The organism is uncultured Dokdonia sp. (assembly GCF_947492815.1).
Classification (GTDB): domain Bacteria; phylum Bacteroidota; class Bacteroidia; order Flavobacteriales; family Flavobacteriaceae; genus Dokdonia.
The window spans coordinates 57,672-100,044 of record NZ_CANLOB010000020.1 but is presented as its reverse complement, the minus strand read 5'-3'; the positions used below and the strand labels follow the sequence as shown (position 1 = coordinate 100,044).

The following is a 42,373-nucleotide window of genomic DNA, read 5'->3' as shown; positions in this document are numbered from 1 at the left end:
TCAAAAATGTAGAATTCTTCCTCTTTAGATTAACTAGAATATTTGCATAAACACAACAATTGGTCTTGATCCGTTTCAACTAATTGGTAGTCATGGGAGAGGTGACAAAAAAAGCCTCTCCTTATGACAGGAAAAGCTTCTCATCGGCTTCAACTACAAAGCCTACTACGTGTGACGTAGCCAACACAACTTCTTATAAAAAAAGCCCTCGGACTGAGGGCTTTTGTAGCGGTCTGGACGGGACTCGAACCCGCGACCCCCTGCGTGACAGGCAGATATTCTAACCAGCTGAACTACCAGACCGTTGCGCTGTTGCGGGTGCAAATATACACTCTCTTTTTACATCTGCAAACAAAAAAATAAAAAAATTACACAAATTTTTGTCGCTCTACTAAAAATGTCGTCAAAATAGGACTAAACCCTTTCTCAATCACTGCTGGAATGTACTTAATCCTGTATTGTGCACACCGTAATTGTAAGTTTTTAAAATACGTATCTACAGATGCTTTATACGTATCTCTAATGGCATCTGCATATAAATTGATATGTTCTCCAGTTTCTACATCTACAAAGCGCTTAGGAGCGTTAGAAAAGGAGAAGTTGTATTCCTTTTCTTCACTATACGTGTGAAAAAGGATAACTTCGTGTTTATTATATTTTAAATGTTGTAAAGCTTCAAATAATTGCTCTTGTTCAACATCACTCTGAAACATATCCGAAAATAGAAAAACCAACGAGCGCCTCTTGAGTTTTTCTGCAATAAGATGTAAGTGTGCGTAAGTGGCTGTCTTTTTTTCTGCTTTCGCGAAAGCGGGATTTAACATACCCCCTAATTGATCTAATAACATATGGTGATGACGATCACTTCCTTTTTCAGAAGTATAAAACTCATAATCTTCTCCATACACACTTAATCCGACAGCATCTCGCTGTTTTTTCATAAGATTCATAATTGCCGCACTTGCCAAAGCCGAGAAACTAATCTTATTTAAATGATCAATCCCATACTCAGGAACCGATGGATAATGCATCGAGCTACTATTATCTACAATAAGATGACATCGTAAATTGGTTTCTTCTTCATACCGCTTGGTGTACAAACGATCTGTCTTTGCATACAGCTTCCAATCGATGTGCTTTGTACTTTCTCCATTGTTATACACCTTATGCTCGGCAAACTCGGCAGAAAATCCATGAAACGGACTCTTATGCATTCCAGAAATAAAACCTTCTACCACTTGCTTTGCAAGAAGCTCTAAATTGCCAAAACCGGCGGTTTTATGTAATTCGGATTTGATGTCCACAGTAGGAAAGTTGAAATTAGAAAAACGAAATCGGTTGTGAATCCGAATTTATGATAAAAAACTATAGATACGAGGTGACTGAGTGATTTTCAGATCCTCTTAAAAGGAGGATCTGAAAATCGCATCGAAGTTAAGTTACCCTTCGTATATACCGTCTACGATACCGTAGTCTACAGACTCGTCTGCGCCCATCCAATGATCACGCTGAAAGTCTTTCATGATTTTTTCAAAAGTCTGCCCACAATTATCTGCTAAGATTTGTGCGCTTAACTCTTTTGTTTTTACAATTTCTTGTGCTGTAATTTGAATATCACTTGCTTGTCCTTGTGCACCACCAGAAGGTTGGTGTATCATCACACGTGCATGTGGCTGTATAAAACGACGTCCTTTTTCTCCTACAGAGAGTAACAATGACCCCATACTCGCAGCAAGTCCTGTACAAATAGTAGACACAGGGCTTTTAATTTGCTTAATGGTATCATACATCGCAAATCCAGAAGTTACATACCCTCCAGGACTATTGATAAATAATTGAATCTCGTCATTATTAATAGAATCCAGATATAATAAACGATCTATAACGTGTTTTGCGCTACTATCTTCTACCATTCCCCAAAGGAATATTTTACGTTGTTCTAGAAGAGAAGTATCTATTGCGTCTTGTACTTTGGTCTTTTTTTCCATGTTTACTGCCCGTGAAGACGGGTAACTTTTCATTCCTCGAACCTGCTTGCCTACAAACTAGCTCGGAAATTTCATAAATATTAAATCTATTTTGATAAAAGTAGAACGTTTACATGGCTCAGCTTTCGCGAAAGCGCACATAAAAACAACTTTTTTCTTAATTCTAAAAGACCTCGCTCTTCAGCAAGGTTCATTCTATAATGAAAACAGTGCCATCAAAGATGATTTGTTTTCTATTTCACTAAAATAAAAAAGGTTTGGCACTACACCAAACCTTTTATATAATCTTAAGAGAGTCTTAGTTTAAAAGACCATCAATTGCGTCTGTGTATACTTTTTTAGGAGCAACACCTACTTGACGTCCTACTACTTCTCCGTTTTTAAACATTAATACTGTAGGGATGTTACGTACGCCGTATTTTGCTGCAAATTCCTGATTTGCATCTACATCTACTTTTCCAACAACCGCTTTCCCATCATATTCTCCTGAGATTTCTTCGATTACTGGTCCTACCATACGACAAGGTCCACACCAAGCAGCCCAAAAGTCTACCAATACAGGTTTGTCACTGTTTAATACTGCTTCTTCAAATGTTGCATCTGTGATTTCTAATGCCATAACTATATAATTTTAAAGTTTTAATCCAATTTGATATGCAAACTTAGTCAAATATTTTGCCAAAGCTTACAGCCAAAGTATCAACTTTCGCTATGGCACCATCAAATCAGTTGATACCACTACGTTTGTCGATTTATCCTTTTTCGTTTTTTTTATTTTTTGGGCGTGCCCTTCGCCCTTCACTACATTCAGTGCTTCGGTCGGGCTATACGTTTATACGCCTTGTCATTTCAGTACCTTCATTCCTGCGGGGTATCACTGCTATCCCTCACGCATCTATATTTGAAGCATCTAATAAAACACAAGCTTTAACGTCTTCCACCAAATACTTGCAATGCAAAATAAAGTAGCGTTGCCAGTGATCCTAATGCAGCAACTACATACGTACGTGCTGCCCATTTTAAAGCATCTTCAGATCCTGCATACTCTTCACGAGTTACTATATTTTCTGCTTTTAACCATGCCAATGCACGATTACTAGCATCATACTCTACAGGTAAGGTAATAAAACTAAAGAGCGTTCCTACACCATATAAAGCAAGCCCTACAATAGCAACAGTCCCTCCTATTTTTGTAGTTGCCATCAATGCGACACCTCCCATAATCACCCACATGCTCATTTTAGAAGCAATGTTTACCATAGGCACGAGTTGCGATCGCATCGTAAGCCAACTATATGCTGTTGCATGTTGTACCGCGTGCCCTACTTCGTGCGCTGCAACTGCTGCTGCTGCTGCATTACGCTGACTGTATACGGCCTCACTTAAGTTTACTGTTTTATTTCTTGGGTTGTAGTGATCGGTAAGTTGTCCTCGTACAGACATCACCTTTACATCTGTAATACCGTTATCTGCAAGCATTTTTTCTGCAATTTCTGCTCCAGACATTCCGTTGCGTAAATGTAATTTAGAATAGTGCTTGAATTTACTTTTAAGCTTATTGCTTACTAGCATACTTACTAATCCGATGGCTCCTACAATAATATAGTAGCCCATATATCCTCCTAACATATTATGTTGATTTTAATAATTTTAAATTTACAAAAAGTATGGCAATAATAAGACCAATCTTTAAATGTGAAATTTTGGCAGATATAAAACGAACTTTTATCGATAAAAAGCAGTTTAGTAGGTGTCGTGGTAATATAATTTTCGATGATCTTGAATTGTACGCACAATAGTTTCTGGTTCTCCATCCAGGTGATCAAGCGATACAAATTTTAGCGATCCAGAAATTGTAAGTACCAATAAAGTATGCTTGTATTCAGTATGATTATTATTGCGTATTACCTCTGTAAGTAATACGTAATCTATCATTTCACTCCATGCCACAAACGTATGTTTTTCTTGAATACCTTTTTCAGTAATTCTGATTTTTACTTTGTAGTCTTTGTTTAGATATCTGTAACTGCAAACGGCAGATCCGATAATACTCCCTAGAGTTACGACTAAAGAAATAGGTTGGTCTAAATTAAATAGGAAATACAAGAAACTTACCAAAGCAATAGCCCCAAAAATAAAAATGCCATTTAGGTCAGATGTGTCAGATTCTCTAAAGGCTGTTTTTTTAGAAGGTCTGTATTCAGATAGCTCTTTTGTATTCATAAATGAATACGTATAATCAGTAATCATCTCTTCTATAGCATGCCTGTCGAGAGGATAATTTTCTTCTAAATATTTTTTATGGGTTTTTTTTGCTTTTTGAACCTCAGAAATATCTACTTCAAAAGAAGGACATTCTTCATCAAAATCGGCAATTTTATCTGTTAGCGTGCATACAACACCATGTTCAAGTGTGCGTTTTTTGTGTACACAAGCAAGGCAAAATCCTATATGATGGCTTCTTTGTTCTTTGATGCTCATAGTTGTTTGAAAGAATAGAGTTAGGTGTTTTTAAAATGCTCTTTAATTTCTATCAGTACACTTGGAAGTAAATCAAATACCATTTTATTTTCAAATCTTATGATTGTAAATCCTAGTTTTTCCAGCTCTTTTGTTCGCTTAATATCATACGCTTGGGCTTCTTCATTAAAATGAACTTCTCCGTCTAATTCGATAATATAATTAAGGATGCTATGTTGCCTTAAAAATCGTTTTCCATCTAATTGTTTATTTTTAAGATACTTCCATAGAAATCGTTCTGCAGGTGCTGAAGTGATTTTCTATAGGTCTCTAAATATTTTCTAGAATGGATAGCCATTGTTTAAATATACTGGTTTTTAGGCTAGCTTACAGCTTCGCCAATCCATCTGTCAAAAACAGCGTTTTTAACATCTCCCTTTTTCAAAAGGGAAAAGCTTTTGCTTATAGTTTATATAGAATGTGCGAGGCTTTAAATAAAAGCCTTTTTTGATTAAAAGCTTCACTTACTAGTATGTGAAAGTATGTATTATATTAGTTATAAATCATTTAAAATAGAAGATGTTAACTTTTAGGATTTTTTATAAACGAGAAGGTGATTAAAGATAACAAGAAGTTGTTTACATACGAAAACAAAAGTCTCTCCCTTCAAGAAGGAAGATGTCTACAAAGCAGACAGAGGGATGAGAGAGATTATTTCTTTCTGTACTTCAACTTAAAGTACACCAATAAGAATACAGAGACAATCGTAATACCATTGGCAATGACCAGAGAAGGACTGTCTTTATAGATGCCATAGATAAACCAAAGGGTAATTCCTGTAAGAAACATGGTGAGCATAGGCAAGGAGAGAGCAGATACATCTTTGGTTTTCCATGTTTGATATACCTGTGGTAAAAACGAAGCTGTGGTTAACACTGCCGCTACAAATCCTAAAATTTCTATTCCTTCCATATCTTACATAGTTAATGTCTCTATTTTCTTTTCAACCTCAGCTACTTTTTTACTCCAGTATACAAGTGCTTTTGTTGCATCATATTGAGGTTTATTTTTAGTCCCTTTTCTTAACTCCTTAGGAATACGACCAAGAAAACTCCAATTGTCATGTTGATCTTTTGCTATTTGACTTTGCGTTGCTGGATCTTCTTTTCGTCGTGCCCAAAAATACTGATGTTCTAAATAGGTTTTTTTGATGCTTTCAAAATGATCTTTTAACTGCTCTGTGTCATTAGGAATAAAACCAGGTCCAGAACATCCACAGGAATGAAATGTAATCCCTACAGTATACAATATTGCCATATGATTCCACGCTTTGATGTCTTTTTTCTTAGGAGATTCAAAATCTAATCCCATATCTGCCATGAGGCCACCACATTCTGGACATTTGGCCGGCGCCTCTTGAACATCTTTACTATAACCACCTAAGACATCACCTAACAATCTCCTTTTAAATGTCTTTCGACATTCAAAGCAAGCATAATGTGATTTATAGGATGTCATTGCATATCTGCACATTTTATCTTTGTTTTAAATATGCGTTAATGACTTTATAAATAGCATCAATAGATTGATTTCCGTCAATCTCAATAACTGTAATTCCAGATTCTTTTATAAACTGTACCGCAGGAATGGTTCCGTTTTGAAATTCGTCTATTCGAGTCAAGACAATAGTACTGTCTTTGTCATCTGCTCTATTTTCCGATTCTGCTCTTTTGATAGCTCTTTTAAGAAGTTCTTCTTTAGGAACCTTTAAGAAAATCACTTTATCGATCGTTTCTCCTCCTTCTGCAATTACTTGTAATAAGTGTTCAGCTTGTATGGTATTTCTTGGATATCCATCAAATAAGATTCCTTTTTCGTTTTTATGGTTGTGATAAAAGCGTTCTACAATTTGGGCTGTTAAATGATCAGGGACTAATAAGCCTTTACTGCTATACTCAGCAGCTTTGATTCCTAATTCAGTTTTTTGTGCTTTTTCTGCTCTTAGTACATCTCCAGTAGAAAGATGAGTCAATCCAAAATCTTGAATGATCTTCTTGCTTTGTGTTCCTTTTCCTGCAAGTGGAGGTCCAAAAATAATAACGTTCATACGATGTTAAATTAAAAACCCTCTCACATGGAGAGGGTTTGAGTGAGGTGTTATCCTACTATATTTACAATCTTTCCAGGTACGATAATCACCTTTTTCGGGGTGCGGTCTCCTAGATACTGTTTTGTTTTTTCGTGTGCCATCACGACTTCCTCTATTTGATCTTTTGTATAGTCTAGCGGAAGTTCTAATGTAAACTTCATTTTTCCATTAAAAGAGATCGGGTAGTTCTTCGAACTTTCCACCAAATGCTTCTCTTCAAAAATTGGAAATGGGGCTTCAGAAATACTTTCCGTATGCCCGAGCTTACTCCATAACTCCTCAGCAATATGTGGAGCATATGGCGCAATTAAAATAAGAAGCGGTTCTAAGATCGCTCTAGACGTACATTTTTGTGTAGCCAACTCATTCCCTGCAATCATAAACGTAGATACAGAAGTATTAAAACTAAAGTTCTCGATATCTTCCTCTACCTTCTTGATGGTTTTATGAAGGGTCTTTAAATTCTCTTTTGTAGGCGCTGTATCGGTTGCGTGAAATGCTTCTTCTGCACCCGAATGATACAATCTCCATAGTTTCTTTAAGAAATTATGTACTCCCGAAATACCAGCGGTATTCCAAGGTTTTGCTTGCTCCAACGGACCTAAAAACATTTCATACATACGTAAGGTGTCTGCTCCATATTGATTGCAGATATCATCTGGATTGACAACATTGTACCAACGTTTAGACATTTTCTCCACTTCACGTCCAACAACAAATTTACCCTCATCTAAAATAAATTCAGCATCTTTAAATTGTGGCTGCCAATTCTTTAAGGTTTCAACATCTATCTCATCAGATGCATTCACCATATTTACATCAATGTGAATTCCTTCTGTTTTATGTTGATCTTTCAAGCCAGCAGAAACATAAGTGTTTGTACCACTTATTCTGTAAGCAATAGCACTCGTTCCCAAAATCATTCCTTGATTGATCATTTTTTGGAAGGGCTCATCGATACCTAGATATCCACGATCGTGTAAGAACTTTGTCCAGAATCTACTATATAATAAATGACCTGTTCCGTGCTCAGAACCTCCAATATATAAATCTACATTACCCCAATAGTCTAGTGCTTCTTTAGGAACAGACCCATCATCTGTAGTGTTATCCATATACTTTATGAAGTACCAACTACTTCCTGCCCATCCAGGCATGGTATTTAATTCTAAAGGAAATACCGTTTTCCCATCTATCAAATCATTAGACACGACTTCATTTTTAGTCGTATCCCATGACCAAACATCGGCGCGACCTAATGGTGGCGCTCCATCTTCGGTAGGTAAGTATTTTTCAATCGCAGGAAGCTCAACAGGCAAATGCTCTAAGGCAATCATCTTTGGCATACCGTCTACATAATACACTGGGAAAGGCTCTCCCCAATAACGCTGACGGCTAAATACCGCATCACGTAAACGATAATTGGTTTTACCCGTTCCTGCGCCTATTTTTTCTAATTCGTAAATCGCTAGTTTTACGGCTTTCTTATATTTTAATCCGTTTAAGAAATCACTATTTGCAATTACTGTTGCTGCTTTATCTGCAAAGGCTTCTTCCGAAATATCAACCCCTTCAAACACATTAGGAATGGGGATGTCAAACTTTTTTGCAAAATCATAATCACGTTGATCTCCACATGGTACGGCCATCACAGCACCTGTTCCATAACCTGCTAATACATAATCTCCAATCCATACAGGAACGGGCTCTTTGGTAAACGGATGCTCAGCATACGCTCCAGTAAATACTCCAGAAATAGTTTTTACATCTGCCATACGTTCACGCTCGGAACGTTTTGAAGTCGCTTCGATGTATGCTTCAACGGCTTCTTTTTGTTCGGGAGTAGTGATCTCCTGTACAAGCTCTAACTCTGGAGCAAGTGTCATAAAACTTACCCCAAAAATAGTATCTGGTCTAGTTGTAAAAACCGGAATCGTGTGCGATTTCTCACTATCGTTCGAAATGACTTTAAATTCTACTTCGGCGCCCACCGATTTTCCAATCCAGTTGCGTTGTGTTTCTTTGATAGATTCGCTCCAATCAATGGTATCTAGTCCTTGGATTAAACGTTCTGCATAAGCAGAAATACGCATCGACCATTGGGTCATTTTTTTACGTACTACAGGATGTCCACCACGTTCTGAAACGCCGTTTACAATCTCATCATTTGCTAGTACAGTTCCTAACGCCGGACACCAATTTACTTCGGTTTCGGCTAGGTAGGTCAATCTGTATTTTAAAAGAATCGCCTGTTGTTCTTTGTCAGTATAGGCATTCCACTCATCGGCTGTAAAGATGGTTACATCATCATCGCATACGGCATTTATGCTTTCATTACCCGCTTTCGCGAAAGCGGACACCAACGTATCAATGCCTTCTGCTTTATTACTATCATTATTGTACCAAGCGTTATATAACTCGGTAAAAATCCATTGTGTCCATTTGTAATAAGCAGGATCAGAGGTGCGTACCTCACGACTCCAGTCAAAAGAAAATCCTATTTTATCCAATTGATTACGGTATCCAGCAATGACATTACCTTGATTATCTACACCTCCTTCTATGTTTACTTTGGTAGTGGTTGCAGGATGCTGTCCTGTTTGAATCGCATATTGCTCGGCAGGCAATCCAAAAGAATCATAGCCTTGTGGATGTAATACATTAAACCCTTTCAAACGCTTGTATCTCGCATAAACATCACTGGCAATATATCCTAACGGGTGACCCACATGCAGTCCTGCTCCCGATGGATATGGGAACATGTCGAGTACATAATATTTAGGCTTATCGCTGGTATTACTGGCGTGAAATGTGCCGTTGTCTGCCCAATATTTTTGCCATTTGGCTTCTATTTCGTTGAAATGGTATTTCATCTACTTAAAATTTTTAATTTCATTAGAAATGAAACAAATAAAAAATTTCTGCTTAGATCAACCGCTACGCTTTCGCATAAAAAATTTAATTGTTTTAGTTGATAAGCAAAAAATTAATTTTGTTTATGCTCATTTCATAATGTATTGTTTTTTCGCTCCTACCTCTCGGCAGGCAGGTTTGCGAAAATGACTCAGGACTAAAAAGAATCAAGAGTCAAGATTTTTATATAATCACAGCATGATGCTGTTTTAAGCCGGCAAATTTACGATTTTATATCAAGTTGTAAGGGTTGCTTCAGGCATTAAAATTGATATCAATTTTATAATCTAATGGTTTGTCATTTTTTATTTTTTCAAACCATTTGTTTTTTTGAAGGTCAAGTAGATTTTCATTCTTGCTTTGACCGAATGCCTTATCTTCTTCAGAAAACTTTTCGGGTTTGTAAAACATATAAAGTCTAAGTTCGACTACTTCATGTTCAAAATACCAATAGAAATGACGCTCAAACGCCAATCGGAGGTATATACTCATATTTTGACCTTCTATACTATGATATGCATTTCCAATATGCGTAAATACATCACCATCAGGATAATAAAATTCTGAATCTGTAGAAAAATGAGGGTATTCTGTTTTAAAAGAAAGTAATTCATCTAATAAAACCTCTTGATAATGCTTATAAAAAGCTTTTAACGCTTTTATAGCGCTAATGTTTTCTGTATTTCCATTTTCAAAAAGATGGTTGTTTATTGATTTAATCAACTCTTCTTCTACTTTATCATATCTATCATAATGATTTTTGTTTCCCATGATTTTGATGTGATGAATGTTTATAGGTAATTTTAAAATTCATTTTTTTAGTCACTAAATTTACAATGATTATAGTAATTAAAGGATTTCTTAAAAATAGAGTAACACTCTAAATTAGAGTAGTACTCTATTTTTTGAGTTGGTGGCTTCGATACAATTCTTCGTCCCTCAGAATCACTCAGCCACCTAACTTTCAGTAAAATACTAAATCAACGAGCCTTTTTCCCCTTATTACTGAAACAAGTTCAATACGGGCACTAGCCTTCTATCAGAGGGAGAAGGAATTATAATCTTATTCCCTCTTCGGGAGTTAGAGGGCTTCGTGCTATATTCTCCTGCGGTAATAATAATTGATAAATCATCTCATTTACAGGCGTGGATACGCCTACTCTTTTTCCTTCTTTTACGATATAACCATTAAAGTTTTCGAGTTCGCTAGGTTTGCCTTCCATGAGATCGCGTTGTGTAGAGGCTGTGGTATCTGGGGCTTGTCGTGCAATGGCAGCAAAAGCTTTGTCTATCGTATTTTCTGGTAATACAATGCCTTTGGTATGTGCTACCGCATAGACTTCTTGTGCGGTTTTGAGCATCAAATCTTTGATGTATGTATTGTCTCTCATAACACCTATGGATACTCTGGTTAATCCGCCTATGGCACTTACGGTGGTAATAAATAGAAATTTTTGCCAGATGGCGACTTGGATATTTTCTGGGATCTTAGCATTGAGTCCCGCTTCTTTAAATATCTGTAAAATGGTTTCTACTCTTGAAGTGCGGGTGTTGTCTTGTTCTCCAAAAAGAAAAGAAGGCGGAATATCAGGATTTGAGATCACACCAGGGCTTTTAATAAAACTAATCATGCGACAAAGTCCCGAGAGTACTTGTTCTTTTGGAAGTACTTTATTTAACTTTTCTGTGTTGTCTGCTCCATTTTGTAAGGGCAGAAATAAAGTGTTGTCATTTGTATATTGCAATATATCTTTTGATGCTTGTTCTAATTGCCATGATTTTATAGCAAAAATGACAAGATCTGGCGTGTCTATTTTAGAAAGATCGTCTGTAGCTAGGTGTGGGTGTGCTGTAAAATCACCAGCAATGCTTTGCACCTGTAATCCGCGTTCTTGTATGGCTTTCAGGTGAGCGCCACGTGCAATGAGTGTAACTTGGTGTTGGGTTTGTGCTAGTTTTCCGCCTATAAAACCACCCACTCCTCCGGTACCGTAGATTAGAATTTTCATATTTTAAAGATAGGGGTTTTTCGCTTCCGCGAAAAAGGCTCAAGACTGAAAAGACTCAGGAATCAAGAGTCAGGACTTAATTTAGAAAAGAGATAGTGCATAACGTCTTTTTTCTTTGCTCTCTTCTCTATGTTCTTTATATGCTTTCTCGAACTTGCCTGCCGGGAGACAGGAGTGTAAAAAAAACTAAAATACAGGATGTAATAATTTTCCAGAGTAGAGCGCCCAAAGCATCGAGGCAAGTGCCGATAGATTCATGGCAATACCAAAGAGTTTCATTTGTGCTACAGAATAGGGTTTTTCTTTAAAGAAAATAAAGACATCTAAAAGTAACCAAATCGAGAAAATACCGAGAAATCCTGCTAGTACATAGTCTTGAAACCACATCGCGAGAATGTATGTTTCTAATAGCAACAGCACGAGCATAAAATACTTGGTGTTTTTACGTCCTATGAGGGTTGCAGTCGTTTTTTTACCTGCTAATCTATCGGGTTCTATATCCATGATTTCACCCGCAATATGTGCTTGAAATGCAAATAGCGTTAAGTATAAAATAGTTTGCCACGGAATCATGGTGAGATCGTTCAATAAGACACTAAAAAAAGCAGTAAACACATAGCCTATTTGAATACAGATTTCAAAGGGAGGTCGTTCTTTAATTCGGAACGGCTTAAAATTGTAGATGATATTAATCGCAACCATAAATACCAATAACAGTAACATATAAATACCTGACCGAAAGGTGAAATAAATAAAAAATGGCAAGAGAACAATGGCTATTTTTTTTGGAACTGTAGCTAAATGTTGCTGAGAAGCTTTGGCTCCAAAAAGGAAGTTCCCTTTACGATCATTTACTTTATCTGAGGCAATGTCATTATAATCATTCAATCCGTAGACTAAGTAATTAAGTGGAAACATCACAAAGAAAAGTCCTATCCAAAAAATGGGTTCTTTCCAAAAAACAGTATCCAAACTAAAGGGAACGAGATAGATCCATACAGTGGGAAACCACAATCCAGGTCTGGAGATTTTTATGTCTTTTAAAAAGTTTATGTGCTCAAGGTTTTGAAGTGCAAAAGATACACATAAAAGTGACGAAGATAGCATCCCGTTTATAACAATTTGGAAACTTTAAACGTTGTTTATAGAAGTATGTAAAAATCATTGTTATTTTTACAGTATCATCCTAATTGAATTTATGGCATCTTCATTTGAACGGTATCAAAAACGCCGACTATTTTTTTCATATTTCTCTGTAATCATTAGTATTACATTGGTGTTATCTCTATTGGGCGCATTAGGTATTGTTGTTATAAACGCTAAAAAGGTAGCTGATCATGTAAAGGAAAAAGTGGTGATTTCGGTATATCTTAAAAACAGTGCGAAAGATGTTGAAATCAAACAACTTCAAAAATCACTAGCATTAGCCGAGTATACAAAGTCTTCTGTTTTTGTATCTAAAGAAACTGCAGCAGAAGAGCATAGTGAAGAGATTGGTGAAAATTTTATGGATTATTTAGGTTATAATCCACTCCAGAATAGCATAGATCTTTATTTAAAGGCAGATTATGTTTCTTTTGCGAAAACCAAAGAGATCTCTGATGAAATTGCCTCGAAAGACTTTGTAGACGAGGTCACATATAATAAACGACTCATTAGCTTACTTAATGATAATATCAAGCGTATCAGCTTTTGGGTGCTTATTGTGAGTATAGTATTTACGTTTATTGCGGTATTACTGATTAATAGTTCGATACGCTTATCTGTATATGCGAAACGTTTTACGATAAAAACCATGCAAATGGTAGGAGCCACCAAACGTTTTATACGTCGTCCCTTTGTATGGAGAAGCGTGCGATTAGGAATGCTAGGAGCACTATTAGCGCTTATTGGGATGGCTGCTATATTATACTACCTCAATGAGTCTTTTCCAGACCTTGCTTTACTAGATGATAAGTTGATGATAGGTGCGCTTTTCTTAGGTGTATTCCTATTAGGTGTATTTATCACATGGATCAGCACATATTTTGCAACCCAGCGTTTCTTGAATTTACGTACGGATGAATTGTATTATTAGTAAAACTCACTATTGATGTTTCTTTTATACGCTTTAACGCTGCGCTCTCCCTGTTTGGTTGTGAATTTCACGAGCTCGCTTTCGCGAAAGCGTATATCACAATTATAAATTACACAAATATGTAATCATAACCGTATAAATTTATCATTCCTTACGACAAAACCGATGTTATGAAAAATGGAATCTATTTCTTGTTTTTGTTGATGCTAGGTATAAGCTGTTCACAAAAACAGCAAAAATCGACCACAACATCAGCTATGAGAACTTCTGAATTTATCACCGTATCTACTAAAAAAACGGTAACCCAACTTGCAGATACTTTAATTCCGCAATTGAAAGAAAAAGGATTTAAAATCATTGCAAATATTGATCATTCAATTGCAGCCAAAAAAGCAGGACTTGAATTGCGTCCTATGCGTACGATCATTTTTGGAAATCCTAAAGGGGGTACTTTATTAATGCAACAGGATCAACGTATAGGATTAGACCTTCCATTAAAGTTGATGATTTGGGAAGATGAAGCGGGAGATACGCACGTGAGTTACTACAATGCAACTACCCTTACAAGTCGATATGGTATTTCAGAGCCTCAAGCGGTTATTGATAAGGTAAATGGAGCGCTAGCAGGATTTGCAGGTAATAATGAAATAGAAGGCGCTTCTGTAACACCTATTACTGCACAGTTGATTACAAAGAAAAGCCCATATACCGCTGATGTGACTTTTGAAAAACTACAGGAAGTAATCAACTCCAAAGGATTACATACTATGGCTATTGTTCCTCATGATAAAGCTGCTGCTAGTGTTGGTCTTGAATTACGTCCTACACGTGTGTTAATTTTTGGAAATCCCAAAGTGGGTACCTTACTCATGCAAAGTAATCAGAGTATAGGAATTGACCTTCCTTTAAAAGTATTGGTACACGAAGATGCAAATGGAACTGTGTATGTGTCTTATTTTGATGCTACTTTCTTAACTAATCGTCATGGAGTTACTGATAAAGGAGACGTGGTTCAAAAGGTAAATGCCGCATTAAATGGTATTACAGATGCAGTGATTGCGGAGTAACAATACTATTCTTACAAAATATTTTAATACACTATACGTTAATAGGTTAAAATCTCTTTACTATGCGTCGTATTATTATTCTTTCGTTTTTCGTATCATTTTTATGTGTTTCATGTCTTATTCAAAACCCTAAAAAAGAAGACTGTGAGGTAAAAGAAATTACAGTAACAAAAGTGTATGAAGGAGGGGTTAAAGATATTGTGTTTGCAGAAGCTAATGGAAACTTTTATTATATAAATAGAGGCTTAGAGCAAGGATATACCTTAGAAGGAGTTCGTGAGAAAGTATTACATAAAAATGTCACTTTACACCTAGCAAGTACTCTTACAGGGTCTTCATCTAATCATATTGCGCAATTAACTGTAGGAGATGCGGTTTTATTTACAGAATTTAATTAAATATACTCGTATATTTGAAGTATAATAACAACATCCACTTACTCGGGCAAAAACATGGGAGAGCAAAAACGTAAAACGGTAGCATCACAAAAGCATCAAACAGAGTTTATTTTTGGTAAGAAAAATTATCAATGGATGCTTATTGGTCTTGGTGTCATTGCACTTGGTTTTATTTTAATGTCTGGAGGCGGTAGTGATGACCCTAATGTATTTAATCCTGAAATATATCACTGGAGACGTATCCGTCTTGCTCCGGCTGTTGTCTTAATAGGGTTTGCTGTTGAAATATATGCAATTCTTTTAAATCCTAATAAAGGTAAGGACTAGCTTTTAGCTGTTCTCTTAGTTATGAGAATATGTATTCTAATAGCACTGTTTTTAGGATATAATTCAAATACATTTCCGAAGAAAAGGATATTGTCTTATCCTTTAGTTATCTCTAAAGCTGATATGATTGTAGAAGGAGAAATTTCTGAAGTGTCTTCTTTTGCCTACGAATATAAATTTCATGTAAAAGAGCATATTAAAGGACAATCCGATCAAAATATTGTGATAAATATGTGGAAAGAGTGGACGTGTGACCACCGAATCCAACGCCCTAAAAAAGGACAAAGATTATTACTATTTCTTAAGGAAAGAGACAATAGAGAATATGAAATAATCAATGGTAGTACTGGAGAACTTTTTATAACTGAAAACGATAGCGTAAAAACATTTGGAAGGCATGATTTACCAGTTCTTAATGAATTAAAATGCGGAATAGAGATGTTTTCTCATTGTTATGAGTATTGTGGAGACCTATATTCTAGCTATAAAGAGAAAACATACTTTTTAAGAAAAGAAGAACAATCAGAGATAGAAAAAATAATGAATGAAAATGCATTTTTTAAATCAATGGTTTTGCGAATTAAACCTTCAATAATGGATGATTAGTTTTCTTACTTTAGTGGTACAGACGTCTTGAGAACTATATAATTTAAAACTAGCATATGAAACAACACATTAATAATGCAAGAATGTTTTTTATAGTTGTAATGCTTTCTACACTCATACCTAGTTGTAGTTCCATAAAAAAAGAAGTGGCGTTTAAGAATGATATGAATAGTATCCAGATTAATAATGACAACTGTCCCAATAATGGAAATTGTGCCATAGCCATCAAAAAAGGATCCTACACTATTGAGACAGATACGACAGGAGCTATGTATCCTCTATTTACTGAAGGAGATGGTGAGTTAGTAGAATTTACATATGAAGTCCCTGCTAAAGAAGGCATTGCTGATGGCAATTATAAGGAAACCATTCTATTTATAGTTCCTAAAGGATTAAAAGGATTTATGGTCTTAGAAGATGCCTCTTTATCTAAATTAAAATTACTCCTCAACAAAGAGTGTTTTTGTCGAGGGCAAGCTGGCTATCATTTAATTACACAAGGGAAATTGGCCATCAAGAGAAATGCTAAAAACGAAATTAGCTTTGATTTAAACTACCAGATAGATGGGATAGATATGGTAATCTCTAGTATTGAATTGTAACCCAAAAAGAGGTTATCTAAAATGTGCTAGACAACCTCCTTTTTATAGTAATGGCTAATTAGTAAGTAATGTTTATTTCTTAATAAGTCGTTTGGTGCTTATTAGATCTCCATCAGAAATTTTCATAAAATAGATTCCTTTTGGAAGGTATTGATAGTTGAGTGTTTTTGTAAAAGGAGCATTCATAATTGCTTCTTCTGTTTCTTCTGATATTTTTCGTCCAGCAAGGTCATAGAGTACTATTGAAACTTTAGCACTTGATGATGTAAAACGTATATCAACTATTCCCGATGTAGGATTGGGAAATAATTCAAATTCTGCTGTCGTTATATCAGAAAGTCCTAAGACATCAGTTACTGTGAAATTTGTGGTATTTACTTGATAAAAGGGGCTTACTGTTCCCATAACCATAACTCTTGCTTGTGTCGTCTCTTCTAGGTCAGAAGGAACAATAATAGATGCTGTACCATTATTAGGAACATTAGTAGCTAATTGCATAGGAAATGTAATACCACCATCTGTAGAAAGAAATATATTGACCGTAGCTTCATTAATTGGGGCTGCATCTGTATTGGCTACATCCCAAGTAACTGTTTGGGTCGTATTTAAATCCCAACTTTCATTCGTGTTTTGTGATGTGACTATAAAAGGACCTGCGCTGTCTGTTGTGGTTACAGTCATATCTTCACTCGCTGTTGCACCTCCTATTATGGCATTATCCCTAATGGTTAATCTAAAAGACATAGAACGACTTACGGAAGGTAGTTGCTCCCAAGTACTTCCTAAATCTCCTGCAACTACAGTACTTAAGGTTGGCATATACCTATTTGCATTTATCGTTGGATCTAATGTTCTAAATAATGGTCCATTTGCAGATGTAGGGCTTGGAGGCATTGGGGCTGGCGTAGCGTCAATTTGTTCCCAACAATAGGTAATCTCATTCTCTTCTGGATCTGTTGCGTTTCCTTTTAATACAAATGGCGTACTCACAGGGATCATAAAATTCTCTGTTGGTACTATAGTAGGTGCTTGATTTTCTGTAGAAGACATTTCTGGACAACTTGAAGAAGCTCCTGCACTTATATTATTCCACATTTCTGCAATACTAACTCCATTAAAATAATCATCACTGTTATTTTGAACGTTAGGTGCACAAATTCCTGCATATCCCATGATAGATGATCCACTTCCTGTTTCAATAGAAACACTAGTTCTTTGACAGTTATTATTTTGAGGGTGATTCGCACCAAATTGATGTCCCATTTCATGGGCTACATAATCTACATTAAAGAAATCTCCAATAGGAGTGTTGATTCCTGTAACACCTTGCGCTTTTAATCCTGTAACACATGGAGAGTTTAAAAAAGCAACACCTCCACCTTGAGTACTAAATACATGACCAATATCATAATTAGCATTTCCAATCACATCATCACAAATTTCTTGAGACTCATCTAAAAGCTCAAAAGGATCATTATTAGTCAACCCATCTGTATCGGGATCTAAGAAAATAATATCTGTGTTGTTACCAATGACAACCATAGTAAGTGCCAAATCTCTTTCAAAAATACCATTCACTCTAGTCATAGAAGTATTAATAGCCCCTAGCACAGCCTCTTTTTTATCTTCATCACTGGCATCAGGATCTATACCTTGATTATTAAGATGAAATGCTGAGTACTCTCCCGTACAAACCACAGCAAGTCTATAGGTTCTTAATGTACTATCATCTGCATTTCTTGTTGCAGTTGTTATATTATTTTCTAAAGGTGCGGTTATAAGATCATCTGAATTACATTCAAAAAATTGATCAGCAAAAGCATCATCAGGAATATCTTCGCGAGAGTAGGTCATATAAAATTCCTTATTTGTAGTATACGGGTCTATGTATACTGTTTTGTGCGATCCTGAGGTAATCATTCCATGCACTCCGTTTTTGGAAATACTAAAACGTATAACTGTAGCAGGGTTTTTTATGTTTTGACCTACATAAGATCTAATACTTGGATACATTTCTGTAAGCACTTCATCTAATACAGGTGCTTCATAAATTCTAAAATCTCCTACTCCCCCATTTATAGTAGGAAAAGAAATAATTACATCTGAGGTTATATTACTATCTCGTAAAGGGACAGAATTAATATTTTGTTGTAATTGATCTGCGTCTAATGAATACAATTTATAATTCTTTGGTGTGAAATTTCTATATTCTTTATTCATTGAATTTGTACGTCCCTCTGAAGTCTCAAGCCAAGGATTGGATTGATTTTGAGAAAACAGGCAGGTTTGCATACATAATAGAAAGGCTAATAATAGAAAGGGTTTTTTCATAGCAGTTAGTTTATAGTGTTCGTTATATATTAAACAATTGACAACTAGATTTTACTAGCCTTGGAAGTTTATTATTTTTCTACAGGTACTCTTATTCGTTATTATTTGTCATTTTGCCATAGTAACCGCATCTTTGCACCCATGGATAATTATGAAGCCCTTTTACTTGGTATCATCCAAGGTCTTACCGAATTTTTACCTGTTTCTTCTAGTGGACACATTGAGTTAGGAAAAGCCATTCTTAACAATGGGTCTGATGAAGAACAAAAAAACCTAATGTTTACCGTAATAGTTCACTTTGCTACAGCCTTAAGTACGATTGTTATTTTTAGAAAAGATATTTGGGAAATTATACGAGGTCTATTATCATTTAAATGGAATGAGGAAACTCAATTTTCTGTAAAAATCATAATCTCTATGATTCCTGCGGTGATTATAGGTTTGTTTTTTGAAGAACAGTTAGAATCACTCTTTGGAGGGAATATTTTATTTGTAGGATGTATGCTTATCGTAACAGCTGTATTATTATGGATGGCAGATAAAGCTAAAGACACTCAAAAAAAAGTATCCTTCCCAAATGCATTTGTGATAGGTGTTTCTCAAGCTATTGCGATGCTTCCAGGCATTTCTAGAAGTGGTGCTACCATATCTACTTCGGTATTATTAGGGAATGACAAAAGCAAAGCAGCACGTTTCTCATTTTTAATGGTCATTCCTTTAATTTTAGGAAAAATCGCCAAAGATATTTTAGGGGGCGAGTTAACAACAACAGAAGAGAATACCTCTGCACTTATTATAGGATTTATAGCCGCTTTTATTTCAGGACTTGTTGCTTGTACTTGGATGATCAAATTGGTAAAGAAAAGTAAACTTTCTTGGTTTGCGATTTACTGTTTAATTGTAGGAATTATTGCTATTGGAGTGAGTTTATACACGAAATAGTAACATTAAAAATGAAATCGATCATTGATATAGCATCTGAATATGTTGATTCTCAGGGAGAGATTATTAAGGGCTATAAATACGGATATAAAGGGCCTGTAGAATTTATAAAAGTCTATTATTTTGATTTTGTTATTTTAACTATAAATGGAAAAATTCCTGATAATCAGTCATTTGGAGGAGCTTGTGGATTTACTATTCACAAAAAAGATAAAACCATACAAACACTATCTTTTGGAGAATTAGCAACTCTACAAATTAAAAATAAAGAGATATCAGATATTTATGATAAGCTTAAAGGTGTAAAAGAAAAGTCAAAATCATTAAGTTGGTTAAAAAATAAATATCAATTAACCTCTTCAGAACTCCTTAAGATAAAAAAAGCTTTATTTACAACAGAAATGCATAAAGATCAGATTATGATTCAATTAGAAGAATTAGTATCTAAAAAAAACAGATCACACTAGTAATATAATTTAATGTCTAAAAAAATACCACTTACAGATCAAGATTATAAAGACGGACAAGTATTGTTGTTTGATAAACCGTTGGAGTGGACTTCCTTTCAACTGGTAAATAAAGTGCGTTGGCTTATTCGTAAGAATTTGAATATAAAGAAGATCAAAGTGGGTCATGCGGGAACCTTAGATCCGCTGGCAACTGGATTAATGATTATTTGTACCGGTAAGTTTACTAAGCGCATCCATGAGTTTATGGGGCAGGAAAAGGAATATACAGGCACTGTGATGCTTGGTGCTACAACGTCTTCTTACGATTTAGAAACGGAAATCAATGAAACCTTTTCTACAGATCATATTACGGAGGATGCTGTATACGCTTTCGCGAAAGCGTACCAAGGAACTATCCAACAACGACCTCCGGTATTTTCAGCTCTGAAGAAAGACGGAAAACGCTTGTACGAATTTGCAAGAGCAGGCGAAGAAGTAGCAATCCCCACCCGAGAAATCACTATATATGATTTTGAAATCACTAGAATAGCGATGCCTGAAGTAGATTTTAGAGTACGTTGTAGTAAAGGAACCTATATCCGATCACTTGCCTATGATATGGGAAAAGGTCTAGAAAGCGGAGCACATCTCACGGCGCTAAAAAGAACCAAAATAGGCGATTATGACGTAGATAATGCACAAGATATTGTGACGTTTGAAAACAGTTTTACGACTCTGGATAATACCTAAAGACTGTTAATCGTTTACATAATATAGTAGATTTTGATTATTTTAGACCCCTTATGAAATTGAGCTCCCAAGATAAATCCATGCTTATCACCTTTTCTGGTGCTAGCTTTCTGGTGCTCGTTTTTTTCTTTTTAGGAGTAAAACCATATCAAAATCCAAACCCTGAAGAAGCATTTATAGAAATTCCTGTAATTCAAGAACCATTTTTAGAAGAAGAACTGGAAGAAAAAGAAACAACTACTCAGACGGCTATCGTAAAAAGTCATCAAGCATATAACGCAAACGAGTTACGTAATGAAAGTAAGGAGCTCTTTTCTGAAGAAGATCCTATACGACAAGCTATAGAGCAACAGCAATTACAAAGTGTAGAAGATCTAGAGGCCGAAAATGAAAAGATTTTAGAAGAACATAAGAAATCTCGTGAACTTGCCATGGCAGCACATAATGAACAGGTTAAAGCACAGATTGAAGCAAGAGAGAAAGAACGCAATAGCAAGAAAGGAAATAGGGAGAGTACCGTGTCTTATAATCTTAAAGACAGAAGGGCTATTGTAATCCCTAATCCAGTATATACCTGTGATGCTTTAGGAAAAATTGTACTTGATATAGAAGTGAATAGTACAGGGGCTATTACAAAAAAGGAATATAATAAAAAAGCATCCACTTCGTCTAATGGATGCTTAATCGATCAAGCGCTTAGCTATGCTTCTGAAGCGCTATTTAATAGTACCGCTACGGTTTCTCAAAAAGGGACGATTACTTTTAACTTTCAGGGGTAGTTGTATTGCTCAGTCATAGAAATAGTAACTTAACCACGGAACTTTAAGAGTTCGTATAAATTGTTAATGGTTATTCGTTAATAGTGAATACACAACTAACGAATAACCATTAATCAAAATAGCATAAAACTAAAGAGGTTTAGTCTAGCAAGTGTAAAAGATCTTCTACCGTATTTTGTCCTTTATCTTTATTATACCAAACTTGTAAGTCTTGTTTGAATTCTGGAGTAAGCTTACCATGTGCTTCTTTATAATCATTAACCATTTTGGTAGCTTCAGAAGGACGAGGGCCCCAATCTGCTAGTACATTTCCAGATGTATTATCTATCGCTACAAGCTTTGGAATAGAGCGCCCACCATTATATAAAAAGGCATCTATTAACTCTAGATTTTCATCACGTAATATAACTTTTACATCAATCCCATCATTAAGCTCAGCTATTTTTTGCATAACAGGCATGGTTTGCGCAGCATCACCACACCAGCTTTCTGTAATGACAAGCCAAGTGACATCTCCTTTAAAGTCTTGGATTTTTGCGATATCACTTTCTTTAATTTTTGTAGTCTTATCCAGTCGCTTCATACGACGTTGATTGAGCATTGTATAATTAGTTAATGCTTCTGTTTGGTTAGGACCCGTGCTTGTTTCTTGGGCGGCGTGGTCATCTATTAGTTGTCTATATGCTTGGTACGTGATCGCTTTTGGAAGCGCTTCTTGTACAATTTGTTCTCTTGATTTTTCTACCATTGTTTTCATAATCTGTGAGTCGACAAAGAAAAGACGAACTTACGCCTCTACAATTGTCTAAATTACACTTTTTGCAGTCAAAAAGAGAAAAGAGATATAAGCATTATATTCTACGTACAAATACAGTGATGTATGTAGTTATAGAAACGTAAGTCTGTATTTTGCTTATGTCTATTTACCCTCTGTTTTAGATTCACATGGATATAGTAACCGTTTTAAATTATCTTTATAACATACTTTAACTGTAATAAAATGACAAAACATAAATGTGGCTGGTGTGTAGGTGACGATCTATACGAATCTTATCACGATAATGAGTGGGGAACTCCTTTAAGAGATGAGGATTTACTGTTTGAGTTTTTGGTTTTAGAGACCTTTCAAGCTGGATTGAGTTGGATTACTATTTTACGTAAGCGAGAAAATTTTAGAATTGCTTTTGATCGCTTTGATTATAAGCGTATTGCGCAGTATGATGAAAATAAAATTGCAGATCTTCTTCAAGATGCAGGCATTATCCGTAATAAATTGAAAGTACGTGCAACGGTGACAAATGCTAAGTTATATATGGAAATTCAAAAAGAGTTTGGCAGTTTCTCTAAATACCTTTGGGATTATGTAGATCATACGCCTATCCAAAATAGTTGGAATCATTATAAGGATTGTCCTGCCAATACACCGTTGAGTGATCAGATAAGTAAAGATTTAAAGAAGCGTGGTTTCAAGTTTGTTGGATCTACAGTGATCTATGCCTTTATGCAGGCTATTGGGATGGTGAATGATCATGCGGTAGGCTGTTATCGTTATAAAGAAGTGCAAGCCCTCACCTAACCTCTCCCTTTGGAAGAGGAATTCATATACGTCATAAAGTTATTAGCTGTTTACAAAAGAGGATTTAGGATAAATACTTTAAAAAATCTTCTCTAGGAATTTCGGCAGCACCTAGACTAGCAAGGTGGTCAGTATACATTTGACAATCAATAAGACGGTAATTTTGCTGGGTTAGCTTTCGCGAAAGCGAAATAAACCCCACTTTACTGGCGTTGCTCACTTTAGAGAACATACTCTCTCCACAAAAAATGCCTTTGTCTTTTAAATCGATGCCATAAAGACCACCCACCAATTGGTCTTCTTTCCAAACCTCGACAGAAATACAATGCCCCATTTCATGCAATTTTAGATAGGCTTCTACCATCGCATTGGTAATCCAGGTGTCGTGTTGTTCTTTTCGTTTGATACGCTTACAGGCTAAAATAACTTCTAAAAAACGCTGATTATAGGTTACTTTAAAAGTATTATCACGAAATACTTTACGCATAGATTTTGATATACGAACGTCTTGAGGTTTAACCACCATACGCGGATCAGGACTCCACCATAATGCCATCTCTCCTTCATTAAACCATGGGAAAATCCCAGAGTTATATGCCAGCATAAGCCGATCTGAATGTAGATCTCCTCCTACAGCCAGTAATCCATCTTCTTCGGCTTGAGAAGGATGCGGAAAAGCGATATGATCTGTGAGAATGTGCATCTACTTTTTAAAATACCAAATTACAAAAACCAATATCCAAATAATTAAAGCGTCTACTATTAAATAAACAGGGTACCATCCAGTATGTTTAAAATCTAAAAAAAACTCTTCATAATACGTAAAAGGAAATCCCGCATCTAGGATTTGCGATGGTTCCCAGAATGGAGTTCCAAAATCGACTAATACTGTTAGAAATGATATTGCAAAGAATATTATAATAGCTACAATGGTTATGAAGATTAGCTTTTTAATCATAACAACAATAATCCTAAAATATAAATTGCACTTCCTACAACCATAAGGATAAGGGTATAAGGTAAAATTTCTTTAGCTTTTAATTTTGTGATACCTAATAGAGGTAATGCCCAAAAGGGTTGTAACATATTGGTCACTTGATCTCCATAAGCAAGTGCCATAATTGCTTTGGGTAAAGGAACTCCTAATGATAATGCACTTTCTATCACTATAGGTCCTTGGATTGCCCACTGACCTCCACCACTTGGCACAAAAACATTTACAAGACCTGCACTAAAAAATGTAAATATAGGAAGTGTAGTCTCTGTAGCAACAGCAATAAAAGCATCACTAATCATGGTAACCATGCCTGTGCTTTTCATAATTCCCATAATTCCAAAATAGAGCGGGAATTGAATTAAGATTCCGCTGGCTCCTCCTATTGCCTCTTCTACAGCTTTAAGAAAGTTTTTAAAATTCCTGTGTAAAATAACACCTAATCCTAACATTAAAAAATTAAGCATATTAGGAGATAAAGATGCCCCCCAATATCTCGCAAAAAAGGCAGTTAAAAGTATAAACCCAAATCCTATGGCTAGCAACTTAGAGTTGTCAAGTTTATCATTTTTTTCTTGACGTTCAGCAGTAGCCTTTGGCGTATTAAAATCAGGAAGTTCTGTTGTTTTCCCATTTCGTGCAAGTACATAAAATGTAAAAGGAATAACGATCAAAAGAATTCCAAATATAAGTAGATTCCACCAACTGAATATAGTTTGTTGACTTGTAATAATTTCTGGAATAGCTGCTAGATTCTCTGAAGAGAGAATACCATTCATCATGTCCTGTATGTAATTATTTTCGGATGCTTTTAGTGATGCAGAGCCACTCATTCCTCCGTGCCAAACCATTAAACCAATATATCCAGCAGCACCTACCAGTGGGTAGTTGATTTTAAACCCTTTTTCTAGTGCAGCTTCTCCTATTTTACGAGCCATAATCGCTCCGAAAATGAGTCCTAAGCCCCAATTAAAAAATGCAACAAGCATGGTGGTAAAACTTACTAATATAACGGCACTAGCAGTATCTTTTGCATATACAGTGAGTTTAGAAATGAGCCAACTCATAGGTGTACTTAAGACGAGAACATGTCCTAATACTAATATAAGCATCATCTGATAGGCAAAAACCAATAGATTGTTATCCCAAATGCCTTCTTCCCAAAATTTTAAAATAGCAATAGGGTGTGCTGTTTCAGAAGGATTTTCTGTAAACACCAACGCCAGTATCATGGTAAGCAATGTTAACAAAATAGCAATGACAAAAGGAGAAGGAATATACTTTTGAAAAAGTGTTTCTATGGTTTTTGTGATAGACATAATTTTAGTACAATCGATTTATAAATTCATCATTAAGAAAAACTTCTTTTTAAATTTTGATCTAGTAGGAATTTTGTTTCATGCATATAAATTTTAGCATCAGGGTCATTACCGTTTGAACCATTTACAATGGTCTCTCCTGTAACATTAAGTATAATATGATCTTGTACTACTTTAAGTACTTCAATAGTAAGATTTTCTATAGAATTGTAACTGAAATAATATAAGACAGATAAGTTTTCATCTCTATCATAATCATATCCCTGTTTCTGATGGATATGAGTTCCTTCTTTTAAATTAATTTCTTCTTTTGAGAGTACTGCTGTAGCTTCTATAGAAGGTGAAGGGTCAATTACATCTTCTAACTCTTGTACTCTTTGTATCGTTTCTGAAGTAGTAAGGTGTATGATGAACTCCCAGATACCATCTTCAGATTCATACAGATTATATCTAGGAGCTGATATCCTGAATTTTTCGATACCAAATTCAGAATGGTTTATTTCGAGAATGTCTGATTTCATATGTATATACCGTAGCGTTAAGATATAAAAAAACCCGCAGCTAAGGGGATAACTACGGGTGAAGTGGAACTTTTAGGGGTTCCAAGATGATTACCTAAAACGGCAAATCATCATGATCTTCAGTATTCAGGTTACTAGCAGGCTCAAAAGCATCTGCTGGCGGTACTGGTGGCATATCTGGAGCTCCTTGTGGTGCTGCAGCTTGTAAATTTTCTATACGCCAGCCCTGTATACTATTAAAATATTTTGTTTCGCCTTGTGGATTTACCCACTCACGACCTCTTAAATTGATACTAATTTTTACATTTTGCCCAACTTGATAGTTGTTAAGCAAATCTGTTTTGTCTTGAACAAATTCCACCATAATATGTTGTGGATACTGCTCTTCAGTTGTTACAACGATTTCACGTTTTCTGAATCCATTATTACCGAAGGTTTGTGTTTCTCCGATCATTTTTACTTTTCCTTGTACTTCCATCTCTCAAATAAGAATTATAGGGTGTAAATGTAGCTAAAAATTAAAGTTTAGCAAGCAGAACTTTCCACGCGTTATTCACATTTTGTTCAACGAGATACTCCTTTGCTCTCTTATGTATCTTATTTTGATCTCCTGTTTGTACTAATTGATGTATTTCAGGAGTTTCAGCAACAAAATCTGAAATTTCTTTTGCTGTAGGAAGTTCTTCTACATTTCCTAACATTCCGAGATCATTTCCAGTAAGGATGGTACTTAATCTAATAGATTCAGGAATTTGATCTATTCCTATTCCTAGTTGTGCAATAGGTTTAGGAACTTCAAACAACCCTTGATTCGCACGACTATACCAATTACCTCCCATACGAGCGACTTGGTCTATTTTTAACGGATCTATGGCTCCATTAGTATCTAAAACAGTTTCTTTTATATGTATTTTAACAATTTCGCATATCACCAGATTTCCTGCACCACCTTCAGTTCCCAGTGGCTTCACTTCAATAACCTTACATTCAAACTGCACGGGGGATTCTGCAACACGTGGTGGTTGGATCGTTTCTGAGGCAAGCTCCGTAAGCCCTGCTTTTGTAAACTCATTCACTCCTTTTGGATATGCCGTACTCGCTAGACTCATCTGTTGTACCATCGCGTAGTCTACAATATTAATCGTAGTCTCTGGAACCTCTAACACATTATCTAAGGTGTTTTTTGTACTATTATCACGACCGCTTCTAGAAGGTGAAAACACTAGAATAGGCGGATTTGCGCCAAAGACATTAAAAAAACTAAAAGGAGCAAGATTCACATTTCCTTGTCCATCTACGGTACTCGCAAAAGCAATAGGACGTGGTCCTACAGTACCTGTTAAGTATCCAAATAATTTAGGAATCGCAATTTCTTTAGGATCGATCGTTTGCATAAAAAGCGTTTTCTCCAAAGGTAGGAAAAGAGAAAATGTCAAAAGAAAACTTTAATCATTTATATTTTGTTTTCTAAAGCATCAGTCTTTATTATACTATCGATCAAATTCTTTCGTTTGTAGTTTATTTACTATTAGAAGCAAAGTTTTCCTTTTTCAAGGTGTATTTTTAAGACTTTAATTCTATATTTATTGAAAGTGTTCTTCTATGAATTTTAGTCCCAAGCCTCAATATGCGAGGTGGTTTATGATCATATCTTCTTTGGTAATTACCACACTCATCTTGTGGAATGTATTGCTATTTTTTGAACAACTTAAAGAATCTGAACGCAGTAAAATGGAAATATTTGCTGCAGCTCAAAAAGCATTAGCGGAAACAGGGGATATTTTACCTAAAGGAAAAGATGCAAGACAATTGGATGCATCATTAAGTAATTTATATCTATTAATAGTTTCTAGGAATAATACGATTCCAACACTTGATTATGATATTGAAGACGAGGTGTATATGCCTCTTAATATCCCTAATGGAGATGTATTGTCTCAAGAAGAATTAGCACAACTTGCTCAGGAGTATTCTCTAGCTAATGAGCCAATAGATATTGTCTGGGATGGAGTAAAATCTAATACTATTTATTATGGAAACTCTTCTATTATAGATCAGCTTAAATACTTTCCTATTGCACTTCTTCTTATTGTTGTTTTATTTATTGCGATCATTTATTTTTATTATTTAACCTCAAAATCATCTGCACAAAATTTATTGTGGGCAGGGATGGCTAAAGAAACAGCCCACCAAATAGGAACACCGCTTTCATCCCTAGTTGGATGGACAGAAATCCTGAAAACTGAAGATGTGAATCCAGATTATATTAAAGAAATGGTCAAGGATATTGATCGGTTAGAAACCATTACTGATCGTTTTAGTAAAATCGGATCTATACCTGATTTAGTAGAGGTTGATATTATAGAAGAAACCAGAGTTACTTTTGACTATTTGGAAAATCGGAGTTCAAAACTTATTAAATTTTCAATAGATCTTCCTGAAGGAGAGCTTCCAGTCATGCTCAACAAACAGTTATACGGATGGACCATTGAAAATATGTTTAAGAATGCTATCGATGCCATGAAAGGAAAAGGAGATTTAACAGTGGTAATTACCCGAGATGCAAATTATGCTAAAGTATTAATATCTGATACTGGAAAAGGAATTCCTAAAAATAAATTCAATAGCATTTTTGAACCAGGTTTTACCACTAAAAAGCGTGGTTGGGGATTAGGACTGTCTTTAGCCAGAAGAATCATAGAAGAATATCATGATGGTAGAATAGGAGTACTCAAAAGTGAAATAGACAAAGGGACAACTATGCAAATCCAATTAAAACTAGTAAACGATGCCTGAGTACTTAAAGAACATTAAAAAGACATTACTCTCAGATAACTGGGCAACTTTACATAAGGTGACATTTGACTATAAAGATTCCAAAGGAAATTGGGAACCTCAAGTACGTGAAGTCTATGATCGAGGTAATGGAGCTGCTGTTATTTTGTATAACAAAGAAAAGAATACCGTCATTTTAACGGAGCAATTTCGCATGCCTACTTATTTTAATGGAAATCCCAGTGGAATGCTTATTGAAGCATGTGCAGGACTCTTAGATAATCACGATCCTGAAACTGCCATCAAAAAAGAAATAGAAGAAGAAACTGGTTACCATCTTTCTAGTGTAGAAAGTGTCATGGACTTATACATGTCTCCTGGTTCTGTCACAGAAACCGTTCATTTATTTATGGCTAGCTATACAGCAAAAGACAAAATAAGTGAAGGTGGCGGTGTTACAGAAGAACACGAAGATATTTTAGTGCATGAGTACGCTTTCGCGAAAGCGTATAACATGATCAAAACTGGTGAGATTAACGATGCTAAAACCGTGATATTACTACAGCACTTGAAGTTAGAGGGAATCTTAACTTAAGTGCCCTTTAATAGCTTGGATAAGCTGTTCAAAATCGTCTGGAGTTAATGATGCTTTATCTATAAATCGTGCATCTTCCATAGACTGTAGTGGTAGTAAATGCACATGTACATGTGGTACCTCAAGTCCAATCACACTCACACCAATACGCTTACAAGGCACTGCTTTTTCTAAAGCAATAGCTACCTTTCTAGAAAAAGCCATTAGCTTAAGATAGGCCTCTTCAGAAAGATCAAAAATACGATCTACCTCTTCTTTAGGAATACAAAGTGTATGCCCTTTTGTATTAGGATTTATGTCTAATATGGCGATATGATCATCATCTTCATGAACAATATGTCCAGGAATTTCGCGATTGATAATTTTTGTAAAGATACTTGCCATATTAATCTCTAGTGATTTCTATAATATCAAATTTCATTACTCCCTTTGGCACTTGAATTTCGGCCACATCACCTACTTGTTTCCCTAAAAGACCTTTTCCGATAGGAGAATCTACAGAAATCTTTCCTGTTTTAATATCGGCTTCATTTTGAGCAACCAGTTTATAGGTCATCTCCATCCCGTTAATCTGATTTTTAATCTTAACGGTAGAATGCACCAATACTTTACTAGTATCCAGTTGAGATTCATCTATAATACGTGCATTAGAAGCAAGCTCTTCCATTTGAGAGATGCGCATTTCTAACATTCCTTGTGCTTCTTTGGCAGCGTCATACTCTGCATTTTCACTTAAATCTCCTTTATCTCTAGCTTCTGCAATGGCTTGAGATGCTTTTGGACGTTCTACATCTCGTAATTGATTTAATTCATCTTTAAGTTTTTGTAAACCTTCGGCAGTGTAATAATTTACTTTACCCATATGCTATATTTTTAAGGCCTTTTAGATAGGCGTCATTATATTATATAAGAATTCCCGACGAGCCGGGAATAAAAAAATCCCATTTTCACGGGACATGTGTTACGAATATACGAAATATTTTACTGGATACATCGTTTTGTAGTAAATTGCAAGTTCTAAAGCAGGATTGCGACCCATAATATCGTACCTCTTAATTTTAATTATATATACAGTAGTTTAATGCGTAATATCTTCCTTTTTAGTTGTATCATTTTAATGTTAGCTGGATGTTCTTCAGATGACAATAGACGTTCTAATAATCCTTTTATTGTTGATATTGGTTTTAGTATTCAGTTAGGTAATATAGCTGCTTTAGATCTTCAAATCCCTAATAACGCGGTGTATGTACCTAACGGAGGCGTACGCGGTGTTTTTGTGATTAATACAGGTAGTGATTTACGTGCTTGGGAAGCTACAGATCCTAACCATAGTCCCAATGAGTGTTCTACAATGGTGATAAATGGTATCGAAGTAATTTGTCAATGTGATGATGCACATACGTATAATCTTTTTACAGGCCAGGCTTCAGGAGAAGTATTAGACTTTGCAATGGTACCATACAGAGTAGAGCAAAGCGGCGATGTTATTATTGTGTCTAATTAATAGGCGTTCACTTCTTACTATTTGAATATTTTTCACACTTTTACTACGTGTGCTGTTTCTTTGTACGCTTTCGCGAAAGCGAGTTTATGAGATTCGTGACCGTAGGGAGAGCGCAACGTTAAAGTGTATATTTTCAGAATATAATAGGGTTTTATATCTATTAAAGCACCTTTATAACAAATGAACCCACCTACTATTTTTCTTATCCTATAACATATCGCATACGATATGTTGTTTTTATAGCTACAATATATTGTGTTTTTTCAGAAAACCACAAACACAAAATTACACAACAATTTGATTATTAGTTATTTGTGAAATTATTTCTATTTGGCACATATTTAGGATGATAGGTCATTATAATAACGAACCTTACTTAAAAATTTGTTTTAAAATGGCTACACAATCATTAAACCCCAATATGTGGATCACCTATATGCTGACTTTTTATTTAATTATACCATTACAAGAGTGAGAGATGAAGAGACTGCTAAAGATATCATTCAGGAAACCTTTTATCTGCCTTAAAAGCAGCTCCTAAATTTAGAGGAGAAGCTACAGAGAGAACATGGTTAACAGCTATTCTCAAACGAAAAATAATAGATTATTATAGAAAAATTAATACTCCCAAACATAAGGTAATTGTTCGTTTTCAGAATATACAGAGAGATGGTTCAGATACCAATTGGTTAGAAGAGCGTTATGAAGATCGCACAAACGTATCTGGAGATATGAAAATTGAAGCTAAAGAATTTGAAATATTGGTTTTTGAACATATGGCTAAACTCCCCAAAAAGCAATGCAAAGCGCTCACCATGAAAACAATTCAAAAGATGAGTACTGAAGATATTTGTAAAGAATTAGATATTACAGTAGATAATTTTTGGGTAACCATACATAGAGCACGAAAAAGATTAATGCTGGAAATACATAAAGAATGGTATAACTAACCCTTTACATATCCTTTAACCAGTCTTCATTAATTTTTTATGTTATGCATTTACATATAGGTTTCAGTATCTTTAAAAAATACATCTGTATTCTTATCTATAAAATGACTCGTGTACAACCATTAATTTTTATTTTACTTTTATGTCTCTACTCTCTGAATACTATTGGGCAGAATGACGAGAGAAATAAAATACTTATAATCAATATTTTATATGTTTTAATGTTTTTAAATATGTAATAAAAAAACACAAAATATGGTAGGCACGCAACATATTAAGCATCAACAAAATACTAGCAACACTCATAAAAAAGATAAGAAACAATAGTACATAGAGTATCTATTATACGCTTTCGCGAAAGCGAACTCATGAAACCTGCAGGCAGGCAGGCAGGCAGGCAGGTTCACAACCAAAAGAGAGAGCACAGCGTTGAAGCATATTTAAATTAAGTATTAGATTTAGTATCTTGTTAGGCGAATTTATAATTATAAATTCCTGAGTTATCATTCTATTAATCCTACTGTAAATAGCAATAAAAACGCTCGCTACATTGAAAAACAAAAAACAGCATACACTCTTTACATGGTTATTGTATTTTATAATACCCTTTGCTCTGGTATTGGGATACAAATACATCTCCAAAAATACCGAAGAAACCTATACTCCTATAAATGCTAGTGACATTGAACTAGCAAACAAAACAAAAGAACTCCCTGAAACCATCGATTATATTTTTGATGTAAAACCTATTCTTTCAGATAGGTGTTACTTGTGTCATGGTCCTGATGATGGCACACGCGAAGCAGGTTTAAGATTAGATACTAAAGAAGGAGCGTATGCTGCCATTGGTCCAAACCAAGATAGATTTACCATTGTACCGAACGATACACTTACCAGCCAACTCGTCTCTAGAATATATGCTGTGGGAACAGAAAAGTTGATGCCACCTGAAGATTCAAACCTCAGTCTAACTGACTATGAGAAACAAGTACTGACCAAATGGATTAACCAAGGTGCTGTTTGGAAAGACCATTGGGCATTTGTAGCTCCCCAAAAAAAAGAAATCCCTCAAATCACCAATACAAGTCTTACTGCTAATGAAATTGACAACTTCATTATTAAAAAACTGGAACAACAAGGATTATCACCTTCTGAAAAAGCCAGTAAAGAAAAACTCATACGCCGTGTCTATTTTGATCTTACAGGACTCCCACCAAGCGTTTCTGAAATAGACGCCTTTGTGAATAACAGCAACCCTAACGCATACGAAAGTATTGTCGATAGTTTACTAAACTCTACGCAATATGGCGAGCATATGACCACAAGTTGGCTAGACATTGCTCGCTATTCAGACACGCACGGATATCAAGATGACTTGGAACGTGTGATGTGGCCATGGCGCGATTGGGTGATTAGTGCGTTTAATAAAAATCTCCCTTATGACGATTTTGTAACCTGGCAACTAGCTGGAGATTTGCTCCCTGATGCTAGTCTCGAACAAATTATAGCCACTGGGTTTAATAGAAACCATAAAATCACACAAGAAGGGGGTGTGATCGATGAAGAATATCGTGTAGAGTATGTACTAGATAGAACCAATACAGTTTCCAAATCTTTACTAGGACTCACCATGGAATGTGCACAATGCCATGACCATAAATACGATCCTATTTCTCAAAAAGAATACTTTAGTTTCTATAGCTTCTTTAATAAAGTGAATGAGAAAGGACGTATTGACTATGGAGAAATTCCAGAGCCTAATATCAAAATCACACAACAACAAACAGAAGAACTACTTTCTTTTATTAATATGCCAGATTCTATTCCAGAAGTACAATTGATGGTGATGAAAGATGATGCTCCTTCTCGAAAAACATACGTTTTAAAAAGAGGCGCTTATGACGCCTACGGAGATGAAGTACAAGCAGACACACCAAAAGCAGTACTTGCTTTTGATGATTTTGAAAACAATAGGTTAGGACTTACCAACTGGCTTTTTGATGAAAAGAATACCCTCACTGCACGCGTGGCTGTAAATAGATTATGGCAACAAATTTTTGGAACAGGTATCGTAGCTTCGAGTTCTGATTTTGGAAACCAAGGCGCCTTACCGTCCCACCCAGAACTTCTGGACTGGCTCGCGATCACTTTTAGAGAAGAAGGATGGGATATGAAAAAAATGATCAAACGTATGGTCTTATCTAATACCTACCAGCAAACCTCCAAAACAAGTCCCGAACTCTTGGAAGCAGACCCTTATAATAAATGGCTTGCGAGAAGCACACGTCAAAAATTAACTGCCGAGATGATTAGAGACAATGCACTTGCCGTAAGCGGATTGCTTGTCAAAAAAATAGGTGGCCCTAGTGTAAAACCCTATCAACCCAAAGGACTTTGGGCAGAAACCACTTCAGGACAAGGACTCACAGAATACATCATGGACACCGGAGAAAACGTATATAGAAGAAGTCTATACACCTTCTGGAAACGAACCGTGCCACCTCCGTCTATGATGACCTTTGATGCCGCCACACGAGATTATTGCACCGTAGAACGTCAAAAAACTAGTACCCCATTACAAGCACTCGTCATGCTTAATGACCCACAGCTTATTGAAGCAGCAGAGGTGTTGGCCACTCAAGTATTACTAGATAAAGAACTCACAGATCAAGATCGGATACATACGATCTTTAAAAAAATTACCTCCCGTGCTCCCGATGAAACAGAAATGGAAAACTTACTCGCATTTCTAAAAGAATCGGAAGCTGGTTATGACGAAACTAAAAAGGTAGTCACTACTCAAGTAGCTATTGACAAAGAAAAACTATATGCCTTTAGTGCAGTCACAAGTTTGATTTTTAATCTAGATGAAGCTATTGTAAAAGGATAATCGTATGGAAGAAATCTCAAAACATTTTCTCAATAATAACCGCAGACATTTCCTAAAGAAATTGAGTTTGGGTATTGGTGGACTTGCTGCTGCTTCGATGTTAGATCCTTTTTCGGCTATAGTAGAAGCACCAGATTCTCCATTAAAAGGCATGAATCTGCCTCACTTTGCGCCCAAAGCAAAACGCGTTATTTATTTATTCCAAAGCGGAGGTCCTTCTCAATTAGAGTTGTTTGATTACAAACCACTTCTTGATAAAATGAGAGGTCAGGATTTACCTGATTCTGTACGAAAAGGACAACGTCTTACAGGAATGACTTCTGGACAAGATAGCTTTCCGCTAGTGGGTAGTAATTTTACATTCAATCAATACGGAGAGTCCCGAGCTTGGGTAAGTGATCTCATGCCATATACCGCAAAAATTGTAGATGAGTTATGCTTTGTAAAATCCATGCATACCGAAGCCATAAATCATGACCCTGCCATTACTTTTTTCCAAACTGGATCACAACAAGCAGGAAGACCTAGTATTGGATCATGGATGAGTTATGGATTGGGAAGTTTAAATGATAACCTTCCTACATTTACGGTATTATTATCCAGAGGAACGGGAAGACCGCTTGCACAACCTTTATATTCCCGACTATGGGGGAATGGGTTTTTGAGTTCGCTACACCAAGGAGTTCAATTTAGATCAGGAAAAGATCCTGTATTATACCTAAAAGACCCTGAAGGCATGAGTAGATCTGAGCGACGCAAAATGCTCGATCATATTGCTGAGTTAAATGAAAAGCAAGAAAAAGAATTTGGTGATCCAGAAATCAATAGCCGTATTGCTCAATATGAGATGGCATACAGAATGCAAACTTCTGTTCCCGATACGATGGATATAGAAGGAGAACCCGATCATATTATTAAAATGTATGGCGCCGAAGCAACGGTACCTGGTACCTATGCAGCCAACTGTTTATTAGCAAGACGCCTAGTTGAAAAAGATGTGCGTTTTGTGCAACTCTATCATATGGGTTGGGATCAGCATGAAAACTTACCCACACAAATAAAAAAACAAGCTAAAGATATTGATCAGGCAACTGCTGCATTAATCATGGATTTAAAACAACGCGGACTCCTTGAAGATACCCTTGTGGTTTGGGGAGGTGAATTTGGACGTACCAACTACAGCCAAGGAACACTTACCGAAACTAACTATGGGAGAGATCATCACCCAAAATGCTTTACCATGTTTATGGCGGGCGGTGGTGTAAAACCAGGATTCACCTATGGAGAAACCGATGATTTTGGATACAACATTGTAAAAGACCCTGTACATGTGCATGATTTGCAAGCTACCATGATGCATTTAATGGGTGTCGACCATACCAAATTCACCTATAAGCACCAAGGAAGAAGATTCAGGCTTACGGATGTTTCTGGGCATGTAGTTCACGATCTTATTAGTTAATTCCATATGAGTCGTAGAAAATTTTTAAAACAATCTTCCTACCTCGCCATGGGGTTTCTGACGTATCCCGCTGGAGTTTATGCTGAGCGGAGTCGAAGTGCGAACCTGCCTGCCGGGAAGGCAGGAGCGTTCTCAGTATCATCCCCCAAAGATGTGATTATAGGTCATAACTCACATCAATATAAAGTAAATCTCAACTGGGGAAACCTCAACACATCCCAAACCCCTGTAAATGATTGCCACGAGATGGTACAGGACTCCAAAGGACGGATTGTATTATTAACCAATCACACTAAGAACAATGTCATTATTTATGACAAATCGGGAAAGCTAATCGAAACATGGGGAACTGAATATCCAGGAGCTCACGGACTCACCCTTGTTAAAGAAAATGGCACCGATTTTCTATTGATCACCGATTATGAGCGACATCAGATTATCAAAACTACCATCGATGGAAAAGTGGTTTTTAAAATAGATACGCCTTTAGAAACGGGAAAGTATACTAAAAAAGAAGATTTTAAACCTACCGAAACGACCGTTACCGAAAATGGAGATATCTATGTAGCTGATGGGTATGGAAAACAATATATCACGCACTATAACCATAAGGGAGAATTACTGAACATCTTTGGAGGACAAGGCACCGAAAACGGACAATTCTTGAATGCACATGGCATTTGTTATGACCATAGAGATTCCGATAATCCATCGTTATTGATTACTGCCAGAGAACTCAATCAGTTAAAACGATTTGGTTTAGACGGTACTTTTATAGAAACTATTCCCGTACCTGGCGCCTTGATTTGTCGTCCTGTAATTCATAAAAAAGATATTTATTTTGCAGTATTACGATCTAAAAATGCCGTACATGATGACTCTGGGTTTATCTTAATTATGAATGAGAAAAATGAAGTCGTTTCTTGTCCTGGTGCAACGGCGCCTTCGTATCAAAACAACGAATTAGGTGAGTTGTATCAAACTATCCGATTGTTTCAGCATCCACATGATGTGTGTATCGATGATGATGAAAATATGTATGTCGCCCAATGGAATTCTGGTCAAACCTATCCTATTAAATTAACAAGAGTATGAGGATAGCCATTCTAAGTATACTCTTGACAAGCATCCTAAGTTGTGCTGAAAAAACAACACCTGTTGATAGCGTGTTTGTACAACAACAGCAAATCAGCATCACACAACCTCGCGTAACGGCTACGAGTACGATTATAGATTCTACCGTAACAATAACCGCTGCATTAGCGCTAGAAGATGTTGCTCTCTATTATACAAATGATGGTTCAGCTCCTACTGAAAGTAGTGCAAAATACATCGCTCCTATTACGGTTGAAAAAGAAGGCATCTATTCCTTTAAAGCTTTTCATACAGATTGGAAACCAAGCGAAACTACAACCTTAAAATTATATAAAAAGGGGATCACTCCTCATAAAATTGATTGGCATACTAATGCACACACGACCTATCCTGGCGTTGGATCAATGACGGTGATAAATCAAAAGAAAGGCTCTTTAAACTTCAGAGATGAACAATGGGTGGGATATGATTCTTTAGCTTTCGCGAAAGCGTACTTTGACAAAAAACCTTTTATAAAAAGTATGACCATCGGATATCTTACCGATACAAAATCATGGATTTTTCCTCCAGAAAAAGTAGTGGTTCTTCTTAATCAAAAAGACACCCTACAGATTGATATTCCAAAAGCCACTGAAGGAGAAACACCTAGACTCAATGATGTATATATTCCTATTAATAAAGAAATAGAACATATTTCAATACGCGTATATAACACCTCAAAATTACCCGAATGGCATCCAGGAAAAGGTATGAACGCATGGTTATTTATGGATGAATGGATTTTTAACGAATGAAAGAAAGCAATCAAGCATATAAAAGTATATTTCTCATCATCCTAACGGTGTTTGGCGTGATGACGTTATATACGTTAAATACAGAAGAAGTCCCTCGATTTGTATTATTCTTTGGACGATTTCACCCATTATTGTTGCATCTCCCTATTGGTGCGTTAGTGGTTACGTTTTTTATAGATATGACCAGTCGTTTTCAAAAAAAATACCCAACAGCCATTATTAGAAATTTAATAGGCTTTACGGCTGTTTTTGCGATAATCACCTGCTTTTTTGGTTATTTCCTTTCGCTAGAAGGAGGGTATCAAGAAGAGACCTTAGATCTTCATTTTTACACAGGTATTGCAACAGCTGTATTAACGAGTGGTTTGTTCTTAATCAGTAACACTTCAAACCAAAAAACCAAAAAACTGTTCTTGCCGCTTTTTATAGCAACGCTTATCCTCATAAGTATTGCTGGACATTATGGAAGCGTTCTCACACATGGAGATAATTTCCTAACAGAATATGCACGTGTTCCTGAAAAAGAAAAAACGATAGAAGTAGTAGATAGTTTGAGAATATATGATGATGTTATCGCAAAGATTTTAGATGATAAATGTATGCAATGTCATAATGCAAGTAAACAAAAAGGAGAGCTATCATTGCTTACAAAAGAGACGATTCTAAGAGGAGGTGTGAGCGGTGTCAATGTCATTGAGGGAAATGCTGCTCAAAGTTTATTATATACACGCTTATTACTTCCTATTTCTGATGAAGAGCACATGCCCCCTGAAGGCAAAGCGCAATTAACAAAAGATGAGATTTGGTTATTAAAACATTGGATTGACCAAGGACTGGATTTTGAAAATTATGCGACGCATACTATGGAGAATGATACGCTACGTAAAAAGCTCAAAAAATACCTTGTTTTTAATGAAGTGATCATTCCGAAAGCTCCTACAGATGCTATCGAAGAAGTGAAAGCAGCCGGTTTTAGAGTATTGGAATTAGTACCAGGCAAAGGGGCCCTAACCGTAAAACTATTAAGATCCAATCCTACCAAAGAACATATAGAAACCCTTTCTGAATTGGAAGACCAAATCGTAGAATTAGATGTCAACACTTCTGAAATCACAGACGAAATGACTACGGTTTTTAAAGATTTCAAAAACTTAAAATCACTGCGTTTAGACAACACAAAAATTACAGATGCTTCTATCAAAAACATCAAAAAATTAGAACATCTTGAAGTATTAAATATGTACAACACCGCTATTTCTAATGAGGGTCTTTCAGAATTAGTACAAACGATACAGCCTAAACAAATCTATGCGTGGCAAACACAAGTAGATCAAGAGACAGCCACCAAATTGGCTAAGCAATACAACATCAATATTCAAAGTAATAGTACCGAAGGTTTTGTGGAAAGTAGTCAGCTAGAGCCTCCATTAATAACACCCACTAAAACATTATTTAAAGACACTATTCATATCACTCTTGACAGTCGTTTAAAAAATGTTGACGTACGGTATACTCTGAATGGAGAAACACCTGATACAACCTCAACGATCTATACAGATAAAATTATTCTAGATCAATCCAAAACCCTTAAAGTAGCTGCTTTCAAAAAAGGATGGGAACCTAGTGAGGTGACTGTACGTGAATATGCCAATATTCAACAGGAGATCACCAATTTCACCATCCAAACAAAACCTGATAAGAGCTATCCTGATGCCAATAAACTTTTTGATTTAAGAGAAGGCAGTCTTGACTTTAAGGATGGGAATTGGACAGGATATTTTGGTACAGATCTTAATACGACTATAGATCTTGGTGCTATAAAGCCTATACAGCACGTTTCTTTTAGTACTATGGAAAGTGTAGGTAGTTGGATTTTATATCCTACCGATTTTACTGTGTATACGTCTACTACTAAAAAAGGGCCTTTTAAGAAAGCAGCAGCTATGAAAGTCTCCAGAGAAGGGGAAGGAGGCGACACGGAAACAAAAAAAGTAACCCTTGAACTTTCAACTACAGAAGCTCGCTACGTAAAAGTCGTGATCAAAAATCATGATAAATTACCTGAATGGCATCCTGCAGCTGGGAATCCTGCATGGCTTTTTGTGGACGAGATTTATTTTTGGTAGGCAATAAACAAGAACATTCATTTTGTCTGTTCGAGCGCAGTCGAGAACTATCATCAGCTATTCATTTATTGTAGTTTTCAACTGCGCTCGAACGGATATCATTTGCGTCTCTAGTCTTTATTTCTATTATACATTTGTACGCTTTCGCGAAATCGAGCCTGCGAGACCTGCCTGCCGGCAGGTTCACGACCAAAGGAAGAGCAAAGTGTTAAAGCGTACATTACAATTCAAAAGTCATTAACGACAATTGAGCAAAATCACTTTTCTATTTCTGTATAAGAATCACATCTTTGACCTATCAATTTAAAACGAACAACCATGACACCCACAGAAGTTTTTTCGATAGCAGGAATGATCACCATGCCCATGTGGATATTAATGATCGTACTACCCAAATGGAAAGTCACCCGATTCTTAATTGATTTTAAAGTGATTCCTCTAGCCTTATCAGCTATATATGCTATATATATTTTTAAAGCAATGCAAATAGGTGGCGCACCAGATTTTGGAAGTCTCCAATCGGTCATGGCCTTATTTACAGAAGAACATGCTGTACTCGCAGGTTGGGTACACTATCTCGCTTTTGATCTTGTGGTAGGTATGTGGATGTTAGATCAAAACAAAAAAATACAAATTCATCAACTACTCATGGCTCCGTGTCTTTTCGGGACATTTATGCTAGGTCCTATAGGGTTCCTTGCCTTTATGATACTAAGAGCTATAAAACGTAAGAAATCATGAAAAGCATCAAAAACATCATTGGCATTGTAAAAAAATCAAGCCCTATTCTATACGGAATTGTCATACTACATCTGCTCATGGCAATAGGGTGTATCATTGGTCTCCTAGTAGATGACAGAACATTAATGGGAATTAATGTTTGGATCAAACCTTTAAAGTTTACCATTTCTGGAGCGATTTATATTTTCACATTTGGATATCTCATTACCTTATATCCTTTTTCTACAAGGAAAAAGAACATCATTAATAATATCACTTCATGGACCTTACTATTAGAAATTGGCATTATTATATATCAAGCAGCACGTGGTGTACAGTCTCACTATAACATGTCTTCTGCTTTTGACGGAATGCTCTTTGCAGCTATGGGAATCTTAATAGGAATCAATGTTTTGATTATGGTATTCTTTATTATTGAGACTTTAAGACTGCGATTAAAAACATCAAGACCTGTACAATGGGCTATCCTCATGGGGTGGATCATTATCGTAGTAGGAAGCTGGATAGGTGGTCAAATGATCAGTCAAGTAGCACATACTGTAGGTGTAGCTGATGGTGGGGCAGGATTACCTATCTTAAACTGGAGTACGGTTGCAGGAGACTTAAGAGTTGCACATTTTTTTGGATTGCATAGCATACAAATAATACCGTTATTCGCAGTATGGCTCTCCAAAAAATGGAATACAACCTCTCGAAACCAAGTGATTGGGGTCGTTGTTTTCGGACTCTTATTTGCTGGGTGGATTGGATTTACATTCTATCAAGCCAAACAAGGAATGCCATTTATAAAATTGTCATAATAACGAGTTGTGCATTTAGAAAAAATAGAGTGGATTTAGATGCTATATTCTCATTCTTTAGTGTAGGGGAACAAGTAGTAGAAATAGAATCAAATGCACAATGGGTTCATAATAGTATTAATAAATATAATGCTGGTTGTATACGCTTTCGCGAAAGCGAGCTCGTGAGACCTGTCTGCCGGCAGGCAGGTTCACGACCGTAGGGAGAGCATAGCGTTAAAGCGAATATTAGAAGAATAGAATTTAAAAACGATATGAAGTTATTTAACAAAGAAAAACGTATTAAATATTTAGGGTTTAATGACTTCTGGTTTGCGGTAATTTCTATTCTAGTTTTAAGTATTGTCACCAATTATCTTTTTAGTAATTACTCTGAGGGCACTC

General features: G+C 36.0%; 46 protein-coding genes, 1 tRNA gene and 1 pseudogene (1 of these 48 running past the window's edge). 24 read left to right on the top strand and 24 right to left on the bottom strand.

The features are described from left to right. Positions 1-229: 229 nt before the first annotated feature. The 3 genes from Q1A01_RS16780 to Q1A01_RS16770 form a co-directional block, all read right to left on the bottom strand. Positions 230-303: transfer RNA gene (locus Q1A01_RS16780), tRNA-Asp, on the bottom strand. Between the two features lie 65 nt (positions 304-368). Further along, complete coding sequence (locus tag Q1A01_RS16775; RefSeq protein ID WP_299683298.1) at positions 369-1,304, bottom strand: DUF58 domain-containing protein; 936 nt, start codon at positions 1,302-1,304, stop codon at positions 369-371. Between the two features lie 135 nt (positions 1,305-1,439). After that, positions 1,440-2,021 carry an ATP-dependent Clp protease proteolytic subunit gene (locus Q1A01_RS16770; protein WP_299683296.1) on the bottom strand — a complete coding sequence of 194 codons (582 nt, stop codon included), beginning with the start codon at positions 2,019-2,021 and terminating at the stop codon, positions 1,440-1,442. Positions 2,022-2,079: 58 nt separating this feature from the next. On the opposite strand from Q1A01_RS16770, the gene Q1A01_RS16765 reads away from it, so the two are divergent. After that, entirely contained in the window at positions 2,080-2,238 is a 159-nt protein-coding gene (locus tag Q1A01_RS16765) for a hypothetical protein (protein ID WP_299683294.1), read from the top strand. A gap of 48 nt (positions 2,239-2,286) precedes the next feature. Here Q1A01_RS16765 and trxA read toward each other — a convergent pair whose 3' ends face one another. The 11 genes from trxA to Q1A01_RS16710 form a co-directional block, all read right to left on the bottom strand. Beyond that, entirely contained in the window at positions 2,287-2,607 is a 321-nt protein-coding gene (gene trxA, locus Q1A01_RS16760; RefSeq protein WP_299683292.1) for a thioredoxin, read from the bottom strand. Positions 2,608-2,915: 308 nt separating this feature from the next. After that, positions 2,916-3,617: a zinc metallopeptidase gene (locus tag Q1A01_RS16755; protein WP_299683291.1), complete on the bottom strand. Its 702-nt coding sequence runs from the start codon at positions 3,615-3,617 to the stop codon at positions 2,916-2,918. Positions 3,618-3,731: 114 nt separating this feature from the next. Then, positions 3,732-4,469 (bottom strand): hypothetical protein, encoded by a 738-nt coding sequence (locus Q1A01_RS16750; RefSeq protein WP_299683289.1) that lies wholly within the window; start codon positions 4,467-4,469, stop codon positions 3,732-3,734. A gap of 20 nt (positions 4,470-4,489) precedes the next feature. Then, complete coding sequence (locus tag Q1A01_RS16745; protein WP_366520111.1) at positions 4,490-4,765, bottom strand: DUF559 domain-containing protein; 276 nt, start codon at positions 4,763-4,765, stop codon at positions 4,490-4,492. A 394-nt stretch (positions 4,766-5,159) separates the two neighbouring features. After that, positions 5,160-5,420 (bottom strand): SemiSWEET transporter, encoded by a 261-nt coding sequence (locus tag Q1A01_RS16740; protein ID WP_299683287.1) that lies wholly within the window; start codon positions 5,418-5,420, stop codon positions 5,160-5,162. 3 nt (positions 5,421-5,423) lie between these two features. Continuing rightward, on the bottom strand, positions 5,424-5,981 hold the full coding sequence (locus Q1A01_RS16735; protein WP_299683286.1) for a hypothetical protein: 558 nt from the start codon (positions 5,979-5,981) through the stop codon (positions 5,424-5,426). A gap of 1 nt (position 5,982) precedes the next feature. Then, positions 5,983-6,555 carry a nucleoside monophosphate kinase gene (locus tag Q1A01_RS16730; protein ID WP_299683284.1) on the bottom strand — a complete coding sequence of 191 codons (573 nt, stop codon included), beginning with the start codon at positions 6,553-6,555 and terminating at the stop codon, positions 5,983-5,985. Positions 6,556-6,605: 50 nt separating this feature from the next. Next, positions 6,606-9,470 (bottom strand): leucine--tRNA ligase, encoded by a 2,865-nt coding sequence (gene leuS, locus Q1A01_RS16725; RefSeq protein ID WP_299683282.1) that lies wholly within the window; start codon positions 9,468-9,470, stop codon positions 6,606-6,608. A 295-nt stretch (positions 9,471-9,765) separates the two neighbouring features. Continuing rightward, entirely contained in the window at positions 9,766-10,281 is a 516-nt protein-coding gene (locus Q1A01_RS16720; RefSeq protein ID WP_299683280.1) for a hypothetical protein, read from the bottom strand. Positions 10,282-10,565: 284 nt separating this feature from the next. Beyond that, positions 10,566-11,519 carry a 2-dehydropantoate 2-reductase gene (locus tag Q1A01_RS16715; RefSeq protein WP_299683278.1) on the bottom strand — a complete coding sequence of 318 codons (954 nt, stop codon included), beginning with the start codon at positions 11,517-11,519 and terminating at the stop codon, positions 10,566-10,568. Between the two features lie 186 nt (positions 11,520-11,705). Further along, positions 11,706-12,626 (bottom strand): UbiA family prenyltransferase, encoded by a 921-nt coding sequence (locus Q1A01_RS16710; RefSeq protein WP_299683276.1) that lies wholly within the window; start codon positions 12,624-12,626, stop codon positions 11,706-11,708. A 91-nt stretch (positions 12,627-12,717) separates the two neighbouring features. On the opposite strand from Q1A01_RS16710, the gene Q1A01_RS16705 reads away from it, so the two are divergent. The 6 genes from Q1A01_RS16705 to Q1A01_RS16680 all read left to right on the top strand — a co-directional run bounded on the left by Q1A01_RS16705 (position 12,718) and on the right by Q1A01_RS16680 (position 16,596). Then, entirely contained in the window at positions 12,718-13,596 is an 879-nt protein-coding gene (locus tag Q1A01_RS16705; RefSeq protein ID WP_299683274.1) for a permease-like cell division protein FtsX, read from the top strand. Between the two features lie 170 nt (positions 13,597-13,766). Continuing rightward, on the top strand, positions 13,767-14,663 hold the full coding sequence (locus Q1A01_RS16700; RefSeq protein WP_299683272.1) for a DUF302 domain-containing protein: 897 nt from the start codon (positions 13,767-13,769) through the stop codon (positions 14,661-14,663). Between the two features lie 62 nt (positions 14,664-14,725). Continuing rightward, the gene (locus Q1A01_RS16695) at positions 14,726-15,061 is read left to right on the top strand and encodes a hypothetical protein (RefSeq protein ID WP_299683270.1); all 336 of its coding nucleotides are present in this window, start codon (positions 14,726-14,728) and stop codon (positions 15,059-15,061) included. 54 nt (positions 15,062-15,115) lie between these two features. Continuing rightward, positions 15,116-15,388 (top strand): DUF3098 domain-containing protein, encoded by a 273-nt coding sequence (locus Q1A01_RS16690; protein ID WP_299683268.1) that lies wholly within the window; start codon positions 15,116-15,118, stop codon positions 15,386-15,388. Positions 15,389-15,478: 90 nt separating this feature from the next. Further along, positions 15,479-15,994: a hypothetical protein gene (locus Q1A01_RS16685; RefSeq protein WP_299683266.1), complete on the top strand. Its 516-nt coding sequence runs from the start codon at positions 15,479-15,481 to the stop codon at positions 15,992-15,994. Between the two features lie 56 nt (positions 15,995-16,050). Further along, a complete protein-coding gene (locus Q1A01_RS16680; RefSeq protein ID WP_299683264.1) occupies positions 16,051-16,596 on the top strand; it encodes a hypothetical protein in 546 nt (181 codons plus the stop codon). Between the two features lie 72 nt (positions 16,597-16,668). Here the strand turns inward: Q1A01_RS16680 and Q1A01_RS16675 are convergent, their stop codons facing one another. Next, entirely contained in the window at positions 16,669-18,927 is a 2,259-nt protein-coding gene (locus Q1A01_RS16675) for a reprolysin-like metallopeptidase (RefSeq protein WP_299683263.1), read from the bottom strand. A 141-nt stretch (positions 18,928-19,068) separates the two neighbouring features. On the opposite strand from Q1A01_RS16675, the gene Q1A01_RS16670 reads away from it, so the two are divergent. Genes Q1A01_RS16670 through Q1A01_RS16655 form a run of 4 tightly spaced genes read left to right on the top strand, consistent with a single transcriptional unit; the run spans position 19,069 to position 21,847 of the window. Then, entirely contained in the window at positions 19,069-19,869 is an 801-nt protein-coding gene (locus tag Q1A01_RS16670) for an undecaprenyl-diphosphate phosphatase (protein WP_299683261.1), read from the top strand. 11 nt (positions 19,870-19,880) lie between these two features. Then, the gene (locus Q1A01_RS16665; RefSeq protein ID WP_299683259.1) at positions 19,881-20,336 is read left to right on the top strand and encodes a hypothetical protein; all 456 of its coding nucleotides are present in this window, start codon (positions 19,881-19,883) and stop codon (positions 20,334-20,336) included. A 12-nt stretch (positions 20,337-20,348) separates the two neighbouring features. Further along, positions 20,349-21,068 (top strand): tRNA pseudouridine(55) synthase TruB, encoded by a 720-nt coding sequence (gene truB / locus Q1A01_RS16660; RefSeq protein WP_299683257.1) that lies wholly within the window; start codon positions 20,349-20,351, stop codon positions 21,066-21,068. A gap of 53 nt (positions 21,069-21,121) precedes the next feature. Then, positions 21,122-21,847, top strand: coding sequence for a hypothetical protein (locus tag Q1A01_RS16655; RefSeq protein WP_299683255.1), 726 nt, complete (start codon positions 21,122-21,124; stop codon positions 21,845-21,847). 139 nt (positions 21,848-21,986) lie between these two features. Here Q1A01_RS16655 and Q1A01_RS16650 read toward each other — a convergent pair whose 3' ends face one another. Continuing rightward, positions 21,987-22,604, bottom strand: coding sequence for a thioredoxin family protein (locus tag Q1A01_RS16650; protein WP_299683253.1), 618 nt, complete (start codon positions 22,602-22,604; stop codon positions 21,987-21,989). Between the two features lie 243 nt (positions 22,605-22,847). Here Q1A01_RS16650 and Q1A01_RS16645 point away from each other — a divergent pair, with 243 nt between their 5' ends. After that, positions 22,848-23,423 carry a DNA-3-methyladenine glycosylase I gene (locus Q1A01_RS16645; protein ID WP_299683251.1) on the top strand — a complete coding sequence of 192 codons (576 nt, stop codon included), beginning with the start codon at positions 22,848-22,850 and terminating at the stop codon, positions 23,421-23,423. A 64-nt stretch (positions 23,424-23,487) separates the two neighbouring features. Here the strand turns inward: Q1A01_RS16645 and aat are convergent, their stop codons facing one another. From aat to Q1A01_RS16615, 6 genes are all read right to left on the bottom strand, one after another. Beyond that, positions 23,488-24,126: a leucyl/phenylalanyl-tRNA--protein transferase gene (gene aat, locus Q1A01_RS16640; RefSeq protein WP_299683249.1), complete on the bottom strand. Its 639-nt coding sequence runs from the start codon at positions 24,124-24,126 to the stop codon at positions 23,488-23,490. Further along, on the bottom strand, positions 24,127-24,381 hold the full coding sequence (locus Q1A01_RS16635; protein ID WP_299683247.1) for a hypothetical protein: 255 nt from the start codon (positions 24,379-24,381) through the stop codon (positions 24,127-24,129). Further along, entirely contained in the window at positions 24,378-25,736 is a 1,359-nt protein-coding gene (locus Q1A01_RS16630; protein WP_299683245.1) for a TIGR00366 family protein, read from the bottom strand. The genes Q1A01_RS16635 and Q1A01_RS16630 overlap by 4 nt, the downstream gene beginning before the upstream one ends. A 32-nt stretch (positions 25,737-25,768) precedes the next feature. Next, a complete protein-coding gene (locus tag Q1A01_RS16625; protein ID WP_299683244.1) occupies positions 25,769-26,257 on the bottom strand; it encodes a hypothetical protein in 489 nt (162 codons plus the stop codon). A gap of 94 nt (positions 26,258-26,351) precedes the next feature. Beyond that, complete coding sequence (locus tag Q1A01_RS16620; protein ID WP_089370028.1) at positions 26,352-26,735, bottom strand: DUF3127 domain-containing protein; 384 nt, start codon at positions 26,733-26,735, stop codon at positions 26,352-26,354. 40 nt (positions 26,736-26,775) lie between these two features. After that, complete coding sequence (locus tag Q1A01_RS16615) at positions 26,776-27,651, bottom strand: flavin reductase family protein (protein ID WP_299683240.1); 876 nt, start codon at positions 27,649-27,651, stop codon at positions 26,776-26,778. 208 nt (positions 27,652-27,859) lie between these two features. Here Q1A01_RS16615 and Q1A01_RS16610 point away from each other — a divergent pair, with 208 nt between their 5' ends. Then, positions 27,860-29,053, top strand: a complete 1,194-nt coding sequence (locus Q1A01_RS16610; protein ID WP_299683238.1) for a HAMP domain-containing sensor histidine kinase — start codon at positions 27,860-27,862, stop codon at positions 29,051-29,053. After that, positions 29,046-29,627 (top strand): NUDIX domain-containing protein, encoded by a 582-nt coding sequence (locus Q1A01_RS16605; protein ID WP_299683236.1) that lies wholly within the window; start codon positions 29,046-29,048, stop codon positions 29,625-29,627. Before Q1A01_RS16610 ends, Q1A01_RS16605 begins: the two co-directional genes overlap by 8 nt. Here the strand turns inward: Q1A01_RS16605 and Q1A01_RS16600 are convergent. Continuing rightward, positions 29,619-30,011, bottom strand: coding sequence for an HIT family protein (locus tag Q1A01_RS16600; RefSeq protein ID WP_299683234.1), 393 nt, complete (start codon positions 30,009-30,011; stop codon positions 29,619-29,621). The two genes, Q1A01_RS16605 and Q1A01_RS16600, sit on opposite strands and share 9 nt — an antisense overlap. Before the next feature lies 1 nt (position 30,012). Next, complete coding sequence (greA, locus tag Q1A01_RS16595; protein WP_299683232.1) at positions 30,013-30,489, bottom strand: transcription elongation factor GreA; 477 nt, start codon at positions 30,487-30,489, stop codon at positions 30,013-30,015. Positions 30,490-30,708: 219 nt separating this feature from the next. Between greA and Q1A01_RS16590 the strand changes: the two genes are divergently transcribed. The 10 genes and pseudogenes from Q1A01_RS16590 to Q1A01_RS16545 all read left to right on the top strand — a co-directional run. Next, a complete protein-coding gene (locus Q1A01_RS16590) occupies positions 30,709-31,131 on the top strand; it encodes a hypothetical protein (RefSeq protein ID WP_299683230.1) in 423 nt (140 codons plus the stop codon). 563 nt (positions 31,132-31,694) lie between these two features. Continuing rightward, positions 31,695-32,081 (top strand): annotated as a pseudogene (locus Q1A01_RS16585) (sigma-70 family RNA polymerase sigma factor); the annotation flags it as partial. Positions 32,082-32,631: 550 nt separating this feature from the next. Continuing rightward, entirely contained in the window at positions 32,632-34,971 is a 2,340-nt protein-coding gene (locus Q1A01_RS16580; RefSeq protein WP_299683228.1) for a PSD1 and planctomycete cytochrome C domain-containing protein, read from the top strand. A 4-nt stretch (positions 34,972-34,975) separates the two neighbouring features. Further along, complete coding sequence (locus tag Q1A01_RS16575) at positions 34,976-36,433, top strand: DUF1501 domain-containing protein (protein WP_299683226.1); 1,458 nt, start codon at positions 34,976-34,978, stop codon at positions 36,431-36,433. 6 nt (positions 36,434-36,439) lie between these two features. After that, on the top strand, positions 36,440-37,528 hold the full coding sequence (locus Q1A01_RS16570; RefSeq protein WP_299683224.1) for a 6-bladed beta-propeller: 1,089 nt from the start codon (positions 36,440-36,442) through the stop codon (positions 37,526-37,528). Next, positions 37,525-38,322 (top strand): chitobiase/beta-hexosaminidase C-terminal domain-containing protein, encoded by a 798-nt coding sequence (locus Q1A01_RS16565; protein ID WP_299683222.1) that lies wholly within the window; start codon positions 37,525-37,527, stop codon positions 38,320-38,322. Before Q1A01_RS16570 ends, Q1A01_RS16565 begins: the two co-directional genes overlap by 4 nt. Further along, complete coding sequence (locus Q1A01_RS16560; protein WP_299683220.1) at positions 38,319-40,448, top strand: FN3 associated domain-containing protein; 2,130 nt, start codon at positions 38,319-38,321, stop codon at positions 40,446-40,448. Before Q1A01_RS16565 ends, Q1A01_RS16560 begins: the two co-directional genes overlap by 4 nt. 318 nt (positions 40,449-40,766) lie before the next feature. Then, positions 40,767-41,189 carry an ABA4-like family protein gene (locus tag Q1A01_RS16555; RefSeq protein ID WP_299683218.1) on the top strand — a complete coding sequence of 141 codons (423 nt, stop codon included), beginning with the start codon at positions 40,767-40,769 and terminating at the stop codon, positions 41,187-41,189. Then, positions 41,186-41,989, top strand: a complete 804-nt coding sequence (locus Q1A01_RS16550; protein WP_299683216.1) for a hypothetical protein — start codon at positions 41,186-41,188, stop codon at positions 41,987-41,989. Before Q1A01_RS16555 ends, Q1A01_RS16550 begins: the two co-directional genes overlap by 4 nt. 254 nt (positions 41,990-42,243) lie before the next feature. Beyond that, positions 42,244-42,373, top strand: partial view of a histidine kinase gene (locus Q1A01_RS16545; protein WP_299683214.1) — the beginning only. The gene runs 938 nt beyond the window's last position; only the first 130 of its 1,068 coding nucleotides appear in the window; the start codon lies at positions 42,244-42,246; its stop codon lies beyond the right edge, outside the window.

Excerpts from the sequence above, each read along its gene's own strand:
- Q1A01_RS16700 (WP_299683272.1), top strand. The coding sequence starts at position 13,767 with ATGAAAAATGGAATCTATTTCTTGTTTTTGTTGATGCTAGGTATAAGC.
- Q1A01_RS16710 (WP_299683276.1), bottom strand. The coding sequence starts at position 12,626 with ATGCTATCTTCGTCACTTTTATGTGTATCTTTTGCACTTCAAAACCTT.
- Q1A01_RS16555 (WP_299683218.1), top strand. The coding sequence starts at position 40,767 with ATGACACCCACAGAAGTTTTTTCGATAGCAGGAATGATCACCATGCCC.
- Q1A01_RS16615 (WP_299683240.1), bottom strand. The coding sequence starts at position 27,651 with ATGCAAACGATCGATCCTAAAGAAATTGCGATTCCTAAATTATTTGGA.
- Q1A01_RS16670 (WP_299683261.1), top strand. The coding sequence starts at position 19,069 with ATGGATAATTATGAAGCCCTTTTACTTGGTATCATCCAAGGTCTTACC.
- greA (WP_299683232.1), bottom strand. The coding sequence starts at position 30,489 with ATGGGTAAAGTAAATTATTACACTGCCGAAGGTTTACAAAAACTTAAA.
- Q1A01_RS16560 (WP_299683220.1), top strand. The coding sequence starts at position 38,319 with ATGAAAGAAAGCAATCAAGCATATAAAAGTATATTTCTCATCATCCTA.
- Q1A01_RS16770 (WP_299683296.1), bottom strand. The coding sequence starts at position 2,021 with ATGAAAAGTTACCCGTCTTCACGGGCAGTAAACATGGAAAAAAAGACC.
- Q1A01_RS16645 (WP_299683251.1), top strand. The coding sequence starts at position 22,848 with ATGACAAAACATAAATGTGGCTGGTGTGTAGGTGACGATCTATACGAA.
- Q1A01_RS16715 (WP_299683278.1), bottom strand. The coding sequence starts at position 11,519 with ATGAAAATTCTAATCTACGGTACCGGAGGAGTGGGTGGTTTTATAGGC.
- Q1A01_RS16755 (WP_299683291.1), bottom strand. The coding sequence starts at position 3,617 with ATGTTAGGAGGATATATGGGCTACTATATTATTGTAGGAGCCATCGGA.
- Q1A01_RS16695 (WP_299683270.1), top strand. The coding sequence starts at position 14,726 with ATGCGTCGTATTATTATTCTTTCGTTTTTCGTATCATTTTTATGTGTT.
- Q1A01_RS16635 (WP_299683247.1), bottom strand. The coding sequence starts at position 24,381 with ATGATTAAAAAGCTAATCTTCATAACCATTGTAGCTATTATAATATTC.
- Q1A01_RS16665 (WP_299683259.1), top strand. The coding sequence starts at position 19,881 with ATGAAATCGATCATTGATATAGCATCTGAATATGTTGATTCTCAGGGA.
- Q1A01_RS16675 (WP_299683263.1), bottom strand. The coding sequence starts at position 18,927 with ATGAAAAAACCCTTTCTATTATTAGCCTTTCTATTATGTATGCAAACC.
- Q1A01_RS16730 (WP_299683284.1), bottom strand. The coding sequence starts at position 6,555 with ATGAACGTTATTATTTTTGGACCTCCACTTGCAGGAAAAGGAACACAA.
- Q1A01_RS16625 (WP_299683244.1), bottom strand. The coding sequence starts at position 26,257 with ATGAAATCAGACATTCTCGAAATAAACCATTCTGAATTTGGTATCGAA.
- Q1A01_RS16620 (WP_089370028.1), bottom strand. The coding sequence starts at position 26,735 with ATGGAAGTACAAGGAAAAGTAAAAATGATCGGAGAAACACAAACCTTC.
- Q1A01_RS16605 (WP_299683236.1), top strand. The coding sequence starts at position 29,046 with ATGCCTGAGTACTTAAAGAACATTAAAAAGACATTACTCTCAGATAAC.
- Q1A01_RS16650 (WP_299683253.1), bottom strand. The coding sequence starts at position 22,604 with ATGAAAACAATGGTAGAAAAATCAAGAGAACAAATTGTACAAGAAGCG.
- Q1A01_RS16740 (WP_299683287.1), bottom strand. The coding sequence starts at position 5,420 with ATGGAAGGAATAGAAATTTTAGGATTTGTAGCGGCAGTGTTAACCACA.
- leuS (WP_299683282.1), bottom strand. The coding sequence starts at position 9,470 with ATGAAATACCATTTCAACGAAATAGAAGCCAAATGGCAAAAATATTGG.
- Q1A01_RS16705 (WP_299683274.1), top strand. The coding sequence starts at position 12,718 with ATGGCATCTTCATTTGAACGGTATCAAAAACGCCGACTATTTTTTTCA.
- Q1A01_RS16575 (WP_299683226.1), top strand. The coding sequence starts at position 34,976 with ATGGAAGAAATCTCAAAACATTTTCTCAATAATAACCGCAGACATTTC.
- Q1A01_RS16550 (WP_299683216.1), top strand. The coding sequence starts at position 41,186 with ATGAAAAGCATCAAAAACATCATTGGCATTGTAAAAAAATCAAGCCCT.
- Q1A01_RS16690 (WP_299683268.1), top strand. The coding sequence starts at position 15,116 with ATGGGAGAGCAAAAACGTAAAACGGTAGCATCACAAAAGCATCAAACA.
- Q1A01_RS16735 (WP_299683286.1), bottom strand. The coding sequence starts at position 5,981 with ATGTGCAGATATGCAATGACATCCTATAAATCACATTATGCTTGCTTT.
- Q1A01_RS16570 (WP_299683224.1), top strand. The coding sequence starts at position 36,440 with ATGAGTCGTAGAAAATTTTTAAAACAATCTTCCTACCTCGCCATGGGG.
- Q1A01_RS16750 (WP_299683289.1), bottom strand. The coding sequence starts at position 4,469 with ATGAGCATCAAAGAACAAAGAAGCCATCATATAGGATTTTGCCTTGCT.
- trxA (WP_299683292.1), bottom strand. The coding sequence starts at position 2,607 with ATGGCATTAGAAATCACAGATGCAACATTTGAAGAAGCAGTATTAAAC.
- Q1A01_RS16600 (WP_299683234.1), bottom strand. The coding sequence starts at position 30,011 with ATGGCAAGTATCTTTACAAAAATTATCAATCGCGAAATTCCTGGACAT.
- Q1A01_RS16610 (WP_299683238.1), top strand. The coding sequence starts at position 27,860 with ATGAATTTTAGTCCCAAGCCTCAATATGCGAGGTGGTTTATGATCATA.
- Q1A01_RS16630 (WP_299683245.1), bottom strand. The coding sequence starts at position 25,736 with ATGTCTATCACAAAAACCATAGAAACACTTTTTCAAAAGTATATTCCT.
- Q1A01_RS16655 (WP_299683255.1), top strand. The coding sequence starts at position 21,122 with ATGAAATTGAGCTCCCAAGATAAATCCATGCTTATCACCTTTTCTGGT.
- Q1A01_RS16590 (WP_299683230.1), top strand. The coding sequence starts at position 30,709 with ATGCGTAATATCTTCCTTTTTAGTTGTATCATTTTAATGTTAGCTGGA.
- Q1A01_RS16565 (WP_299683222.1), top strand. The coding sequence starts at position 37,525 with ATGAGGATAGCCATTCTAAGTATACTCTTGACAAGCATCCTAAGTTGT.
- Q1A01_RS16720 (WP_299683280.1), bottom strand. The coding sequence starts at position 10,281 with ATGGGAAACAAAAATCATTATGATAGATATGATAAAGTAGAAGAAGAG.
- aat (WP_299683249.1), bottom strand. The coding sequence starts at position 24,126 with ATGCACATTCTCACAGATCATATCGCTTTTCCGCATCCTTCTCAAGCC.
- truB (WP_299683257.1), top strand. The coding sequence starts at position 20,349 with ATGTCTAAAAAAATACCACTTACAGATCAAGATTATAAAGACGGACAA.
- Q1A01_RS16680 (WP_299683264.1), top strand. The coding sequence starts at position 16,051 with ATGAAACAACACATTAATAATGCAAGAATGTTTTTTATAGTTGTAATG.